The organism is Microcoleus sp. Pol12A5 (assembly GCF_036701435.1).
In the GTDB taxonomy this organism is placed as follows: Bacteria; Cyanobacteriota; Cyanobacteriia; order Cyanobacteriales; family Microcoleaceae; genus Microcoleus.
Window position 1 is genome coordinate 1 of sequence record NZ_JAUBQU010000051.1, and the last position, 44,510, is coordinate 44,510.

General features: G+C 46.4%; 39 protein-coding genes. 16 read left to right on the forward strand and 23 right to left on the reverse strand.

All coding sequences use genetic code 11. The features are described 5' to 3' along the window. Nucleotides 1–63 precede the first annotated feature (63 nt). Complete coding sequence (locus QUA45_RS15240) at nt 64–435, reverse strand: ATP-binding protein (protein WP_333221399.1); 372 nt, start codon at nt 433–435, stop codon at nt 64–66. 339 nt (nt 436–774) lie between these two features. Here QUA45_RS15240 and QUA45_RS15245 point away from each other — a divergent pair, with 339 nt between their 5' ends. After that, the gene (locus QUA45_RS15245; protein WP_333221401.1) at nt 775–3,303 is read left to right on the forward strand and encodes an NACHT domain-containing NTPase; all 2,529 of its coding nucleotides are present in this window, start codon (nt 775–777) and stop codon (nt 3,301–3,303) included. 165 nt (nt 3,304–3,468) lie between these two features. On the opposite strand, the gene QUA45_RS15250 is transcribed toward QUA45_RS15245, so the two are convergent. The 3 genes from QUA45_RS15250 to QUA45_RS15260 all read right to left on the reverse strand — a co-directional run bounded on the left by QUA45_RS15250 (nt 3,469) and on the right by QUA45_RS15260 (nt 5,487). Beyond that, nucleotides 3,469–4,074 carry a zf-HC2 domain-containing protein gene (locus tag QUA45_RS15250; protein ID WP_333096795.1) on the reverse strand — a complete coding sequence of 202 codons (606 nt, stop codon included), beginning with the start codon at nt 4,072–4,074 and terminating at the stop codon, nt 3,469–3,471. A gap of 139 nt (nt 4,075–4,213) precedes the next feature. After that, the gene (locus tag QUA45_RS15255) at nt 4,214–4,873 is read right to left on the reverse strand and encodes a sigma-70 family RNA polymerase sigma factor (protein ID WP_006631278.1); all 660 of its coding nucleotides are present in this window, start codon (nt 4,871–4,873) and stop codon (nt 4,214–4,216) included. 122 nt (nt 4,874–4,995) lie between these two features. Next, complete coding sequence (locus QUA45_RS15260; protein WP_333221419.1) at nt 4,996–5,487, reverse strand: molybdenum cofactor biosynthesis protein MoaE; 492 nt, start codon at nt 5,485–5,487, stop codon at nt 4,996–4,998. 632 nt (nt 5,488–6,119) lie between these two features. On the opposite strand from QUA45_RS15260, the gene QUA45_RS15265 reads away from it, so the two are divergent. Further along, a complete protein-coding gene (locus QUA45_RS15265; RefSeq protein ID WP_333096793.1) occupies nt 6,120–6,512 on the forward strand; it encodes an SH3 domain-containing protein in 393 nt (130 codons plus the stop codon). Between the two features lie 137 nt (nt 6,513–6,649). On the opposite strand, the gene QUA45_RS15270 is transcribed toward QUA45_RS15265, so the two are convergent. Continuing rightward, nucleotides 6,650–7,630, reverse strand: coding sequence for an aspartate carbamoyltransferase catalytic subunit (locus QUA45_RS15270; protein ID WP_015175810.1), 981 nt, complete (start codon nt 7,628–7,630; stop codon nt 6,650–6,652). A 651-nt stretch (nt 7,631–8,281) separates the two neighbouring features. On the opposite strand from QUA45_RS15270, the gene QUA45_RS15275 reads away from it, so the two are divergent. Next, entirely contained in the window at nt 8,282–8,500 is a 219-nt protein-coding gene (locus QUA45_RS15275) for a DUF4327 family protein (RefSeq protein WP_006631282.1), read from the forward strand. Between the two features lie 159 nt (nt 8,501–8,659). Here the strand turns inward: QUA45_RS15275 and QUA45_RS15280 are convergent, their stop codons facing one another. From QUA45_RS15280 to QUA45_RS15295, 4 genes are all read right to left on the reverse strand, one after another. Continuing rightward, nucleotides 8,660–9,901 carry a protein kinase domain-containing protein gene (locus QUA45_RS15280; RefSeq protein ID WP_333096792.1) on the reverse strand — a complete coding sequence of 414 codons (1,242 nt, stop codon included), beginning with the start codon at nt 9,899–9,901 and terminating at the stop codon, nt 8,660–8,662. Between the two features lie 812 nt (nt 9,902–10,713). After that, nucleotides 10,714–13,020 (reverse strand): serine/threonine phosphatase, encoded by a 2,307-nt coding sequence (locus QUA45_RS15285; RefSeq protein WP_333096790.1) that lies wholly within the window; start codon nt 13,018–13,020, stop codon nt 10,714–10,716. A gap of 350 nt (nt 13,021–13,370) precedes the next feature. After that, complete coding sequence (locus QUA45_RS15290) at nt 13,371–15,926, reverse strand: DHH family phosphoesterase (RefSeq protein ID WP_333221404.1); 2,556 nt, start codon at nt 15,924–15,926, stop codon at nt 13,371–13,373. A 219-nt stretch (nt 15,927–16,145) separates the two neighbouring features. Beyond that, nucleotides 16,146–16,961 carry a PD-(D/E)XK nuclease family protein gene (locus tag QUA45_RS15295; RefSeq protein WP_333221405.1) on the reverse strand — a complete coding sequence of 272 codons (816 nt, stop codon included), beginning with the start codon at nt 16,959–16,961 and terminating at the stop codon, nt 16,146–16,148. A 6-nt stretch (nt 16,962–16,967) separates the two neighbouring features. On the opposite strand from QUA45_RS15295, the gene QUA45_RS15300 reads away from it, so the two are divergent. Then, on the forward strand, nt 16,968–17,147 hold the full coding sequence (locus tag QUA45_RS15300) for a hypothetical protein (RefSeq protein WP_333096784.1): 180 nt from the start codon (nt 16,968–16,970) through the stop codon (nt 17,145–17,147). Here QUA45_RS15300 and QUA45_RS15305 read toward each other — a convergent pair. The 6 genes from QUA45_RS15305 to QUA45_RS15330 all read right to left on the reverse strand — a co-directional run bounded on the left by QUA45_RS15305 (nt 17,129) and on the right by QUA45_RS15330 (nt 21,046). Further along, nucleotides 17,129–17,263, reverse strand: coding sequence for a hypothetical protein (locus QUA45_RS15305; protein ID WP_333096782.1), 135 nt, complete (start codon nt 17,261–17,263; stop codon nt 17,129–17,131). The genes QUA45_RS15300 and QUA45_RS15305 overlap by 19 nt on opposite strands. A gap of 26 nt (nt 17,264–17,289) precedes the next feature. Beyond that, nucleotides 17,290–17,472, reverse strand: a complete 183-nt coding sequence (locus QUA45_RS15310) for a hypothetical protein (RefSeq protein WP_333096781.1) — start codon at nt 17,470–17,472, stop codon at nt 17,290–17,292. Further along, complete coding sequence (locus tag QUA45_RS15315) at nt 17,469–17,762, reverse strand: DUF433 domain-containing protein (protein WP_333096779.1); 294 nt, start codon at nt 17,760–17,762, stop codon at nt 17,469–17,471. Before QUA45_RS15315 ends, QUA45_RS15310 begins: the two co-directional genes overlap by 4 nt. Before the next feature lie 327 nt (nt 17,763–18,089). Continuing rightward, entirely contained in the window at nt 18,090–18,314 is a 225-nt protein-coding gene (locus QUA45_RS15320) for a hypothetical protein (RefSeq protein WP_333096775.1), read from the reverse strand. 321 nt (nt 18,315–18,635) lie between these two features. Continuing rightward, entirely contained in the window at nt 18,636–19,220 is a 585-nt protein-coding gene (locus QUA45_RS15325) for a PAP/fibrillin family protein (RefSeq protein WP_333096774.1), read from the reverse strand. Nucleotides 19,221–19,369: 149 nt separating this feature from the next. Beyond that, nucleotides 19,370–21,046 (reverse strand): glycosyltransferase family 4 protein, encoded by a 1,677-nt coding sequence (locus QUA45_RS15330; RefSeq protein ID WP_333221407.1) that lies wholly within the window; start codon nt 21,044–21,046, stop codon nt 19,370–19,372. A 411-nt stretch (nt 21,047–21,457) separates the two neighbouring features. Here QUA45_RS15330 and QUA45_RS15335 point away from each other — a divergent pair, with 411 nt between their 5' ends. The 8 genes from QUA45_RS15335 to QUA45_RS15370 all read left to right on the forward strand — a co-directional run bounded on the left by QUA45_RS15335 (nt 21,458) and on the right by QUA45_RS15370 (nt 30,942). Next, nucleotides 21,458–21,697 (forward strand): DUF3134 domain-containing protein, encoded by a 240-nt coding sequence (locus QUA45_RS15335; RefSeq protein WP_006631296.1) that lies wholly within the window; start codon nt 21,458–21,460, stop codon nt 21,695–21,697. 130 nt (nt 21,698–21,827) lie between these two features. Then, the gene (gene mraY, locus QUA45_RS15340; RefSeq protein ID WP_333096771.1) at nt 21,828–22,943 is read left to right on the forward strand and encodes a phospho-N-acetylmuramoyl-pentapeptide-transferase; all 1,116 of its coding nucleotides are present in this window, start codon (nt 21,828–21,830) and stop codon (nt 22,941–22,943) included. A 339-nt stretch (nt 22,944–23,282) separates the two neighbouring features. After that, nucleotides 23,283–24,287, forward strand: a complete 1,005-nt coding sequence (locus QUA45_RS15345; protein ID WP_333096770.1) for a glycosyltransferase — start codon at nt 23,283–23,285, stop codon at nt 24,285–24,287. Nucleotides 24,288–24,611: 324 nt separating this feature from the next. Then, a complete protein-coding gene (locus QUA45_RS15350; protein WP_333096767.1) occupies nt 24,612–26,471 on the forward strand; it encodes an NAD(P)H-quinone oxidoreductase subunit F in 1,860 nt (619 codons plus the stop codon). A 104-nt stretch (nt 26,472–26,575) separates the two neighbouring features. Continuing rightward, complete coding sequence (locus QUA45_RS15355) at nt 26,576–27,295, forward strand: carbonic anhydrase (RefSeq protein WP_333096765.1); 720 nt, start codon at nt 26,576–26,578, stop codon at nt 27,293–27,295. 112 nt (nt 27,296–27,407) lie between these two features. Continuing rightward, the gene (locus QUA45_RS15360) at nt 27,408–28,964 is read left to right on the forward strand and encodes an NADH-quinone oxidoreductase subunit M (protein ID WP_333096763.1); all 1,557 of its coding nucleotides are present in this window, start codon (nt 27,408–27,410) and stop codon (nt 28,962–28,964) included. Nucleotides 28,965–29,141: 177 nt separating this feature from the next. After that, nucleotides 29,142–30,464, forward strand: coding sequence for a CO2 hydration protein (locus tag QUA45_RS15365; protein ID WP_333221409.1), 1,323 nt, complete (start codon nt 29,142–29,144; stop codon nt 30,462–30,464). Between the two features lie 271 nt (nt 30,465–30,735). Further along, complete coding sequence (locus QUA45_RS15370) at nt 30,736–30,942, forward strand: hypothetical protein (protein WP_333096760.1); 207 nt, start codon at nt 30,736–30,738, stop codon at nt 30,940–30,942. A gap of 41 nt (nt 30,943–30,983) precedes the next feature. Here the strand turns inward: QUA45_RS15370 and QUA45_RS15375 are convergent, their stop codons facing one another. Then, nucleotides 30,984–31,454 (reverse strand): hypothetical protein, encoded by a 471-nt coding sequence (locus QUA45_RS15375; protein ID WP_333096758.1) that lies wholly within the window; start codon nt 31,452–31,454, stop codon nt 30,984–30,986. 175 nt (nt 31,455–31,629) lie between these two features. Between QUA45_RS15375 and QUA45_RS15380 the strand changes: the two genes are divergently transcribed. Together QUA45_RS15380 and QUA45_RS15385 are read left to right on the forward strand one after the other, a co-directional pair. Then, nucleotides 31,630–31,842 (forward strand): helix-turn-helix domain-containing protein, encoded by a 213-nt coding sequence (locus tag QUA45_RS15380; RefSeq protein ID WP_242717445.1) that lies wholly within the window; start codon nt 31,630–31,632, stop codon nt 31,840–31,842. 231 nt (nt 31,843–32,073) lie between these two features. Further along, nucleotides 32,074–32,268 carry a hypothetical protein gene (locus QUA45_RS15385; protein WP_333063872.1) on the forward strand — a complete coding sequence of 65 codons (195 nt, stop codon included), beginning with the start codon at nt 32,074–32,076 and terminating at the stop codon, nt 32,266–32,268. A gap of 108 nt (nt 32,269–32,376) precedes the next feature. Here QUA45_RS15385 and QUA45_RS15390 read toward each other — a convergent pair whose 3' ends face one another. The 5 genes from QUA45_RS15390 to psaA all read right to left on the reverse strand — a co-directional run bounded on the left by QUA45_RS15390 (nt 32,377) and on the right by psaA (nt 39,430). Then, nucleotides 32,377–32,718 carry a hypothetical protein gene (locus QUA45_RS15390; protein ID WP_333096755.1) on the reverse strand — a complete coding sequence of 114 codons (342 nt, stop codon included), beginning with the start codon at nt 32,716–32,718 and terminating at the stop codon, nt 32,377–32,379. A 1-nt stretch (nt 32,719) separates the two neighbouring features. Continuing rightward, entirely contained in the window at nt 32,720–33,259 is a 540-nt protein-coding gene (locus QUA45_RS15395; protein ID WP_333096754.1) for a group 1 truncated hemoglobin, read from the reverse strand. A gap of 433 nt (nt 33,260–33,692) precedes the next feature. Continuing rightward, nucleotides 33,693–34,241 (reverse strand): hypothetical protein, encoded by a 549-nt coding sequence (locus tag QUA45_RS15400; protein WP_333221411.1) that lies wholly within the window; start codon nt 34,239–34,241, stop codon nt 33,693–33,695. A 555-nt stretch (nt 34,242–34,796) separates the two neighbouring features. Continuing rightward, complete coding sequence (gene psaB / locus QUA45_RS15405) at nt 34,797–37,025, reverse strand: photosystem I core protein PsaB (protein ID WP_333037061.1); 2,229 nt, start codon at nt 37,023–37,025, stop codon at nt 34,797–34,799. A 110-nt stretch (nt 37,026–37,135) separates the two neighbouring features. Beyond that, complete coding sequence (gene psaA, locus QUA45_RS15410; protein WP_333096751.1) at nt 37,136–39,430, reverse strand: photosystem I core protein PsaA; 2,295 nt, start codon at nt 39,428–39,430, stop codon at nt 37,136–37,138. Nucleotides 39,431–40,072: 642 nt separating this feature from the next. Between psaA and QUA45_RS15415 the strand changes: the two genes are divergently transcribed. Both QUA45_RS15415 and arsM read left to right on the forward strand, forming a co-directional pair. Beyond that, nucleotides 40,073–41,701: a hypothetical protein gene (locus QUA45_RS15415; RefSeq protein ID WP_333221413.1), complete on the forward strand. Its 1,629-nt coding sequence runs from the start codon at nt 40,073–40,075 to the stop codon at nt 41,699–41,701. A gap of 148 nt (nt 41,702–41,849) precedes the next feature. Continuing rightward, nucleotides 41,850–42,818: an arsenosugar biosynthesis arsenite methyltransferase ArsM gene (gene arsM, locus QUA45_RS15420; RefSeq protein WP_333096748.1), complete on the forward strand. Its 969-nt coding sequence runs from the start codon at nt 41,850–41,852 to the stop codon at nt 42,816–42,818. Between the two features lie 154 nt (nt 42,819–42,972). Here arsM and QUA45_RS15425 read toward each other — a convergent pair whose 3' ends face one another. Together QUA45_RS15425 and QUA45_RS15430 are read right to left on the reverse strand one after the other, a co-directional pair. Beyond that, entirely contained in the window at nt 42,973–43,452 is a 480-nt protein-coding gene (locus QUA45_RS15425) for a DUF2726 domain-containing protein (protein WP_333221415.1), read from the reverse strand. Then, nucleotides 43,443–44,132 (reverse strand): hypothetical protein, encoded by a 690-nt coding sequence (locus QUA45_RS15430; RefSeq protein WP_333221417.1) that lies wholly within the window; start codon nt 44,130–44,132, stop codon nt 43,443–43,445. The genes QUA45_RS15425 and QUA45_RS15430 overlap by 10 nt, the downstream gene beginning before the upstream one ends. Nucleotides 44,133–44,510 lie beyond the last annotated feature (378 nt).

Consider the following 44,510-nt stretch of genomic DNA (forward strand, 5'->3'; position numbering starts at 1 on the left):
AACTCATCTTTAACTCTGGTTGAATAATCGATCACTCCCGATCGCCAAAAAGCGATCAATTATTCAGCAAGCCCTAAATACGGTTATTTCAAGGCCGATCGGAGTTTCAAATGGCAGATTTTTGTGGGCGTGGCGAACAGCATTTGTAAACCCTTCTATCGTAGCAAGTTTGCACTGCTGCAAAACTGCTTCGGGAATGGGTAGATACTCTAAAAACTGCTCGACCCACCATAAAACTTGAACAACACTCTTGAGGTCAGTATTGAGTTGAAGGTGAATTGTTTTAATTGGCTGGTTATAAGTTTGACAAGATTGGTAATTTCGTTGCTTTTTCCACTCCAAAATAAAGGCATTCCACCAGTCAAGTACCCGCTTAAAATAACCAGATTGAGGCGGAGGTTGGGGTGGTATTATACCTGGATGAAAATATTTCACAATTAATAGACAGTTTCGCTCGTCAGAAGTGCGTGTATAGCTTAGCTTATGGGCAATTTTGCTAATAAGTTTTATGCCTATTCCACGGGAGGGAATGTCATTTATACTATTTCTCATGTTGCTATCCTTTCTCATTATTTAATAGGTGATTTTTAGAGACACAACAGAATGGCATTCTGAAGAGCTAATTTTGCCTGATTTATGCCTGACTTTTCCCGTATGCCGTGCAGTTGTTGTCAGGATCATTTTCTCTTTGTTGCTGGGGTCTTGACAAACTCAGTTTGCGATCGCTAAACTGATCTAAAATTGACATTGACAATTAGAAAAGTAAATTATATAATGACGACCCTCAAAGCCTCTGAGGAGGGATTAGTAAAAATTAAGCAAGCTAGAAGAGAAAGGGGCTCGACAATAGAAGACCCCAAATGGTTAGTAGAAGCTAGTCAAAAATTAGAACCCGATCGAACTTGGACAGAGGCCGGCCCCTATGCCGATGGCCTGTCGCTGCCAACTTGGAGGCGCTTTTTAGCAGGAAGAGAACCCATTAAAGCTAATGCTTTCAAGGCTTTTTGCACGGTTTTGCAGTTGAATTGGGAAGAAATTGTCGATCGTCATCCTGTAGCCCCCTCTTACCAAGGGAGGGTTGGGGAGGTTAGAGATTTTTGCCAACAGCCTATTGATTCGGTAGTGGAAGAGATACGGCAAAAATGCCACAGCAAAATCCAACAGCTTTACAGCAAAATGCAACTGTTGGATATTGCACAGCCCGTTGAGGTCAGCAACCTCTACGTTGAAGTCAACATTTTGGAGGAAATTACCAGTTGGCAGCCGGGAGAAATTAGCGATTTACTCAGAGGCTTCAACCCAGATGCGGATAACTTTAACCGCTTAGGTTTAGGTAAAGTACGCCAGAAACGAGTACCAGGATTGGATGCGGTGAAATCTCACTCTAAACTGATGGTACTCGGCAAACCTGGTTCCGGTAAAACTACCTTTTTGAAACACCTCGCCATTCAGTGCGATCGCGCAAAATTTGAAGCAAACAAAATACCGATTTTTATCCCTCTGAAAACCTTTGCTGAAATCCCTAATCTTGACTTATTAGAATATATCAGCGACGAATTTGCCAGTTGCGGAGTTGAGGCGCGATCGCAAACTGAATTCGTACTCAGTCAAGGCAGAGGCTTGATTTTATTGGACGGCTTAGATGAAGTGCCAGAATCAGATAGCGATGCAGTCGTCAGACAGATTCGTCAGTTTGTCCAAAAGTATTACAACAATCAGTTTATTATTACCTGTCGAATTGCCGCTTCTAAGTACAGATTTCACGACGAAGCCTTTACCTGTGTTGAGGTAGCGGATTTTAATTGCGAACAAACCGCTGCCTTTGCTAAAAATTGGTTTGCAGCATTTTCCCAGAATATTGAGGCAGGGAAAGCTTTAGCATCTCAATTTGTAGAGAAGCTTAAACTGCAAAAAAATCAGCAAATTCTAGAACTGGCAGTAACGCCAATTTTGCTTAATCTGACTTGTTTAGTATTCCAAGCCAAAGCAGATTTCCCATCCAACCGAGCCAAGTTGTATGAGGAAGGACTGGAACTTATGCTCAGAAAATGGGATGAAACTAGAGGCATTCAACGGGATGAAGTTTATCGAGATTTGAATTTGTGCCGCAAGAAACATTTACTTGCTTTTGTGGCAGCTATTACTTTTGAGCGGGGCGATTACTTTTTTGAAAAAAATCAAATCCAACAAGTGATTGCCGATTATCTGGCTAACTTACCCGATGCCACAACTGACCGCGTTCAGTTAGAAATGGATAGTGAGGTTGTCCTGAAGGCGATCGAGGCACAACATGGTTTATTAGTGGAGAGGGCAAGAGGAATTTATTCGTTTTCTCATCTAACATTTCAAGAGTATTTCATGGTTAGAGAAATGGTTAACAATTCCGAGCCAGAAACTTTGGAAAAACTGGTCAGCCACCTGAGCGAGAAGCGTTGGCGAGAAGTCTTTTTTCTGGCGGTTGGGATGTTGCGAAAAGCTGATAACTTATTGCTGTTAATGAAACAGCAAGTTGATGCACTCGTCGCGGACGATGAGCAGTTACAGCAGTTTCTAATGTGGATAAGAAATAAATCTATTTCCGTTAATGATCCCTATAAACGATCAGCTATCCGCGCTTTTTATATGGGTAGAGAGGTAGAGCGCGTTAGTAACCGTAGTCCTCACTTGGAGGTTGACATAAGTTTGGTCCATAGCCTTGGTTATGCCATTGACCATACCTTTAGACCACCTCTGAGACTTTTTTTATTTGACTTTACTTCTTCTTCTTTTTCTGACAATACTTCTTCTTATGACGATGAACGCGATTCTGATTTGACTATTGATATTCTTCTTGATCTTGGAATGCTCTATGCACTTGACCTTAATATTTCCTATGTTTATGCTGCTGCGTCAGCTCGCAATCTGATCTCTATCCTCGTCTTTACTATGAATTTGAATCTGGAACCTGAATTGAAGCTATCGCTACAACAACTCAAAAAACAACTATATGATTCAACATATACCTACAAAATGCAGGCGTGGTGGAAAATGGAGCGGGAGTGGTGGAAAGCTAAAGGTCAAGATTGGACTCAGCAATTAAGAAATGTGATGATTAAATATCGCAATATAGGTCACGATTGGGAATTTAGCGAACAGCAGAAGTCATTGCTGAGTAAGTATTACGATGCTAATAAATTGCTGGTAGATTGCCTTAATAGCGGTTGTAATGTATCTCCTGCTGTGCGGCAGGAAATTGAGGAAACATTGCTGTTGCCGATCGCAAATATCAAAAAAACAGGTGACAAGTGCGATCGCCCGCTCTAATTCCACTAGCTACCTACTCCGATATTAAGATGCGATGCCCTACAATAAGTCATTCAAAGCCAGGAAAGTGTCAAAGGATATATCCACTTGAAAAACTGAGAAAAACCGTAAAAGCCCCCTTATCTAGGGAGCTTAGCAACTTCATTGATGCTCAAAACAGAAATCCTATTGTGCCTTTGGCAATGACTTTTGAGGGCTTGCTACACCAACTTTGGGAATATCCACGATCGGTGCATTCACCCCAAGCATCAAATCGTTGGGATTAACAATCTCCACCAGAGGCTCGTTTAAAGCCACCATCAAACCGTCAGATTCAGCAGGAACGGGCGATCGAGCAAACTCGGGAGCAAACAATTGGCGGCCGCCACCGACACCAGACACCACCGCAATCAACAAAGCTGCGATCGCACCTCCACCCAAAATCCAAGTTCGTTTCGGCTTGCGTTCCACCCGCTGCAAAACCTTCGCCGCCAACTCCTGTGCAGATTGTTCGGCAGCAGGCACCGGCATTGCCTGAAAACTCTGCTGCATCATCAGCAGTCGCGAGTACAAACGTTTTGTAGTGGGGTCATTTGTCAGCCAGTCCTCAACTTGCCGACGTTCTGCAGCCGTCACTTCGCCGTCGAGGTAAGCACTCAGCAATTCAAAGCGATCGCGCATCATAGTAGTTACATTCCCCTGGGGATAATTGTTGTTAGCTTGATTTTCAGCGAGTGAATCCCCGATACCTTGCTGATGCTGATTTTTATCCGATTCAAAGTTATAATTCATATTTCAAAGTTGCTTTTATGGGGGAAGGATGCCCCGGCTATTAGAATGATTTACTGCTTATTTATATTTTAAAAGAGAAGTTTTGATATGACAGCAAACATGACCAAATCTTCTCGATCGACCTCTAAAAGCACTATTGCTAATTACCATCGAGATATTTTTGCAATTCCAACTGCAATCTTTGGCGAGCTCTAGCAATTCTCGACTTGACAGTTCCCAGAGAAACTCCGGTCATTTCGGCTATTTCCTCATAGGCTAAACCTTCAATTTCTCTTAAAACAATTGTCGTGCGGAATACTTCAGGCAAATCTGCGATCGCCACCCGCAACTGGTCGTAAAATTCTCTAGTCGTCAAATCTTCATCAGGTCCCGGACTGTCGGCCGGAATTTCCCAATCAACCTCGCCATCTTCCAGAGCACGGGGTACGTCCAGCGACAGCGGAGTTCGCACCCGTTTGCGCTTCCGCAACTCATCGTAAAACAAATTAGTGGCGATGCGGCTCAGCCAGCCCCGAAATTTAACAGGCTCTTGCAAGCGGTTAATATTGCGGTAGACCCGAATCCACACTTCCTGAGCCAAGTCTGCTCGGTCTTGCCAGTCAGGGGCCAAGTGATAGAGTACCCTGTCTACGTGGGACTGATACCGCTTCAACAGTTCTGAAAAGGCAGTGCTTTCAGGTCGATTTCCTTCCTGACAACGCAACACCAAGTCATAATTAGAGAGTTTTTCGGCTGGCAATTGCACTCTTTGAACGGTCGCCACAACCGCAGACCAGGACACGGAAATAAAGTCGCTCATCGGTGGAATTGGCTCATCGAACATTCCACACTTTTTGACGCTAGCAGATCCCGATTGGTTCCCGCACTCGGAAACTGCCATCGGCTTGAGTCATCAGACACTCAATGACTGCTGACTGCTTACTAATGCCCGACAACCTCGCACGCTCCAATACTAACCCAACTGCTAGAACCGTCGGCCCAATGTTCCTTTTTCCAAATCGGTACATTGTGTTTTAGCGTATCTATCGCGTACTGGCAAGCTGCAAAGGCCTCCCCCCGGTGGGGACAGCCAACAGCCACCAGTACGCTGATTTCGCCCACCTGCAAGTGTCCGATGCGGTGGTGAATGGCGACCCGATTGACATCGATCCACTGGCGGCGGATTTCCGTAGCGATTTGCTGGAATACTCGCACGGCCATAGGTTCGTAGGCTTGATATTCTAGGGAAACTACAGCTTGACCGTCAGTTTGGTTGCGGACTGTACCGCTCATCATTACCACGGCTCCGTTCGCAGGGTCATCTGCCAAAGCGTATATTTCCTCTACAGACAACGGCGCTAAGGTAATGGCGAAGCTGTCTGATTCATGGCGTTGAGGAATTGTGCCGATCGAAAGTGCAGCGCTAGAGTTCATTGCCAAAGAAGTGGTGGTGGGGAAGTTAATCGATCTTGACACAAATCAAGTCGCGATCGATCTTGCATCCTTGTCCGGGAAACGGGTGGCTAATGTTGAGACCCATTTCGTAGCACGGGCGAGGACCCGACGCCATCACCCCGAACTTCTGCACGAGTGCGATCGGCTACAATATGACTCACCACAACCCTATTCATACCGTACTTGAAGACGAGCAAAATACTTGTTCGATAAAATTAACTGCCAGTATTGCTCTAGCAACTCAATAAATAAGCACACCCAATAAATAGTGTCATTCGTAACTCAGTACAAGCAATCTCCAACCCCAAACGATTACTTTCTTCCCTTTTGAATGACACAGTTAAGTTTAATTCTGCCCGGACTTCTGATCCGCGTCGGCAAAATTTTTAGCAGCAGATGTAAACTTTATTTATTTTTTTGTTCCGGAAAGCTACTTAGATGACATGATATACCTGTGCAGGGTTGAGGCAAATTGGCGGATACTACGCAAAAGCAAAACCGTAACGCCCTCATGTGCCTTATATGAAACATAAGTTAATAGTTTGGGCTGTTAATGGAGGTTTCGACCTGAGTCTGCACCAATAAATGTTAAAAACAATTACGAGGAAACTATGGAAGCACTAGCATTGAGCCACTCTTTTGTTGCTTATGAATCTCCAGAGTCCGAACTCCAAGTCAAGTCGTTAGACCAACTGGGCTTGAAAATTCCTAATTCTGCATGGATAGGCGTTGCAGGTATGGCAGTAGCTCTATCTGTTCTGGGTGTCCCAGGCGAAGCGCAGGCAAGTTGCGGCTACTCCCGTTGTGGCGGTCATAGCCGTCACAGCTACGCTGAAGTTGCAACCAACGGCGGCCGACTGAATATCCGCCACCGCCCCGATGGCTGTTCTCATGTCATCGGCAAGTTATACAATGGAGACAATGTGGCATTGACCGGTCGTTACAGAAACGGCTGGGCCCAACTCAAAGGTGGCGGCTGGGTGAAAGCCTCGTGGCTTTCCTAACTCTTAACTAGAGCACTTTACATTTCTAGAAAGAGTGTTGCTCGTTACCCGGCAAAACCGGGTAACGATTATTTTAAAGAGGCGATGGAGATTAAAAATAATCAAATATCCAAAATTCAAGACTAACAACTAACAGCCTAAACTTTACCGCCGCCGATTAGATAAAGTAATGCCATCCGCACCGCCACGCCGCTGGTAACTTGCTGAGAAATCAGGCTAAACTGGGCATCGTCCATCAAATCCGAACTAATTTCCACGCCACGGTTAACTGGGCCAGGGTGCAACACCTTCACATCCGGCTTGCAGAGTTTGAGCCGATCGCGCGTAATCCCGTACAAAGAATGATACTCTCGTAAACTCGGCAGCAAATGGTCGCTCATCCGTTCCTTCTGCAGTCGCAAAGTCATCACAAAATCAGCATCGGCCAAAGCAGGTTCAAGCTGCCAATGCAAAAATAACTTACCTTCCCTACCATCGCCACACTCAGCAAACAACAGCGGTAGCAAAGTTGGCGGCCCGGCCAAATGAACCTCTGCCCCAGAAGCCGTTAGACTCCAAATATTAGACCTAGCCACCCGCGAATGCAAGATATCCCCCACCACAGCAATTTTTTTGCCCGCTAAAAGTTCCAGCCGCGGACGTTCGGTATCTAACAGAGAACAAATAGTAAATAAGTCTAGCAAACCTTGCGATGGGTGTTCGTGCTGACCGTCTCCAGCATTGAGAACGCTGACTCTCGAACCCAAGCGATCCATTTCCGAAGCAATTGTGCTGGGAACTCCAGCTTGTTCGTGCCGGATCACCATCAAATCCGTTCCCATCGCCAGATAAGTCTTAGCCGTATCCAGAATAGTCTCCCCCTTCGTCAGAGAAGAACTTCCCGGGGTAAAATTCAGCGTATCCGCTGACAGTCGCTTCGCCGCCAACTCAAAACTATTGCGAGTCCGGGTAGAAGGTTCAAAAAACAAATTCGCGACCACTTGACCCTGCAGGGCCGGCACTTTCTTCGTGCGGCGGCCGAGCACCTCCCGAAAACTGGCTGCAGTTTGCAGCACCGTATCGTATTCGTCCGAGGTAAAATCAGCCAGAGTGAGAATGTGTCGCCTTGTCCAAGTCATACAATTTTAGATTTGAGATTTGAGATTTGAGATTTATTGAATCAAGACGGACGATGGGTTTGGAACTTGCCTGCGGGTCCGCGTGGGACAGCCTAGAATGTTCGATCGACATTTAGGGGTGGCGATCAACAGTATCCAACAATTTTCGATCGCTTTTGCGGTGAGTAGAGTTATAATCATTTTATGTAGCTCAGACCCCACTCTCACAGCGAACCCAGCGTCGAAGGTGAAACAGGTGTGGTTTACCCGCAGGAAAGCGGAAATTACGCTGTAGCAGCGAAAGAGCAGTAGTTGCAGTTTCTCCTACGCAAACTCAGCCTTGTCAAGAACAAGCCGAACGTAGCCCTTGCATCTGCCACTATGTGGAAACAACGATGTGGAAACAATCGAGGCGGCAAACCTCCCACTGTCGATCGACAGCATATAGCGGGACAATTTAAAGATGATTAATTCTTTGAAGTCGGTCTTGACTCTTCAGTCCTGCTTATAGGCCCTTGTCAAAACGAACAGTGTTAAGATACAAGTTGAATATGTAGCTTCCCGACAAAAATCTACACGTATCTTGGCGAGACTGTTCTTAGCGAAACTGCGGTAACAAGTGTGAGCTGGGAAGTTGTAATTACACAAGATTTAAACAATTCAAGAGGTATTATGAGCCAGCAGGTTATACAGCCGATGGTTAAGTTCCAGCGTCAGGTGCATTCTCTTGTCACGTCTGACATTATCAAGCCCACAGACAGCATTTGGAAAATAGCTCTGCTTTACGGCGACGAATGGCCGTACTGGAAACAGCAATTGCTAGAGTTTGATTTTTCTATGCAAGACCCCGTGAGCGAGTTGATAGCTGTAGAAGCTTGGGACGAGGAATAACAGAGGAGACGGAGGACTGGGGTGTCGGAGAGAAATTTCGAGGCGATCGGGTAAATTTTATTTCATAAATTTACCGTTGCTAGCTTCTTCCCTCTTCCCTTTTCCCTTTGCCTTCTTCCTAATGACTTTTGACTTGTGACTTGTGACTTTTGACTTCTATTAAAGGGAAGCTGCTAAAGCTCGAGCTAATTGTTGAGCAGTTTGAAAGCGATCCCCAGGCTTAGCTGCCGTGGTTCGCAAAATGGTCTCCCGCAGCTTGGGGGCGATGGTCGGAATATTTTCGAGCTTAAACCCGTAACCTCCAGCTATTTTGCCGTAAAAGTTTTGAGGGCTTTGGGCCGTCAGCAAAAAAATCAAAGTAGGTCCAATAGCATATAAATCCGACTGAGGGAGAGGCTGTCCCCGGTCTTGTTCTGGTGCGGTGTAGCCTTCAACGCCGATGCGAGTCCCTGGAGGAGTGCCGATTTCTTTAACGGCACCAAAATCCAGCACTGTAATGCAATTGTCGCGGTGGCGCACCAGCAAATTAGCAGGTTTAATATCCCGGTGGACGATCGGGGGTTTTTGAGAGTGAATGTAGTCCAAAACCTCACAGGTTTGGATCATCCACTCTATTGCTTGTTGGGGAGCAACAGGCCCGCGGTTGTAGATGCGTTTTTCTAAATCCTCGCCGTGGAGCATTTCCATCACCAAGTATTTTTTGCCCCCTTCCACAAAAAAGTCAAAAAACTGAGGAATTCCCGGATGGTGGAGGGCCTTGAGAGTTTTAGCTTCACGTTCAAACAGTTCTTGAGCTTTGACTATTTGAGCCATATCAGCATTCATTTCCTTGAGGACTACCAGAGAAGCTGCGGGGGAACTTCCGGGTTGTTGAGCTTTCGCTTTATCTCGATCCCAGGCTAAAGTGGTTGTCCCCATACCGCCTTGCCCCAAAGTTCGCAGCACTTGGTAGTGACGGACTGTGCGATCGACTTTAATCGGTTCGCCGCAGTGGATGCAGAATAAATTCCCCGGCGGGTTTCCCGCGTGGGTACACCTCGGTGCCACGAGATTGACGGTGGGGTTCGCCTCAATCTTGCCACCGACTTCAATAGTAACCACTTGGAAATGCAGAATTGGACCGCCCCGCGCCAACTGGATCAGGGCACCGTCGGATATCCAACCCTGAGACATGAGAATACCGTTCACCAAAGTGCCATTTGTCCCGGAATTGACTAAGTACCACTGGCTGGCTCTCCCGCTATTAACTCTTTGCAATTCCAGATGCTGCCGCGACACTAGAGCATTGGGGATCACAACGTGATTTTCAGGAGAGCGGCCGATGCGAATAATGGATTCGCTCTCGAAACTCCACTGTTGCAGGGGGGTCTGTTTGTCTGGATCTAAAAGAGTCAGCAGCATTTTCGATTGATGTGGTTGAACTCCCTGATGTGGCAGTGAGAGTTGGCGGAAACTTACAGATTAGGGGCGTAGGGCTTTGAAAAATTAGAGATTAAAAATTAATTATGAGCTTTACAGGTGAGTTTCACTAAACATTTATAATATCCTGATTGTGATTAAATATTCCATAAACCATGAATTTATAAATAGTTTTTTGGGAACAATTATTCATAAAATTTGTGAGGTGTCTATCGCCCCTTAAAACACAGTCGATCGATTTAACAATTGCAACACCAAAAACTAAGTAAACAATCCCTAAGCTTTTACGTAAATTTGATGTAGCAGCAGATTGTGATGTCAGCCCCACATATATGTAGGGCTGACACTTCCCACCTATGTCCACCTTGCCCCGATAGCGATCTAGTATAAAACAGATTTTGCATCATCCCGCCTGCTGACTCACTTCATTTTAGTTATTTTTTTTTCATTATACTAACTATTTTTTTAAGTGAAAGCTCTTTCAACTATGATGAATCAACTTACTATCAAGATACTTTTTCCGGTAGATTCCCGGAACAAAATCTCAAAATTAAGGCTACGGATAAATGGTTGGTACTTCACAGCTTTTCTGCAATCGTATGGGTCTGTAATCAGTTTTTGAACACTCAAACCTAAGCTGTTTTAACACCGGATACCTAGAAAACAGAGCGAGCAGTAAAACGTTGCCCGGAAACGGCAGAATCTGTTTTTTTTCTCTGCAACAGTTGCAGGTTTAACCCATGCCGTCACAGGGGGAATGTGCCACCTTTGAAAAAGTTGGCAGCATCCAAATTCTAAAATCGAAATGCGCCTACCTGCGCCCGAATGATAATTGCCGTGATATTGTCATGACCGTTGCGTTTGTTGCCCAATTCAATCAACTGAGCAACTCCCTGGTCGAGATCGGCTTGGGGATTGAACAGGGGTTCGAGAGTGTTCTGCCAGTGAGTTTCCAGCAAATCATTATCTGTCAGGCCGTCGGAAGCCAAAATTAATAAGGTATCTTCGCACAAGTCTAAAAACTGCACGTCGGGCTTGAGAAAATTACTGTCTCGCGGGCCGATGGCTTGAGTTAGTTGATAGGCGTCGGGACGGGCATAAGCAGTTTCCGGGTCAACCCCGCGCTTTATTTCGCGCTGCCCAACTTCGTGGTCGGAGGTGATTTTTTCTAGGGTTTGTCCCTTTCTCAGTCGGTAGAGGCGGCTGTCGCCGACGTGGGCAACGGCGAATTGGGTGTCTTGAACTAAGACTGCGACTAGAGTTGTACCCATGCGGGCGCTGCCGGAGCGTCCGTCCTTTTGATTGATTTCAAAGATGGCTTTGTTGGCTAGCAGGACTCCCTCGCGGATGGTGTCTGCCGGAGGTAGTTGATTTTCCCAACGGGTTTGAAAGAATTCTCTGAGAGTTTCAGCGGCTAGTTGACTGGCTACTTCTCCGCTGTCGTGTCCGCCCATGCCGTCGCAGAGAATGTAAAGCCCTTTGGTTTGAAAAATACGACCGAAGGAACTTTCGAGTTTGTTTAGCTGAGTCCAGATGCTGAAGAAGTCTTCGTTGTGGTCGCGCGTGCGGCCAACATCGGTGAGGCCTGCGTCTTCTAAGCTGTAAATCTGGAGTGGCATGGGCTGGGTTAATACTTCGCCAACGTCGGGGTGCGACTCGTCGGTGCCGCGGAAAGGCCGGCGCGTCGGGGTTGAGCTTGGTGAAGGTGCGGGTTGGAGTTCGAGGGGAACTGTTTCTAGGCGCGATCGCAATTCTTCGATTGTGTTAATCTCGCCTCTGTACATTTGTTGCAGCAGTTCGAGGAAGGCGCCAAACTGAGTGCGATGATGATCGGACTGGCTAAATATCACCTGCCACAGTTGCCCCAAATCTACCAGTTGCAGGTTTGAGCCTGCCGGTTCGGGATAGAGGTATTGCAGCCGCAAAGAAGCCAAGGAAAAGGAAGAGTCGGGGTTGACTCGCAAATTTGTCAGTTCCAACAAGCTTTGCCGACAGCGCCAGGGTTCTAGGGCAGCCCAGAGTTCTGTCATTTCGTGCAGCCAGTATAAAATTTGCTGGGTGGAAGTTTCGGGTTGACTCCACCGTTCTACCAGCAGCGGCCATTGGGAGCAGTCTTCTAGCAGCAGGACTGCCTGTTCGTTGTCTGACCAGCTATCGTGAATGACTGGCAGGTTTTGAGAGAATTGCCACCGAAGTGCCAGATAAGGTTCAGCTATGCCTTGGCAAAGCTCTGCTAAGGCGGAATTGGTTGAATTTTCTCCGCCTGTGATTGCTGCGGTATAGGGGGATGTTCGTCTGGCGACGCTAGCAGAGTTGGCTGCTAGCATGGCTTTGAGGGGTGACATTTCCAGCGGCTGACAGTCCAATACTGTTACTGCTACTGTGTCTGAGCGTTTTCTCGGCGGCACGGTTTCTAGGAGTTGGTAGCGCTGCTGAGTGTCTAAATAAGCTCCGGCTGGCTGGGAAGGGATTAAATATTCTGAATTGGGGATGGGGAATTCTGGAGATGGAGGGGAGGTGTCAGCTATGTTTGGGCTGTGGGGGTTCTCGGTTGCTTCCTGGATTTGTTTAGGCTGTGGTGCGGTTGTAAAATTCTGTTCAGATGGGGTTATTTCGCGCTCTGGTGCGGTAGTAGAGCTTTTTTCTGTTGTTTGAAAGGATGCTGGTGCGATCGCCCCCACGGCTACCACAGCGTCTATTTCTGGGCTGCTGAATTCGGGGACTTCGGTCTGTGGAGAAGTTGGTGCGACTGCTGTTGGGGGTTCGGCTGGGGTGGTAATTTCTGTTTTAATGGCGTCTGTGATTGCTTCAGGAGAGTTTTGGGGCGATGCGATTTCTGGAACTATGTCTGGTTTTTGTGGAAACTCGGCTGGGGGTAGGGTTGACTCGTCTGGCTCGACTGCTGGAAAATTCGATCGACCGCAGATAATGGCCCGCCACACTTGACCTGTTGCGACGCCGCAATTCTGACATTCTTTGGCGCTAAAAGCGACTTGGGCACCGCATTCGTGGCAAGGTTTGTAAATTAGGGAATTTCCGCATTGTTGACAAAACTTGTTTGGATTGGGATTTTCAAATTGGCAGCGGGGACAGAGAAGCATAGGGGTTTTAAATTGGAGATGGGCGATCGAGTTTGGCGGTGAGGAGTTTTGGGTTTTGGGCTGTGAGTTAGGAGTTATGAGTTTTGGGCCTGACTCGCAACGGATAACTCGCATTGCCCTATGCCTTATTTTATCGGGATGAATTCAGAACTAAGATATTTCTTAGAACTGAGATGTTGCCGCCGTGTCAGGAATAGACCTCTTAAGCCAGACCCACAAAAATTTCTCTCGCTTCTGGGGCCCAAAAGCCAGCCCCACCAGTGGTAACAGCGTGTGTAACCCATAAGCAAAGCTATCTCATGAGTGGAAGGGGCATCCTGCCTATGCTTAACAATGGTGCAATATCTCAGTTAGAAGGGAATTGCTGTAGAATCTTCTTGGAAAACGGTTTCTCGCGCGATCGAAACAATGGTGGAGAGGGGTACTTCACAGAAATATTTCCGCCGGAATTGTTCTTCGGAGACTGCTGCTAGGAATTGCGCTGCAAAACGGGCGGCAATCGGGGAATTTGGTACTGAGAATTGAATGGATTGGCTATCTAATAAGGGTTTGGGGATTTGATCGGGCGCGTCTTGCTGCTGTGCGGTTTCGGGTTGTCTGGCGATGTGGAAAGCTCGATCGCGGTAATTGATTTTGAAACCGAGAGATGTTAGGGTTTTAAACCCCAGTTGCAGCGATGTGTCGCTGATGCCGAGTTTTTGGGTTAGTTGCTGTCTGGTGACGGGTCTTTTGGTGCGGCTGAGGTATTTGGCGATGCCGATTAGCTGTTGGCAGATTTGCTGTGGGGGTACGAGTGGGGGTAATGTATAGGCGATCGCGAGTTTTTTCTGAGTGTGCTGTGCTTGCCGAAACCAGATCCGCAATTCGTCCCAGCTTGCGGGGCATTCTTTGAGGACGATCGAGTTTTGGCGATCGACCATTTCGGAATTGTAAGCTAGATTGTCGATCGGCATTTGAGATTGTAAGTTTGTGCTGGCTGCTAACAACTCTTCATCGTTATTTCTATTGCGCCAGTCTACAATCCAATCTATTTGAGTCTGGGAATTTATTTTGTTGTCTTCCGTGCGTTCTTGCACTGATACGAGGCGCACTTCATACCGCGATTTGTAAGTATTAAAATCGAGTTCAACGGTGACATCGCACCGGCCTTGGGGAACTTCATTTTGATTGTGTCCCCACCAAATGCCGGGAAATCCCGTATCGCTAGATTCATCTCTAATTGTAAATTCTGTTTTGATATATTCTACTTTTTGCCCTTTCAAGTCCTTGATTTTTTGATTCCACAGATTGTCAAACCAGCAGTTTTTAATCAGCAATTTGGGGGCGGGGTTGCCCATGCCGCAAGGTTCGAGCAATTTTAATTCTTGAAATAAGTCCTTTCCTAATTCGGAGACAGTAATTTTTAGGTCGGCTTGAACAGGGGCTGCTGTTAAACTATCGGTGCTGTATTGTTGTCGCAGTTGCTGATTTATCGCATCCGTAAATAGGGGGATATTTTCAACAGGGAGACTCAATCCGGCGGCGAAAGGATGACCGCCAAATCTGTGCAATAAATGCGCTTGGTCTTTGACTAATTGGTAAAGGTCGATTTGATTGGCGGAACGCGCCGAACCCCTGGCAATTTTGGATGGTGAAAGTGTGGGTGATTCAGCATCTAAGAAGGAGGTAAATAGGATTTCCGGGGGATTTTCATTAATTTTTTCGCTTCCTTCTGTGCTGAATAAAATCACGGGGCGACCGTATTCTTGGGCGATTTGTCCCGCTACTAATCCTAATACACCTACGGGCCATTGGGGGTCGCTGAGGACGATGACGCTAGTAGTTGAGAGGTCGAGTTTGGCTAATTTGTTGGCGGCATCTTTGGCAACATCTTTTTGTAAAGATTTGCGCCGGGAGTTGGCAATTTCGGTTAAATTTGCTAGTTCTTCGCAGCGTTTTTTGTCGCGGCTGGTGAGGAGTTCTACGCAGAAGCTGGCATCGCCTTGAATGCGGCTGACGGCGTTGATGCGGGGGCCGAGGCCGAAGGAAATGTCGGTTGGGCGATCGCCCGATCTTTTGCACAATTCGAGCAATTTTGCAACTCCCGGGCGGGTGGGATTTGCGATTTGTTTTTGCAGTTGTTGGATGCCGATTTGTGCTAGATAGCGGCTGTCTCCTGTAAGTTGGACTAAATCGGCAATTAAGCCGATCGCTACTAATTCTAATAAATCTGTGAGCGGGCGCTGCGGAATATCCGGTAATGTGTGATATAAGGCTTCAACTAATTTGTAAGCTACTCCAACTCCTGAAAGGTTAAATAGTTGGTGGTTTGGGGGGAAATAGCGGGGATTGATAATGGCTGTAGCTGGCGGGCGATGGTCAGGTAATGTATGATGGTCGGTGATAATTGTATCGATATTTAAGCTGGTGGCGTATTCGATTTCGGCGATGTTTGTACTGCCAGTATCACAGGTAATAATTAAGCTAATTCCAGATTGGGCTAAGGCATCTATTCCCGGGATGTTGAGTCCGTGAGATTCGGTTAAACGGTTGGGAATATAATAAATTAGTTGGTTATTTTGAGCAAAAAATTCTCGCAGTCCGTCCCAAAGTACGGAAGTTGAGGTAATACCGTCGGCGTCGAAGTCTCCCCAAATTGCGACTTTTTCACCGCTGTTTCGTGCTTGCTGGATTCTTTCTATCGCCCAGTTCATTTCTAGTCCGAATTCAAAGGGACTTGCAGGTTGATAAAGTTTGGGATTTAAGAAACCGGGTATTTGTTCGGGATTGTGAATTCCTCTATACCACAGAAGTGCGGCGGCATAGTTTCCGGGGAGTTCTGGTGCGTGGTTTCTGACAGCTTCGATCAGCCAAGCTGGGGGTTGGGGTAAGAGTTGATTTTGCCAGTTTTGAGGTATTTCTGCCATTCGATTTTAGATTTTAGATTGTGACCCCAGATGAATCCAAGGGCTTTTTTGTATGTTAAATAAAACTTAAGCGAGTCACTGTTTCCCAGGCAGAGCCGGGGAACCCATTTCCAGAGGCTCTGCCTCGCTTAAGATGAGGAAATTCGAGGCAGAGCCTCCGTATCTGCGTTACCAGGCAGAGCCTAGTAACGAGTAAAATTGGGGGGGCTTGTTTATATATTAAATAAATATTTCGTCGATTATAGCAAGATTTGGCAGCCAATCTGTGGGAGTTTCTGCGGAAAGATTTGGTGAGGCAGCTTGGGTGTCTAGTGTGCGGTTGCAGCGAGTGGCAAATTGACAGGAATCGCAAAGATTGGAACTAATTTCTACTTGAGGTAAGAATTCGCCGCCTTCGGTATAGCGCTGTCGCCAGTCGGTTAGCTGCTGTAATAGGTGGGTTAAATCTTGTTTTGTGCGATCGTGTTCTGTTTGGCTATAATAAAATGTGAGTTTTTGCGGCGGTTCTTCTCCTTGCAATTGTACGAACCAGTATGTCATGGAAACTTGTTCGGGGGAATAATCGCTGGTTTCTACTAAGACGTATAAATAGAGGCGAGTTTGCCAACTTTCGGCTATCCATTTTGATTTTTGAGGACGGGGATAGGTTTTCCAGTCGAGAATTTGGGCTGCGTTTGGTTCTGCTATTAGCAAGTCATAGATAACGGTGAATAGGTAGTCTTGGAAAATTAGGGTGCGGGGGTGTTCGGCTTGGCGGAAAATGCGATCGCTATTTTCTGAATGGGCGAAAAGTTCGGGTGCGGTGTTGATAAATGCTGCCACACACCGTCCTAGTTCGGGGTCTTGTTGGATGATAAATTCAATGGGAAGTCCGAGTTCTCGCTGCTGCATTAATAGGTGAAAGTGGCTTCCCCATGTGAGTTTTTCTTTGTGCTCTGGGGAGGCGGTGGTGGCGAGTAGTTCGAGATAGCTGTGTTGGAATTTGCGGGGGCATTCTTCGAGGATTTTGAGTTGGGTTTGGGAGAGTCGGAGCATTTTTTTATGATTTTAGATTTTAGATTTTTTATGACTGTAAGGGGTATAGATATTTTTTTAACCGCAGATGTTGGCAGATGGACGGAGATAAAAGCAGATAAATTAGCGAGCTATCGCGTTTTTGGAGGAGAGTGCGATCGCCCTTTGCTTTCCAAAGTGCGATCGCTTTATACATATAAAAGCTGATTAGCGATTTCATCAGCCGTTAGCGTATTTAATAAAATGGCAACCCGTTGAGCAATCTCATAGGCATTCTTTTGAGGAATCACAATAATCCCAGAATGTTGTTTTTCTTCTTTCATATAATCTAGATGCAGTCGCTCAAAGTCTACGCGATTATGGGTGAGAAACATCGCTCAATAGATGCTGCGTAAGCTAATTGTTGGCTATCGGATTTACTCAGGATTCTCTGTTCGCTGGTTGTCGTCACATCGAACCCTCTAGCCAGCAGTAAAGTAGCTACAAGCCTAGAAACATCTTCATCTGTATAAATAGTTGCAAACAGTTTCACGGCTTTCTCATTGCAGCTTTAACAGCAGGATGAATCAATTCTTCAGGAATTCGATTGCGCTCAATATAAGTATTTATTTCTTCCTGGTTATCCAAATAAAAGCTCAGAGCGTCAAAAATTTGAGCTAATTTCAAGTGAGGTAAGTGCATGGGGATTTCTTCAGGAGTAATACCCAAACGCCACAATTCCACGATCGCCCGAACGGAAGTCCTTGTTCCTGCGATAATTGGTTCCCTTTGCAAAATTTCAGGGTGACGTGCGACATAACGCGAAACAGATTGTACATTCATTGCAGATTAACACGGGAGATATATTTTTATTATATGTTATGATTGAGGCTATAAGTGTGTAAAAAATTAAGAGCGATGGCACTTTTCGCCAACCTCTCTACAACTTCCCAATTTGTTGAGCAAACCACATCGCCGGCTTCCTATTTCCCTCATTTAAAAGTTGCCAAGTCTCCGATAGTAAAGCACTTGGCAATCCCTCAAGGGCATCGGAAATTTCGCATTGCTGATATAGCAATTTTGTATGAATTGTGAACAACTTGCAGGGGGGTAATGCTTCCATGTCTACCCTACTCTTAGAGGGGCAACCACGGGGGTTAGACCCTCCTTTTAGTTTGGCTGTAATTCAAAGACTACGACAAGCGTTGCTTGAGGCATCAGTTGACGCAGACACAGCAAGTGCCCGTCAGCATCCGATCGACTGCGAAATCGCCCCACAATCGCCCGCTGCATACTGGGCATGAGTTTGGCGAGCGCCCAAGGGTACAGCCGTTTTTGGTACGCGATTGCCCCAGGATTCGCTGCGAATCCCTGTTGATAACCGTTTTGTGGCATAATCGTGTTGTATTCGTAAGGAGTACACAAAAGGCGTTAGTAAGTTTCTTGGCGGGAATGTACTAACGCCTTTTCCATTAAAATTCAAGCACATATCACAATAATTGTCAATTGTCAATTCTTAACGCTAAGTTTTAACGGTTATCCTATCTGAAGCTTTTATCGGCTATGGATTTGAGGGTTTTAGTAAGTGTTGAATTGTTTGCAAAAGTGATATATTGTTGATTTTTTACCGCAGATGCACGCGGATAAACGCGGATGAAAGAAAGATAAATTGAGAATGAGTTAAGTGGCGATCGCACTTTATCACACATCACAAAATCACTCTTTTGTCAATACAAATACGCTGTCTTTATTCCCCCGTCCAATCCGCAAATCTTTATCCAAATAAGTGATATCCAGCCATCCCTGCTGTTCGCGAGTATCCAGCCCGAAATCTACAGCAGCGAACTTTTTACCCGACTCAATCTCATCGATAAACTTCCCCGGAGATTCATAGCAAATCAACCTGCTTAAACCTACTATAGACCGCTCAAACTTCACTTGCACTCGCCGTTCGGAAGTTGGCTCAAATCTCGCAGCTACACTGACAATTCCTTCCAAATAAGGCAAGCCGTAAAGTTCGCCAATGTTATAAATTTTAGATTCTTTGACGCGGATAGATTGATAAATTTGACCCAATTTCACCAAGGGAAAACTGTCAAGATTCAGCAGGTCGCGGCTGGTAGTGTACAATAACCGCCAGTCACCATTTAAAAGCTCTGCGGCTTCGATAGGGCGCGGTGTGGGGTTGTAATCTTCCAATTGGGCGATCGCGCTTAAAATCGCTTGTTTGTCGGTGGGAGTAGCCAGCAAACCTCGATTCTTACCAGCTATTATCTCTAAGAGTGCAGATTTTCTAAGCATAGTTTTTTTATAATGAAAACATGACACGGATTTGGAGAGGGATACAGTGATTAATTATCGCACTTGAGGCAAAAGTCAGACCGATATTCTCTTTAGTCTCAAGCGAGAGGGACGAAAGTTTGTGGAGACGCGATTTCAATCGCCGAGGACTAAGAACTAATCACTAAGATATCAAATTTCACCAAATAAAGCAGAGTCCGATACAGGTAGGCTAATTCTTGCTCGTTTTTAACGTAGCGCCGGATAACTTCCCCCACGCCGATCGCACCTTCTTGCTTAATTGTATCCAAGATCTCCATCTGAATGCTAACAGATCTTCTCCTATCCTCACCAAAACTGGTAAACCTAATTGTCTGTACCTGCTTTAAAAGTTCTGGTGTGGCGATCGCACCCAGACTCAGCATCATCTCATTGCTTAAACTTCTAGTCGCATAATTACCCAATACCCGAAACGGATCGTCGCCTAGGGGATAAGGCGGCTTCCCAGGTTTTAAAGGTGCTGACTCCGGTGCCGCCAGGCGAATTTCTGCTAATTCCCGCCACAATTGTTCGTAAGCAGCAATTACTACTTTCCAATCATAAATTTCCCTCGCCCTTTGTCGGGCATTTTCCCCCATCCGCTTTCTCAATTCGGGGTTTTCAATTAATTGGCACAATGCCAGGGTGCAAGCATCAATGTCAACTGCTGTGGCGAGGGAAGTGTGACCCATGTAAGTCGGCCAATTTAAGCTGCCGTCAAGATAATTTAGGGCTAAATCTAAACAAGATTCTGGGGGCGGGATGAGTGTGGGAATGCGGAAGCCGTCTATTTCGTGGCGTACAGATTCTTTGTATCCGTTCCAATCGGAGACTATGGCAGGCAGTCCGTTCGCCATGGCTTCTATTGGTGTCAGTCCGAAGGATTCTTGAATGTTGTCGGAAAGCGAAATGAAAATGTCGGCTGCAGACCAAATATTTATTCTAATTTCGGGCTGTCTGCCATCTAAAAAAATAGCATTCACCGACGGACAAAATATTTGTGCGCTATTTTTAAAGTCGGGTTCTTCTCTCGGATCTTCGATCCAACCGGCTTGAATTAAGTGGATTTTGGCTTTTATGTGTTGTGATGCCCGTTCTAGGGCGATGTACATGGGTACCGGATGAGCTTTTGCAGAAAAAGTCAATCGACCGACAAATAACACAACAATATCTTCGGGAGAAATGCCGAGTTCTTGCCGCAGTTGGCGGCGACTATTAACGGCTTCCAAACCCTGCGGAAACGCGCTGCAATCCACTCCTAGGGGAATAACGGGGAATTTGACCAAAATTTCGGGTTTACCGCCGTTGCGCTGGGCTAAATATTCAGACCACTCGGTCATAACTCCTTCTACTGCTGTTTTCACGGCGGCAGAGGTGCAGATCAGGGCGTCCCAAGGCTGCATGGGTGCGGTGATCAAATCGCCGATCGCCCCCATGATGTATTTTGTACCGATCGTGTGAGTAACGCCGCAAACGCTGTAGGCCCGCTGATCGACAAATCTGCGGGTCCAAACAATCTGCGACAGAACCGGATCGGGTCGGTAAATTGTCCCCGGTTGAGATAGCAGATCCGGTCGTTCCATCGGAATCCAGCGGACTTTCCGAGGTTTTTGCAGCCAAGGTTGGATATGCGAACAAAACTCCTTAAAGGTTGTTTCGCTATCGGCGCAACAATAGAGAGAGTCAGCGGTTCCGTGTTGGACTAAGCTTTTGAGAAACCCTTCTCCGGCTGAATGACGCCCCAGAAGTTTTTTGCCTCCGGTGTGGTAACCCTCTTTGCTGTATAAAACTGCTGCCGTTATATCCATTCTGAGATTTATTGCTTGAGAGTTGACTGAAGAAGCCAGAGGGCATGCGGGCTCAGGCTTTGATGAAAAACCAGGAGACTGTTGTGAATCAACGCCTTGCCGTTAGCGAAGATTGCAGAATAGGATCGCCGCGCGTCCCGCGATATCTTAAAGACGATCGTCTTAGATTACAATACTTACGGCTAAAGAAGGATTGGCAAGACCGGATTTTAGTGCTATTCTGAGGCCCATGCTTGGGGGCGATCGCCTTTTGGGTCTCCCATCTTATCCGATCCGGAACCAAACAGTGCCTGTGGTATAATGCTTTAGCCTTGCTAAATGCCCGATTTGCAAGTGCTCGATCAAAGCAGCAGTTCGTCGGCAAAACGTTACCTCACTCGATCGCATCTTTGTCTTTAAAAACCGATAATCATGTACAATCCATCTCTGCGTCAAATTCCTCGCCACTTACCTGCGGATGTAATTCCATTAAAACAGCAATCTTCTCTTTTAGACTGGTTGGAATCTAACAATCGCCTGTTAGCAAGGGATGTCCAAGAACCCGACTATCTGCACGAAGAAGAAATTTCTGAACTTATGGCAGTTGACGACAGTCCTTACGATGATTTAGAAGAGGAAGTAGAAGAGGATGTGAGTGTAGGCGAAGAATAACGGGTAGAAGGGTGAAGAAATCAACCGGAAACAGGGAAGAAAAACTAAGAGATTTCTCAATCTCCTGTATCGCACCCTATTCCCCCATTGTCAATTGCTTATTCTCAAATAGTGTGTGGTGAGGAGTGTTATGGATAACTTTTTGGATGAGAAAATCCCTTTTAGTCTGCCTTTCAAACTTACAGGCAAGAATTTATTCCTGCTGCTGGGTTTGGGGCTCGGCATTATAGCGATCGGTTTAGATGTAGCAGCGGATAGATTTTTGAATTTACCTGCATCGCTATTTATCCCGCTAGTTGTTTGTGCTTTAGTTGCGTCGGGGTTGGGCTATGCAGTTGTGCCCGTACTCCAGCAACTAAAAGCAGGACAGATAATTCGCGAAGATGGCCCCCAAGCTCACTTGAAAAAAGCGGGAACGCCGACAATGGGAGGCATATTTTTTGTACCGGCAGGGGTAGCAGTCGCTTTACTTTGGTCTAAGTTTAACTCAGATGTTGTTGCCGTATCGGCTTTAACTTTAGCTTACGGTTTCATTGGCTGGATCGATGACTGGCAAATTCTGCGACGTAAGTCAAACAAAGGTATTTCCCCTCGGATGAAATTGGCTTTGCAAATAAGTTTTGCTGCTCTATTTTGTCTGTGGCTGATGTTTCATCAACCTGCTATTTCTACAAATGTTGCTTTGCCTTTCGGTTGGGTATTGCCATTAGGTTTGCTGTTTTGGCCACTGGCTGGTTTTGTTCTAGTTGCCGAAAGCAATGCTACTAATCTTACTGATGGTGTTGATGGATTGATGGGCGGTTTGGGCGCGATCGCACTTTTGGGATTAGGTGCATCTGTAGCCTCTACTTCGCCAGAATTAATGATTTTTTGCGCTTGCATCAGCGGCAGTTGTTTCGGTTTCCTAGCACACAATCGCAATCCAGCCAGTGTGTTTATGGGCGATACAGGGGCTTTAGCTTTGGGTGGTGCGTTGGGTGCGGTAGCTTTATTAACAAATAGCCTTTGGATATTATTAATTATCAGCGGGATTTTCTTTGTAGAAACGCTGTCAGTAATTGCTCAAGTAGGTTATTACAAAGCTACAAAAGGGCCTGATGGCATCGGCAAGCGTCTGTTAAGAATGGCTCCACTGCACCATCATTTAGAGTTGTGCGGCTGGTTGGAAACTCAGGTTGTTGGCATTTTTTATTTAACTAATGGGGCGTTAGTGTTAATGATTCTGATGTTGACAAGAAACAGTTGAGAAGGGACTGCGTGACGGATTGCACAGGGGATGTAAGAGATATTTTCTACTATTTGAAAGAAACAGGCAAGATGCCTGTTCCACAACTGCCTTCGGTTCTTGTGGAACAGGCATCTTGCCTGTTTAAGGCTCGGAAGTTATAATTTTGACAATATATATTCCCGTTAATGCAAGGGAACTTAATAACGCTTTTTAATTATTTGAAGAACCGGGAAGAGGCTTATAACACAAAGGAAGAACTACATTTGCTTATTTATCTTCCTTAGCCTCCTTAGCGCCTTCGCGGTTCGTTTAATCTTACTCAATATTAGTTATGCTATCGTTTACGATTGTTTGTGAATGACTAAAACGTTTTTACCAGAGGTTTCGGTGGTTGTGCCTGTTTACAACGGCGAGATGGATTTGCCGGAGTTGATCGAGTGCCTGCGATCGCAAACTTATCCGCCACACAGAGTAGAATATCTATTAGTAGACAACAACAGTCACGATCGCACTTCAACCATCCTCCAAACAGCAGCCTTTAACTCCCCCTCAGTCCCCCCTTTGGTAAGGGGAGAAAGCAATTTCAATCAAATAACCATTCGCCACCTCACCGAAAATCAGATTCAAAGTTCCTACGCCGCCCGCAATCAAGGAATTCGCTCATCCACAGGTGAAATCATTGCATTTACCGATGCAGACTGTCGCCCAAAATCTGACTGGCTGGAAAATTTAGTTAAGCCATTCGTTGACTTACAAATAGGAATTAGCGCTGGGGAAATACTCGCATTGCCCGGTAAAACTATCTTAGAACAACACGCCGAGCGCCAAAATACTTTATCTCAAAAACATACTCTCGCTCACCCTTTTTGTCCCTACGCCCAAACCGCAAATTTAGCTGTACGGAGGCTAGTTTTACAACAAATAGGATTATTTCGCCCTTACCTTACCAGTGGTGGCGATGCTGACTTGTGTTGGCGGATTTTGCGGGAAACATCCTATAAAATGTATTTTGCCGAAAATGCGATCGTCCGACACCGCCACCGTTCTACAATAAAACAGTTGCAAAGTCAATGGTATAGGTACGGCGAATCTAATAAATATTTGCACGAACTCCACGGTGTCGATTTGATGCGAGAATTCACAACAGGGGAGTATTGTTATCGGCTGGCTAGATGGCTATTCAAGGAATTGCCTGTGGGTGCTGCCAAAAGTGCGTTAGCGAAGCCCTCGAAGAGGAGCGCCCCAGCCGAGCTGGTAGATTTGTTTAATACGCCGATCGGTCTTTTGAATGTTAGGGCAAGGTCGATGGGGCAGCGCCAAGCCAAACTTTCTTTAGCAGCTTGGGACATTGAGCGGTTTTAATATTTTAGACAATTAATGATTGTTCGATCGCACTTGCGATCGACAAATATTCCTTTGCATGCAATCCGCCCCTCTATATACGTATAAGTATAGTTTATAGGTACAGATAAATATGCTGAATCAGAAATATGAAAATTTCACGCAATACTTAATATAAAATTAATAAGTCTATTCTGAAGCGCTCGGTTTGACGAGGCGAAGAAACTCAGAGGCAAACCCCTAAATTTTCTTTACTTCTGCCTTCGGGCTTTTCAATGCTGTCGTCAGCGCGAGCGGAATTATTCTCAGATTTTTAAATTTTTGTAACCTTTACAAGTAATGCCAATGGATCAAATCTTAGTCCAGACCGTTTGGTTTATACCTTGCTATCCACTCATCGGCGGAGTTCTGTCGATGCTGTGGTTTCCAGCAGTTACCCGCCGCACGGGACCAAGACCATCCGGTTACGTGAACGCCATATTAACCTTGTTCGCTTTCTTACACGGGGTCATAGCCCTAACAGCTATCTGGAACCAACCGGCGCAACACCAGTTGATTCCTTGGCTGAATGTAGCAGGTTTAGACTTAACCATTCCCGTTGAAATCTCTGCTGTCACCGTCGGGGCGACAGTTTTGATTACCGGACTGAACTTGCTGGCGCAGATTTATGCTTTCGGTTACATGGAAATGGACTGGGGCTGGGCTCGGTTCTTTTCTCTGATGGGGCTGTTTGAAGCTGGGATGTGCGGCTTGGTACTGTGCAATTCCCTGTTCTTCAGCTACATGATTTTGGAAGTTCTGACTTTGGGTACTTACCTGCTAGTCGGGCTGTGGTTCAATCAGTCTTTGGTGGTGACAGGAGCCCGCGACGCTTTCTTAACCAAGCGGGTGGGTGACTTATTCCTGCTGATGGGAGTAGTCGCAATTCTGCCGCTGGCTGGAACTTGGAATTTTGACGAGTTGGCTGTTTGGGCCCAGACTGCAAAGCTTGACCCGACTGTAGCGACGTTGCTGACTTTAGCTTTGATTGCCGGCCCGATGGGTAAATGTGCTCAGTTTCCCTTGCACCTGTGGCTGGATGAGGCGATGGAAGGCCCGCTACCGGCGACGATTTTGCGGAACACCGTAGTTGTCGAAACTGGTGCTTGGATATTGATTAAGTTGCAACCGGTGATTGCTTTGTCGCCGATCGGACTGAAGACAACTATTATTGTAGGCGCTGCGACGGCGGTTGGTGCTTCATTAATTGCGATCGCCCAAATCGACATCAAGCGCACGCTTTCCTATATAGTCAGCGCTTACATGGGCTTAGTATTTATCGCCGTCGGCACCGGACAAGCCCAGACAGCCCTGACATTGATATTTGCCTACACCTTCGCAATGGGTTTGCTGGTGATGAGCATCGGTTCGGTAGTTTGGAACAGCGTCACTCAGGATGTCCGAGCTCTCGGCGGTTTGTGGGGAAAGCGGCCAATATCGGCCATATCGTTTATTGTCGGTAGCGCTGGATTGGTAGGACTGCCGCCCTTCGGCTGTTTCTGGGCTTTAGAAGACTTCACATCCGGGCTTTGGCAAACTCACCCTTTCTTGTTAGGAATAGTGCTGTTTGTAAACGGCGTCACTGCTTTTGGCTTGGTGCGCGTCTTCGGTTTAGTTTTTGGCGGCAAACCAAAGCAAATGACCGAACGTTCGCCAGAAGTTCACTGGCCTTTCATCTTGCCGATGACTGTTTTAATGGGCTTTACTTTGCACGTTCCGCACGTGCTGGCAACGTGGCAGTTATTGCCTGGGGCGAGTTTTAATTATACCGCCACTGCACTGCTAGTTTTGTCAACGGCGATCGGCATCGGTGCAGGAGCATTTGTTTACCTGAACGAGAAATGGGAAAAACCCGTGCGCATCGGTTCTCAAGCCCTGCAAGACTTTTTTGCTTACGACTTTTACACCGCCAAACTTTACCGCGTGACAGTGATATTTGCAGTTGGTTTGGTTTCGCAAATCATCTCCTGGGTCGATCGCAATATTGTTGACGGATTCGTGAACTTAATCGGTTTTGCAACGGTTTTCGGCGGGCAGAGCCTCAAATACAACGTTACGGGTCAAACTCAGTTTTACGCCCTGACAATTCTGTTGGGAATAGCAGTTTTGGGACTGCTGGTAAGCTGGCCTTTGCTAGCTCGATTGTCGCTGATTGTGGGCGGGTAAAGAAATATAAGGTTGAAGATTTTAGGTGACAGTTTTAATCTAAAATCTTAAAAACATGAAGTCTTGAACAAAGATTTCAAACTAGATACAACAAGGCAGCATAGATGAACTCAAACAACAGACAATTCAATCTTTCCCGACGCAATTCGCTCAAATTTGTCGCAGGTGCTATTGGTACAGGGATACTCGCAGCAGGAGCAGGCGCTGATTTGGCTGCACCCGAACCGGCAATTGCTCAAAATGACTCGACTCCCGATGCAGCTCTCCAAAAGTTAATCGACGGAAACAAACGGTTTGTTGACAGCAAACGCCAAAATCCCCACCAAGACTTTGGGCGCCTCACCGAAGTGGCCAAAACTCAAAAACCCTTTGCTGCTATTCTGGGCTGTGCAGATTCCCGCTTTCCTTCGGAAATTATCTTCGATCAAGGATTGGGAGATTTATTTGTCTGTCGCGTGGCCGGAAATGTTGTTACCTCAGAAGAAATGGGCAGCCTGGAATTTGGCACGCTGGTACTGGGAGCAAAAGTGCTTGTGGTAGTCGGGCATAAAAGGTGCGGTGCGGTAGACGCAACCATCAAAGGAGCCCAAGTTCCCGGTCAAATTGGCAGTTTGCTCGATGCCATTAAGCCCGCTGTAGAAAGCTCGAAAGACCAAGCAGGCGATCGTCTCGAAAATGCCGTCAAAGCGAATGTTATTCTGCAAGCTAAGAGGTTGAAAGCCTCTCCAGTTATCTCTAAATTAATTGCGGAGAATAAACTGAAAGTTGTTGGTGGGTATTACGATTTAGACACGGGCAGAGTCACTATTCTTTCTGAGTCGTGATGAAATTTGGAATTGATAATTGGGAAAAAGTTTAATATCTAAACTCTCAAATTATCAAAGACAAGAGGCTGCCAAATTGATTGTTCACTCTTCACTCTTCACTTCACACATTATGCTTAGTGCCTTGCTCTGGTTGCCCGCGTTGGGCGCTGCGGTAGTCGGGTTCCTGCCCGGAAATATCAATGGAATGCGTCTGCGTTCAATAGCCTCGGCTTTTGCGGCAGCTATTTTCATTTTAAATATCTGGCTGTTGACTCAATTCGATCCAGCCAATTCGGGACTGCAATTTCAAGAATATTTGCCTTGGATTCCACAATTAGGTTTGAGCTACAATTTGGGCATTGACGGCTTGTCCTTGCCGCTGCTGGTTTTAAGTGCTTTGCTGACGCTATTAGTCATTTATGGCACTGGCGAAGGGATGGCTCGGCCCCAGCTTTACTATGCTTTGATTTTGCTGATCAATGCTGGTATTGCCGGAGCTTTGATGTCTCAAAATTTGCTGCTGTTTGTACTTTTTTACGAAGTAGAATTAATTCCTTTTTACCTGTTGATTGCAATTTGGGGCGGAAAGCAGCGAGAATACGCTGCCATGAAGTTTTTGATTTACACGGCTGTTTCGGGACTTTTAGTTCTAGCGGGGTTTTTGGGTGTTGCTTGGCTGAGTGGGTCTTTAAATTTCGATTACACTGCGATTACCACTCAAGAATTGCCCTTGAACACGCAATTGATCCTGCTAACAATTGTGCTAATTGGGTTGGGAATTAAAATTCCTTTAGTGCCATTGCACACTTGGCTACCAGATGCTTACGTCGAAGCTTCGCCAGCAACAGCAATTTTGCTGGGAGGGATTCTGGCGAAGTTGGGAACTTACGGTTTAGTCCGCTTCTGCTTGCAGTTGTTTCCCGAAACTTGGCCAATTCTAGCTCCAGGTTTAGCGATTATCGGGACTGTGAGCGTGATGTACGGTGCTTTGAGCGCGATCGCCCAAAAAGACATCAAGCGCATGGTAGCCTATAGTTCGATCGGACACATGGGCTACATCCTCGTTGCCTGCGCGGCGGGTACGAAGCTGGCATTAATCGGTGCTGTCGGGCAAATGGTAAGCCACGGCTTGATTTTAGCTTTGCTGTTTTACTTGGTAGGTATCATCGAAACCAAAGTTGGCACGCGGGATTTGGATGTCCTCAACGGTTTGATGAACCCGATGCGGGGCTTACCCACTGCCAGTTCCCTGTTAGTTTTGGGCGGTATGGCAAGCGCCGGAATTCCCGGCTTAGTGGGTTTTATTGCCGAATTTTTAGTATTTCAAGGTAGTTTTTCAGCATTTCCAATTCCAACTTTACTGTGCATTTTAGCCTCCGGGTTAACAGCAGTTTACTTTGTAATTCTGCTCAACCGCACCTGTTTTGGGAAGTTGGATAATGCCACGGCTTACTACCCTCCAGTTACGTTTGCTGAAAATATGCCGGCGCTGGTTTTGGCGGGCATCATTTTTGTGTTGGGAATTCAACCTGCTTGGCTGCTCAAGTGGAGCGAATCAACCACAAATGCAATCGTTTCTACTCTGCCGGCGGACAGAAATGCCCAAGTAGCTATTAACTATCCCGTTGAACATTTGGCGATTTCCATCGCGTCTACACAACAAACAAAGTCCGCCGACCCTCACTAAGAGAATCTACTTGTTACCAGGCTCTGCCTGGTAACGCAAATCCGGAGGCTAAGCCTCCAATTTTCCAGTTCAGGCATGGATATCGGTTCCCAAGCAAAGCCGGAGAACCAGTTAAAGAATTGCAGCTTTTTGCAATAATTCAAAATATTTAGATTCAGTCAATCAAAGGAAAAAACAATGGTACAAACCCCTAATAAACCAGCAACTAAACTACCTCCTTCCAAGCACGAATTTGCGGAAGTAATTCACAGGCTGGAAGCTGGCGGCGCGATGATTCCAGATACGCCGGAAAATCTGATGCAAATCATCGCTATTTGGAAAGCTTACGCAGTGCCGATGGACTTTTACTGGCGGGATTTGCTTTACATCGCCGAACGAGTATTTTTGCACCCACTTCCCTTCTTTAAATACTTTTTACCCCAAGAGTATTTAGATTTACAAAATCACTATGCAGGCGACGGTGCAGATTTGCGGATATGGCGCGGGACTGGAAGCGTTCACCCCGAACTTTTGGAGTTCATGGAGAAGGGAGAAACAGGCAAATTGCCGCGGCTTTTTCACCATTTGTGGCACGATCGCATTAACATGGAATTTGCGGAAGAGTGCATGAGGTCAATGCTTTGGCACCGGGGCTTGTACGTGCCTACGAATCAATTCGATCCTTATTTGGACAGTGACGAATATAAGGCTAATGCCGATCGGGCAATTAAAGCTTACTTCAAAAAAGACCCGTTCATGCTGGCACTGCACAAAGCATTTCCAGAAATGTTTTTAGAACAGTGCCGCCAAATGTCTTATTACAGCAATCTCGGTTTATTCTGGGAAGTCATGGCGCCGGTGTTTTTTGAGGTTTCCGACTTGTACGACGAAGGGAAAGTTACCACAGTCCCGCAGGCGATGGATTTCCTGGTAAATGGCATATTTGCGATCGCCGGTCGTCCGATTTACCACCACGTTCAAATCGACGGCGAAACCTACGAAATCATCCCGAAATCTAAAGGTTTCACTTGGCTTTACGAAGCAGCGTTACCTTACGTGGAAGCTATATTTTATCGCACTTCGCCGTTCCGAGGCACCAAATCTTACAATGCTCAAGCTAAGGAAGTTCCTGACGACCAAAAAGACTTCCACTTCGGAGTATTGTATGCAGACAAATTCCCGGTAGGTACGGCGGGGATTCCGCCGACTTTGCTAGCACAAGATATGCTGCATTTCCTGCCGCCTTATTTGATGGATTTCTACAAACAGCGCTGTCGCGGCGAAGATGATATCCTCAATCAAATTGGGGTGACTTTTCAGCGATCGATGTACTGCGTAACTTCGGCGGTGATTCAAGCTTTGCGGACTGCTCTTTTGTATCCTTTAGATGACCCGAATCCGAAGCATTTGAAGGCAAATCGGGCTTTCTTTGAGTCTCAGATCGATCGCTTCTGTCGCCCGGAATACGGCATGAAATATGCTGCGAAGCTCAAGAATATTCAGACTTCGGATTATAGGTAAAGGATGTTTGCGGGAGGCATCTTAGCTAAAAAATCCGTCAGTCCGTTAGTCCGCCAGGGGTTTAAACCCCTGGCTCAAAGCTCAAGTCGGTTGAAACCGACTGGGAAAAATCAGAGCTTTTTTAAATTGTTTCAAAAGTCCTATAATATTAAGCCAGTTGGCCTCGTAATTCTTGCTCTCTATCTCTTCTTTTCCTCTGATTTCTCTGCGGTTATATCATTCCGATACAAAGGGAAATGATATTATAACCAATAACAAATAACCAATAAGTATGGACAGCAACGATCTAGCCAAATATATCGAAGCAAAGGACGGGATTTCCAAACCTTGGCTGTTAGTGCAACTGCGGCTGAAAAAATTGCAAGAAAGGCGATCGGAGATTTCTGCTGAAGAGTATATGACAGAACTTACTGACCTTCACAAAGATTTAATGAATCTGGGCGAATGGTGGGTCGGTATCGAGGATGAAGTGTTTTAAAATTTAATTGAAAGTTCAAGTAGGATTAAGTCGATCGCACTTTAAAATTTTTCCATCAAATATTTTTCTTGGGCATAGACATCTCGTAGCTGTTGCAGCGCCGCCCCAGAAATGACCGATTTAACAGTAGCTACCAGTTGGCCCCACTCCAGCAATCTGTCAACTGAAACAGCTTTTTTGAACTTGTGGGTGTAGAATTTCGTCCAAAATGCTGGTGCTAGCTTGCTTTTCCAGCGTTTGTACCATCTGCCAAAATCTTGAAGTGCGATCGGCTTTACTTCTAAAATAGGGGGAAAATCGGCGTAGCTGACAAAGCGGCTGATGCCTTTGGCGTGAACGTAAACCATGTAGCGACAGCATTCGATGCGGTAAATCTCGTCTGCTGCGATATTGAACAGAAGTGCAACTGTTTCTTCGGTAACGAATCTCGCCAGCGGATGCAGGATTGGCGATTTGTGAATTATTTTGGATTCGGCGATCGTCCGCGATTTTGCCGGAGTTTCTGATATCATGGCTAGTAGATCTCTGGATATAGTGCTAGTAGACCTCTGGATATGGTAAATAGACCTGTTGATAGAGAGTCCTTATTAGGTTTAATAGACGATCGCCCCTTAGTTTTCCAGGCCGGGGGGCGATCGGCTTTTTAGATAAATTCATTCTAAGGTGTTATAGCACCCATTGTCAAGCATGGGTTTAGTAAGAATTAAAGTCAGAGAACTAGCTGCAGAGAAAGGTTGGACATTCAAGGAAGTTTCAGAACGTTCTGGGGTAATGTACAACACTGTCAAGCATTATGCTCGTTGTCCAGGGCTGACAACGGTTGACTTTACTTTGCTGCGGAAGTTAGCTCGGACTTTTGATGTGATGATTGAGGATTTGGTTGAAGTTTTGGAGGAATAGGTCGATCTGCTTTTCCACGTTTCCACTATAATTTTTTTGTTTCGTCTTGTCAAGACGCGCTTAAGCATTTTGTCTCGCAGCTAAAAGCTCAGCTTAAAGGTGCTAAGATTTAATCCAAGTTATTAATCTCCCGTTACCTTTGTGACAATCAAGCAATTTGGTTCGGGGCCTCGGATTTATCTGTGGGATCAATCTAAAATCTAAAATCTAAAATCTAAAATCTAAAATTGGATGACTAGAGCCAGTACCGCCATCGGGGTGAGCCCCATCATCAAAGAAATTGTGCAGAAAAAGGCGCTAGCAACCCGACTAACGCTGAAGGAAATTATCTATGTCGGGATGCTGGCGATTGACGAGTTAGACGAAAAGCGCTTGCAAGAATTGGCTGACAAGGTGCATCAGATGCAGGTGAATGGTGAAATTTGAGGCGATGAGGGCGATTCCCTACCGGATAGCTACGCTTCACGCACTTCGGAGGAAGTAAGGCAAGGGCGCTCCTATGGAATTAGTCTAGTGAAACAAATTCTCATTTTTCTACCAATAAATAGGGGTCTTCTTCTCCTCAACAGGAGCGTTCTCCCATCTAGTATTTGTACCGGTTTCGGTGCTCTTAGCCCCACACAGTCTGCTCAAATCAACTATAGTGCTATCGGAGCGCTGATAAAAACAAAAAGGTCGATCGTTGGATTGAACTTGGGTTGGAGCAAAAATAGCAGGCATGGAAAAGCGCTCAGAAGACTGCCTCGGCATTGGGGATACTGGAACTTTCATCTCGGTGGTTGGCTCTGACGGTTTTGCATGGGCTGCGTCGGCCATTACCATTCCTGACAGTAGCAGAAATGCCACCGAAAGCAGGAGGAGATTCGAGTGTTTCATATTACTTTTCGACAATCTTGCTTCTGAGACTATTAACAAATGCCAGGACTTCGGCTTTCTCTGATTGATTGACGCTATTTTTATCGAGAGCTTGGGACACATCATTAGCAAAAGCGTTAAATTCATTGTTCGTGAGACCTCCATCCATTCCACTATGGGAAAGCTTCATAGTCCGCCCTGTATAAACGCAAGGCCCCCCTGCCGCTTGGCAGAATTGATCCACTAACAACTGACGCAGCCTCTGTTGTGAGTTTGTGCCCAAGCCAATAAAGTATTTACCAATTAGTGGGTCAGCGAATATGAAAGTTGCTGAATCATCAATGACTTTTGCGATCGCGTTGTAGCCTCCTAGCCTAGTGTAGAGAGATGTTCCTCCGGCACCTTGTGCAATCAGATCAGTAGTTACTTTTTCTGCTGATTCTTGTGCTGACATCGCCGGCGTAGAACGAGCGAAACTAGGGCTTAATCTGAAAGTAGTCACTACTATGACTGTGATACAAATTAATGTCAACAACATTGCCAAAGATTTACTGAGTTTCATTGAAAAATCTCCAACTGTGATGGTAATATGGTTAATTGAATCTTCAGCACTAAGTCATTTACAGATACATAGGCTTAAGAAGCCGGAAGCCGAAGTATAAGCCCAATTAAACTTAGTCTTTCAATTCGCGTGATGGTAAAAAGCGAGCGCTCGTCACATCAATTGGATAACTTTACCATCTAATTATCTTATGGTATATTTCTTGATATTTCTTAATTAAGTCAGTATTTGCTGATTAACTTCACATTCACATTGTGTTGCCTCTTGTCAAGACGCGCTTAAGCATTTTTCGCCACAGCTAAAAGATCGGGTACAAAGTGCTAAGATTCGATCGAAGCAATCGATATTATGTTAGATGAAAAGCCTAGCTCAAGTAAAGTAACATAGCATTTCGATCGGCGGAAACTTTTTGATAGTAATTCAACATTTCATTTTAGTAGTCGGTCAACCACTCCAAGATTTCTTCTTCTGCCCAATTAATCAACGAGATCGGTTCATCTCGATCGGCTTCTCGAAGATAGCGACTTTGAAACCCTTGTTCTCCCAGCGCGACCAAACCGTTCAATATCCGTGTAATTTCATCAGGCAGAAGATACCGCACCACTCCATATCCCGTACTGTAACCAATCTCTCCACCAGCACCGATAGCATTCACCAAAGGCAAACCATCCCATCTCGAATTGTCAATTACCAGAAAAGGGAAAAAATCTTCCCCTTTGGCTTTTGCCATAAGATATGTGTTTGCTTTGATCTCTGGAATAGTAGCTCGATCGAAAATGTAGCCTGGTATGTATCCAGCCAATAAGAATGTAAGTTGTTGAAAGTTTTTGTTCGAGTCTAGGTCTGGTGTTTCCCACTCAGAAACGAACTGTTCTCGCAGGGAAGGTATTTTGAAAAATGCTGTCTCACAATTTTGCTTTATCAGTTCGGCAGATGCAGCAGGCCAATGGGTTGCCGTTTCCCAAAAAGTGGATTCAGGCAACCACTTTGCGCTAAGAAAAGCCTCAACGAGGGCTGGCTCTTTTTTCAGGGTCTCAAACGTCGCTAACGATATTTCTTTAAGCTGACTTGTAATTCCCATATTTTGACGAGGCTAAGGGTAATACGATTGAGTCCCCTGCCACAGAATTGTTGTGTCGCTGTCAAGGATTGTATTCCATAAAGCGCGAGCATCTCAAGGCACTCCAATCACCGCGTGCAGTAGAGCCAAACTTGTATCCGAATCCAACATCCCAGAAATAAAACATATATTGTTTTTGGTATTGCAAGTATTCATGCACTGTGAATTGCCTACAGGCTCATGTTAAAGATAGGGAATGCGATCGCACTTTGATTCCTGCTTGACAGACTCAGCCAACCGCTTCGCGTCCCGCCGGTGAACATTAATCGAACTGCATTTTGCTTCGACGCATCGATCTTATTCCATCCGTTACATCCCGTACATTGCTCGTTGCCGAACTTCCTTCTGCTATACAAAAAAATCCCCCGCCAGAAGGCAGGGGATTTCATTTAATTACCTAGAAACCAGAGTTCAGAGTTACCCGAATTTCCCGGCTGTCGAGGCAATTACAAAGGCCGCGTAAGTGAGGACGTTGCCCACAGTAAAGTGAACTAAGCCAACCAAACGACCTTGGACGATGGACAAAGCAACAGGCTTGTCTTTCCAGCGAACCAAGTTAGCCAAAGGAGTGCGCTCGTGAGCCCAAACCAAAGTCTCGATCAACTCTTGCCAGTAACCTCTCCAAGAGATCAGGAACATGAAACCAGTTGCCCAAACGAGGTGTCCGAATAAGAACATCCAAGCCCAGACTGACAAGTTGTTAGTACCATACGGGTTGTAACCGTTGATCAACTGAGAAGAATACAGCCAGAGGTAATCGCGGAACCAGCCCATCAGGTAGGTAGAAGACTCATTGAACTGAGCCACGTTACCTTGCCAGATGCCCAGGTGCTTCCAGTGCCAGTAGAACGTTACCCAAGCTAGGGTGTTCAACATCCAGAATACAGACAGGTACATCGCGTCCCAAGCAGAGATGTCGCAAGTACCGCCACGGCCGGGGCCGTCGCAAGGGAAAGCATAACCGAAGTCTTTTTTGTCCGGCATCAGCTTAGAACCGCGTGCATCCAGAGCGCCCTTGACCAAGATCAAGGTGGTGGTGTGCAAGCCTAGTGCGATCGCGTGGTGAACCAAGAAATCGCCAGGTCCGATCGCCAAGAACAGAGAATTAGTACCGCTGTTGATCGCATCCAACCAGCCTGGGAGCCATACGTTGCCGTAGTTAGGCCAAGCGGTAGAAGCAATACTGTCAGGGTTAGACAACAGCACGTCCATGCCGTAGAGAGCTTTGCCGTGAGCAGCTTGGATGAACTGTGCGAACACTGGTTCAATCAAGATTTGCTTTTCAGGAGTTCCGAAAGCAACTACAACGTCATTGTGAACGTACAAGCCGAGAGTGTGGAAGCCCAAGAACAGCGACACCCAGCTCAAGTGAGAGATAATCGCTTCTTTGTGCTGCAACACGCGATCGAGCACGTTGCCTTTGTTTGCTTCAGGATCGTAGTCCCGCACCAAGAAGATAGCTCCGTGGGCGAAAGCGCCGACCATGATGAATCCAGCAATGTACTGGTGGTGGGTGTAAAGCGCAGCCTGAGTCGTGAAGTCCTTACCTATAAAAGCGTAGGGAGGCATCGCGTACATATGCTGTGCTACCAGGGAGGTAATTACGCCCAAAGCAGCGAGGTGAAATGCCAGTTGGAAGTGCAGCGAGTTGTTGTAGGTTTCATACAAGCCTTGGTGAGGCAAGTTGAACTGTCCTTCACTCTTGCCGCCGACCAAACCAGCCTTAGAATCCAACATCTCTTTGATGCTGTGACCGATACCGAAGTTAGTCCGGTACATATGACCGGCCACGATAAACAGAACAGCGATCGCCAAGTGGTGGTGAGCGATGTCTGTCAGCCACAGGGATTCTGTTTGAGGATGGAAGCCACCCAAGAAAGTCAGAATTGCGGTTCCAGCGCCTTCGGAAGTACCGAAGACATGGCTCGCTGCATCTGGATTCTCGGCGTATACGCCCCAGTTACCAGTGAAGAACGGAGCCAAACCGGCCGGGTGAGGCGGGGTAGACAAGAAGTTGTCCCAACCTACGTGCTGTCCGCGAGATTCGGGGATAGCAACGTGAACCATGTGACCAGTCCAAGCCAAAGAGCTGACACCGAACAAACCAGCCAAGTGGTGGTTGAGGCGAGATTCAGCATTTTTGAACCAAGACAAGCTGGGGCGGTACTTGGGCTGGAGGTGCAACCAACCTGCGAACAGGAAGACAGCCGCCAGTAGTAGCAAGAAGATAGCTCCTTGATACAGGTCGGCGTTTGTCCGAATCCCTTGGGTGAACCACCAATGGTAGACACCAGAGTAAGAGATATCCACCGGGTTAGAAGCGCCCCCTTGAGTGAAAGCTTCTACAGCAGGAGCGCCGAATTGCGGGTCCCAAATCGCGTGAGCGATCGGGCGGACGTTTAGGGGGTCTTTAATCCACTGTTCAAAGTTACCTTGCCATGCTACGTGGAACAGGCTGCCCGAAGTCCACAAGAAAATGATTGCTAGGTGGCCGAAGTGAGAAGCAAAAATCTTTTGGTAAAGATTTTCTTCGGTCATGCCATCGTGGCTTTCAAAGTCGTGTGCTGTGGCAATCCCGTACCAGATCCGCCGTGTGGTCGGGTCTTGGGCAAGGTCTTGGCTAAATTTTGGAAATTTCGTTGCCATAAGCCTTGATTAATCCTGAATCCTGAACAAAATTGAAGGGATTCGGTTCGGAGTTTGGATTCTCGATTTGAGATTCCTCCCAAATCGAGAATCCAAAACCTAGGGGTAGTTTACCCTACCGAAATGATTCGCGCTAGGAAAAATGCCCACGTAGTGACAATTCCTCCTAGGAGGTAGTGAGCTACACCCACAGCCCGACCCTGAATAATGCTCAGAGCGCGAGGCTGAATCGACGGAGCTACCTTGAGCTTGTTGTGAGCCCAAACAATCGACTCAATCAGTTCTTGCCAGTAGCCACGGCCGCTGAACAGGAACATCAAGCTGAAGGCGAAGACGAAGTGTCCAGCTAGGAACATCAGACCGTAGGCCGACAGTGCCGAACCGTAGGACTGAATCACCTGAGAAGCTTGCGCCCAGAGGAAGTCCCGCAGCCAGCCGTTAATCGTGAGCGCACTTTGTGCGAAGTTGCCGCCGGTAATGTGAGAAATTGTGCCGTCTGGCGATACTGTTCCCCACACGTCCGACTGCATTTTCCAGCTAAAGTGGAAAATCACGATCGAGATGCAGTTGTACATCCAGAACAAGCCTAGGAACACGTGATCCCAACCAGAAACTTGGCAGGTGCCGCCCCGGCCAGGGCCGTCGCAAGGGAACCGGAAGCCCAAGTTGCCTTTGTCAGGAACCAAGCGAGAACTGCGTGCAAACAACACGCCCTTCAAAAGAATCAGGACTGTAACGTGAATAGTGAAAGCGTGGATGTGGTGGATCATGAAATCCGCCGTACCCAACTCGATCGGCATCATCGCTACTTTGCCGGCGACTACTACTGCACCGCCGCCAAAAGCGTGGCTAACGATTTCCGTAGCATTAGGCGCTGTTGTACCCGGAGCCAAAGCGTGGATGTTTTGCACCCACTGGGCAAATATCGGACGCAACTGAATCCCGGTATCCGAGAACAAATCTTGAGGACGACCGAAAGCTCGCATCGTGTCGTTGTGAACGTACAGACCGAAGCTGTGGAAGCCCAAGAATATACAAACCCAGTTCAGGTGGGAAATGATCGCATCCCGATGCCGGATCACGCGATCCAACAAGTTGTTGACATTTCCAGCGGGATCGTAATCCCGAACCATGAAGATTGCTCCGTGAGCGGCTGCTCCAACAATCAGGAATCCGCCAATCCACATGTGGTGGGTGAACAGGGATAGCTGAGTTGGGTAGTCGGTCGCGATGTACGGATACGGAGGCATCGCATACATGTGGTGGGCGACGATGATGCTCAGAGAGCCCATCAGTGCCAAGTTAATCGACAGTTGCGCGTGCCAAGAATTAGTCAGAATTTCGTAGAGACCTTTGTGACCTTCACCAGTGAAGGGGCCTTTGTGGTTCTCTAGGATTTCTTTCATGCTGTGGCCGATGCCCCAGTTCGTCCGGTACATATGACCAGCGACGATGAATAGCACTGCCAAAGCTAAGTGGTGGTGTGTTGTATCAGTCAGCCACAAACCGCCTGTGGTGGGGTTCAGACCGCCTTTGAAGGTCAGGAAGTCTGTGTATGCGCCCCAGTTGAGGGTGAAGAAGGGGGTTAAACCTTTAGCGAAACTCGGGTAGATGTCAGCCATCAAGCCCGGTGTCAAAATCCACTCGTGCGGCAGGGGGATGTCGGCAACTGTTTTAATCAGCTTGCCGCCGACTGTCAGCGGTGCACCTGCATCGATCGCGTCCATGCAAGCGTTGATTGGCAGCGACACGTGAATTTGCTGTCCCGCGTAGCCCAAGCAGCCGCAGCCCAACAACACAGCCAAGTGGTGGTTCATCATCGATTCCACGTTCTGGAACCATTCCAGTTTCGGAGCGCGGACGTGATAGTGGAACCAACCGGCAAATAGCATCAGAGCTGCCATTACCAGGGCGCCGATCGCAGTGCAATATAGCTGGTATGAGTTAGTGATGCCGTTGGCGCGCCACCACTGGAATAGACCAGAGGTGATCTGAATTCCGTGAAAGCCGCCGCCTACATCTGCATTTAAAATTTCTTGACCAAAAATCGGCCAGACCACTTGAGCGCTGGGCTTGATGGCTGTAGGATTTGTCAGCCAAGCTTCGTAATTGGAAAATTTAGCGCCGTGGAAATATGCGCCACTGATCCACACGAAGATTACTGCCAAGTGGCCGAAGTGAGCGCTAAAGATTTTGCGCGAAACGTCTTCTAAGTCACTTGTATGACTGTCAAAGTCGTGAGCGTTAGCGTGGAGGTTCCAAATCCAAGTGGTGGTTTTTGGCCCCTTAGCTAGAGTGCGATCAAAATGACCGGGTTTTGACCACTTCTCGAAAGAAGTTGGAACCGGATTCTTATCGACTACTACCCTAGCTTTTACCTCTCGCTCTGGAGGACTAATGGTCATGAAGACTCTCCTCTCGGTAAGACAAGGAACGAGAACTGAATACTGTACCGGACACTCCCCGCGCTTGATTAGGCGGGGGATTCTCGAAAAAGCCGACACTGCACTACACTTTACTCTTTGCAGAGCTAGACGCAGGTGCATCGTCTCCCCAAGCATTTTGCTTCTTTGAAGAAGCCAGTTTCCCAGTGTCGCTAACAATGTGACTGGGTACTGCCAACTCTTCTCGCCAGATGAGCCACCGATCGCGTCCTTGATTCAGACTTGATACGGCTGCTCCTTTTGAGGGAGTTTTATGAATTATAAGCTTGCTAGAGAAGTATTAATCGCTTGTTAACAATACTTAAAAAAGGTTCAATTCTTGATGTAATAACGCCTTTAAATTCCACAATCCCTCAAAAAAGTCAAGGGGTACTGCCATTAACTTTACAAAACTCAAAGATAAAGTAATTTAGGAATACTCATTTGTAGATATATGTTTTGGAAAACATCTGCGCGAATTAATAGTCGGAGAGGATGGGTTGCCGCTGCTGCCTCAATCCTGCCTCCTAGGACCCTTTGGAATTCATGAGCGGCAATTCCCCAATACTAAATTCATTTTTGGGCTATAGTTCCCTATGAGAAGGCTTCTAGGAGTATGGTTGCGTGATTGGGATCAATTGGCACAGAACGGTTGCAGGCAGGCTGCTGGCATTGTTCGCAGTAGCAGTATTAATTTTGGGTTTAGCAAGTTGTGGCGCGGGCCATTCCGAATTGCCCAAATCAGGGAACAATAGCGGCTCAGCTACCGCCCAGGTAAACAAAATCTCAGAGGTTTCTCCCCCAGAAGCCATTCAACAACTGCGTCAGGCTCTAGAAATCTACCAGCCTCAAATTAGTATTTTGAATCCAAAACCTGACGAAGTGCTTCAGGATATAAATGTGTCTGTTCAGTTCCAAGTGAAGGACTTGCCTATTTTCAAAGATGCAAACTTGGGTTTGGGCCCCCATCTGCAAGTTTTATTAGACAACCAACCTTATGCAGCAGTTTACGACATCAACCAACCTTTAACGCTCTCCGACTTAGAACCCGGGACCCATACCCTGCAGGTGTTCGCCGCTCGCCCTTGGGAAGAAAGCTTTAAAAACGAAGGTGCCGCTGCTCAAACCACCTTTCACGTTTTTACCAAAACAGACGACAATAATCCCGATCGAACATTACCCTTATTAACGTACAACAGCCCCCAAGGCAGCTATGGGGCAGAACCCATCCTGCTGGACTTTTACTTGACAAATGCCCCCTCCCACGAAGTGGCGCAAGAAAATTCCCAAGATGAAATACTCGATTGGAAAATTCGAGCCACAGTCAACGGCCAAAGCTTTGCGATTGACCAATGGCAACCTATATATCTTAAAGGATTCAAACCAGGGAAAAACTGGGTACAGCTAGAATTAATTGACGAACGGGGAAATATCGTCAAAAACGCCTTTAATAATACAGTCAGACTGATAAATTTCCAACCGCTCGGCCAAGATCCTCTTTCTAAATTAGTGCGGGGCGAACTAACAGCAGCAGAAAGTCGCGGTATAGTCGATCGTAGCTACCAAGCTCCCGAACCGACACCAGCCCCAACCCCCGAACCGACACCGACACCTGCATTAGAAAAAACACCAGTTGTCCAACCCTCACCAGCGGTTCCAGAAACGCCTGTTACCCAACCGAGCTTAGAGCCAACAGTCGCTCCCGAAATTGCTCCCATTCAAGAAATAGAACCGACACCCACAGCAACCCCACAGTTAGAAACCCCGAAAATTGTAGAACCTGTTCAAGAAATAGAACCGACACCGACAGCAACCCCACAGTTAGAAACCCCGAAAATTGTAGAACCTGTTCAAGTAATAAAACCGACACCGACAGCAACTCCACAGTTAGAAACCCCGAAAGTTGTTGCACCCGTTAAAATAATAGAACCGACCCCAACAGCATCTCCCCAAACAAAAAAACAGGAATATAAAGGATACTACAATCGGTTCCGCAACTTCCTGCGTCAAGAACCCCAACCTGTTAATCCTTCAGAGCCACCAACCCTCCCAGAAATAACAGGAAAAGCTCCAGTACCAAAAGTAGTCGCTCCCGCGATACCAGAACAGTCTCCCAATCTGGTACCGCCAACGCCACCAGTTGCCGCTGAAACTCCTAGCCAGCCAACCAGCGAATTAGCCCCTCCCGAACCAACAGTTTCCGAACCAGAAAATCCGCCCAAATCCGAACAAAAAGTCGAATTTGCCACCTAACAAAATATTTCTGGGCTTCGTGGCATGGTCGTCCCGCCCGTGTTCCAGTCGAATTTGCCACCTAACAAAATATTTCTGGGCTTCGTGGCATGGGCGTCCCGCCCGTGCTCCATCTGCGGTCAAAAATCAAAAATTAGGACACTCAAAAATGACCTACCTCGAAACAGCAGCCAAATTCTACAGCGATGTTGCCGAAACACCCCAAATCGGACTTTGCTGCGTCCAAAGCAGCCCCTTGCAATTGCCAGGATTAAAAATTCCCGAACAAATGCAAGAAATGAATTATGGCTGTGGCACAACCGTTCACGCCGCCGAACTTGTAGGCAATCCCTTCGTGCTTTATGTAGGCGTCGGCGGCGGCTTGGAAGCACTACAATTTGCATATTTTTCTAGACACAAAGGAGCGGTTATTGCCGTCGATCCGGTTCCAGCAATGCGAGATGCGGCTGCACGAAACTTACAAATTGCCGCCCACGAAAATGATTGGTTTGATGCTAGTTTTGTGGAAATTTGTGAAGGCGATGCTTTTTCGTTGCCGGTGCCGGATGCTTCTGTAGATGTTGTCGCCCAAAACTGCTTGTTTAATATTTTTGAACCTGCGGATTTAGCTAAAGCATTAAAAGAGACTTATCGGGTGTTAAAACCGGGCGGCCGATTGTTGATGAGCGATCCGATCGCAACTCGGCCAATTCCGCAGCATTTGAAGGAAGACCAACGCTTGCGGGCTTTGTGTTTGTCCGGTGCTCTGACATACGAAGAATACGTTCAACACCTTGTGGACGTTGGTTTTGGCCAAGTCGAAGTGCGGGCGCGCCGTCCTTACCGATTGCTGGACAAATACAATTATCAATTGGATGTCGATTTGCTGTTAGAAAGCCTGGATTCGGTGTCTTTCAAAGTGGATGTACCGGATGACGGAGCTTGCATTTTCACTGGCAAGACGGCGATTTATACGGGGATGGAAGAGTTATTTGATGACGGGGCGGGTCACGTTTTGCAGCGGGGAGTTCCAGCCGCGGTGTGCGATAAAACTGCTGGCAAGTTGGGGGGATTGATGCCCGATAAGGTGTTAATTACTGATTCGACTTGGCATTATAATGGCGGCGGTTGCTGTTAGGAGAAAAAACGGCGGTTTAAACTGCGCCTAGACAAACGAAGGAAGTCGGCCTGCGCGGACTCTTGAGAACCGGCGCAGGCGGGTTTTTTGTGTTTAGTCGCGATTTCCAATCGCCCCATAGATTTGGGAAGAATCAAGAGTTGCATAAGGTCTGTTACCAAGCTATAAGCTGAAGTTGAGGCGCGACTGATTCCCTGCAATACTGCCTGATTAGCGCTTGGGCATTTTCCCTGTTTTGTCCCGTGTATAAATTGTAAACTACTTCCTCATTTTGAGAGGATAGATATAACAGACCACACTCTTTTACCCGCGAATAAATTAAGGGAACTTTGGCAAACTCAAGTAAAGTAGCTTGTTTGCGATCGCGCTCTTTCGCTTCTGGGCTATCGTGGTACTGAGACTGAAACTCTACTACTAGGCAAGGATTGTAGTTCAAGTCTGTGATTAGAGCATCCACAGCACTGGGGCTAAATAAAAACTTTTTGAGTTCCCAGTCAAGGTTGCTGACTTGTTCGCAAATTTGGGACAAGCTAACCTGTGTATGAATTTTATAGTTGTTGTCTACACAGATATGAAGAAATTCGAGCATTCTTTCTTCGTAAGGGTTGACAAGTCTTTTGGCTTTTACAGACATTTGTTTTGCTCCATTATGACTTTACCAAAGTAATTGATGAATTCTTTAAGAACTTCGGGACAATTTATAGATGCTTGCCATGTATAGGGAAACAGTTTATCGTTACTTAATAAGACATAAGTTTTATTGTCGGCCAAATTAGCAGTATCTATCTGAAAATCGGCGAGATATTGAATGTATTCACTACTTTTATATGGATGTCGTAAACCAGTTTTTCCTGCTACTGTATGGCTAGAAATCATGTGACTTAATTCATTTCTATATTTGAGGGTGTTAAAAAAATTTTCTTTTTGACTAGGTAACACCCACAAACGACAGACAACTATCATTTCAAAATCGATATCACTGTAGTTACCCACAAAGTTATAGAAGTTTATTTCTAAGATGTGTTTTTCTAAAATTTTTTGAGGTACACAAATACACAAATCCTCTTTCCGCTGAGCTAAAACAAGTTGATAACGCTTATCTCCTTTCCCGGGGTTTTTAAGTCTGTACCCTATATATTGAGATGTTCGCTTCTCCTCAAACTTGTCATAGAAGCCCATTTGCTTGAGTAAAATTGCAGCCGAAGACATTAAATCTTCGCCACCTTCAATCACTTGAATATTGGTTGAAATCAGACGGGGTACGCCGTCTTCTACCTCAAAACGTTGGATGACATCGTAGATAATTTTGGACATTTGCTAATTTCCACAAGTCCTGGCTAAGGTTCCTAGACATAGCTTAAGCTTGCCCTCCAGGAATGTCAAGCATCTTGGCTAAGATTTTTAGATGTTAATTAAAGAGTAATTTTTTGAGTATTTATACTCAACAAGGACAGTGAGGCTCGATCGCATCCCTCGCCCCCCTCTTTTGCCACAGCCATCTTGGCTGTCTCCAAAAGCCCAGGTTTAACCCGCTTTTTCCCCATGTCGCTAAACTTCCCGCTAAATTAAAGAAGTAAAAAAATCATTCACATCCTACCCAGGAGATGCCATGCCTCGCGTCAGAGCACCAGAATTCCCCGGAAACTACCCCTGGCTGAACACCGAAAAACCTTTATCCATTGAATCCTTAAA

Excerpts from the sequence above, each read along its gene's own strand:
- QUA45_RS15245 (WP_333221401.1), top strand. The coding sequence starts at position 775 with ATGACGACCCTCAAAGCCTCTGAGGAGGGATTAGTAAAAATTAAGCAA.
- QUA45_RS15250 (WP_333096795.1), bottom strand. The coding sequence starts at position 4,074 with ATGAATTATAACTTTGAATCGGATAAAAATCAGCATCAGCAAGGTATC.
- QUA45_RS15255 (WP_006631278.1), bottom strand. The coding sequence starts at position 4,873 with ATGAGCGACTTTATTTCCGTGTCCTGGTCTGCGGTTGTGGCGACCGTT.
- QUA45_RS15260 (WP_333221419.1), bottom strand. The coding sequence starts at position 5,487 with ATGAACTCTAGCGCTGCACTTTCGATCGGCACAATTCCTCAACGCCAT.
- QUA45_RS15265 (WP_333096793.1), top strand. The coding sequence starts at position 6,120 with ATGGAAGCACTAGCATTGAGCCACTCTTTTGTTGCTTATGAATCTCCA.
- QUA45_RS15270 (WP_015175810.1), bottom strand. The coding sequence starts at position 7,630 with ATGACTTGGACAAGGCGACACATTCTCACTCTGGCTGATTTTACCTCG.
- QUA45_RS15275 (WP_006631282.1), top strand. The coding sequence starts at position 8,282 with ATGAGCCAGCAGGTTATACAGCCGATGGTTAAGTTCCAGCGTCAGGTG.
- QUA45_RS15280 (WP_333096792.1), bottom strand. The coding sequence starts at position 9,901 with ATGCTGCTGACTCTTTTAGATCCAGACAAACAGACCCCCCTGCAACAG.
- QUA45_RS15285 (WP_333096790.1), bottom strand. The coding sequence starts at position 13,020 with ATGCTTCTCTGTCCCCGCTGCCAATTTGAAAATCCCAATCCAAACAAG.
- QUA45_RS15290 (WP_333221404.1), bottom strand. The coding sequence starts at position 15,926 with ATGGCAGAAATACCTCAAAACTGGCAAAATCAACTCTTACCCCAACCC.
- QUA45_RS15295 (WP_333221405.1), bottom strand. The coding sequence starts at position 16,961 with ATGCTCCGACTCTCCCAAACCCAACTCAAAATCCTCGAAGAATGCCCC.
- QUA45_RS15300 (WP_333096784.1), top strand. The coding sequence starts at position 16,968 with ATGATTTTAGATTTTAGATTTTTTATGACTGTAAGGGGTATAGATATT.
- QUA45_RS15305 (WP_333096782.1), bottom strand. The coding sequence starts at position 17,263 with ATGAAAGAAGAAAAACAACATTCTGGGATTATTGTGATTCCTCAAAAG.
- QUA45_RS15315 (WP_333096779.1), bottom strand. The coding sequence starts at position 17,762 with ATGAATGTACAATCTGTTTCGCGTTATGTCGCACGTCACCCTGAAATT.
- QUA45_RS15320 (WP_333096775.1), bottom strand. The coding sequence starts at position 18,314 with ATGCCACAAAACGGTTATCAACAGGGATTCGCAGCGAATCCTGGGGCA.
- QUA45_RS15325 (WP_333096774.1), bottom strand. The coding sequence starts at position 19,220 with ATGCTTAGAAAATCTGCACTCTTAGAGATAATAGCTGGTAAGAATCGA.
- QUA45_RS15330 (WP_333221407.1), bottom strand. The coding sequence starts at position 21,046 with ATGGATATAACGGCAGCAGTTTTATACAGCAAAGAGGGTTACCACACC.
- QUA45_RS15335 (WP_006631296.1), top strand. The coding sequence starts at position 21,458 with ATGTACAATCCATCTCTGCGTCAAATTCCTCGCCACTTACCTGCGGAT.
- mraY (WP_333096771.1), top strand. The coding sequence starts at position 21,828 with ATGGATAACTTTTTGGATGAGAAAATCCCTTTTAGTCTGCCTTTCAAA.
- QUA45_RS15345 (WP_333096770.1), top strand. The coding sequence starts at position 23,283 with ATGACTAAAACGTTTTTACCAGAGGTTTCGGTGGTTGTGCCTGTTTAC.
- QUA45_RS15350 (WP_333096767.1), top strand. The coding sequence starts at position 24,612 with ATGGATCAAATCTTAGTCCAGACCGTTTGGTTTATACCTTGCTATCCA.
- QUA45_RS15355 (WP_333096765.1), top strand. The coding sequence starts at position 26,576 with ATGAACTCAAACAACAGACAATTCAATCTTTCCCGACGCAATTCGCTC.
- QUA45_RS15360 (WP_333096763.1), top strand. The coding sequence starts at position 27,408 with ATGCTTAGTGCCTTGCTCTGGTTGCCCGCGTTGGGCGCTGCGGTAGTC.
- QUA45_RS15365 (WP_333221409.1), top strand. The coding sequence starts at position 29,142 with ATGGTACAAACCCCTAATAAACCAGCAACTAAACTACCTCCTTCCAAG.
- QUA45_RS15370 (WP_333096760.1), top strand. The coding sequence starts at position 30,736 with ATGGACAGCAACGATCTAGCCAAATATATCGAAGCAAAGGACGGGATT.
- QUA45_RS15375 (WP_333096758.1), bottom strand. The coding sequence starts at position 31,454 with ATGATATCAGAAACTCCGGCAAAATCGCGGACGATCGCCGAATCCAAA.
- QUA45_RS15380 (WP_242717445.1), top strand. The coding sequence starts at position 31,630 with ATGGGTTTAGTAAGAATTAAAGTCAGAGAACTAGCTGCAGAGAAAGGT.
- QUA45_RS15385 (WP_333063872.1), top strand. The coding sequence starts at position 32,074 with ATGACTAGAGCCAGTACCGCCATCGGGGTGAGCCCCATCATCAAAGAA.
- QUA45_RS15390 (WP_333096755.1), bottom strand. The coding sequence starts at position 32,718 with ATGAAACACTCGAATCTCCTCCTGCTTTCGGTGGCATTTCTGCTACTG.
- QUA45_RS15395 (WP_333096754.1), bottom strand. The coding sequence starts at position 33,259 with ATGAAACTCAGTAAATCTTTGGCAATGTTGTTGACATTAATTTGTATC.
- psaB (WP_333037061.1), bottom strand. The coding sequence starts at position 37,025 with ATGGCAACGAAATTTCCAAAATTTAGCCAAGACCTTGCCCAAGACCCG.
- psaA (WP_333096751.1), bottom strand. The coding sequence starts at position 39,430 with ATGACCATTAGTCCTCCAGAGCGAGAGGTAAAAGCTAGGGTAGTAGTC.
- arsM (WP_333096748.1), top strand. The coding sequence starts at position 41,850 with ATGACCTACCTCGAAACAGCAGCCAAATTCTACAGCGATGTTGCCGAA.
- QUA45_RS15425 (WP_333221415.1), bottom strand. The coding sequence starts at position 43,452 with ATGTCTGTAAAAGCCAAAAGACTTGTCAACCCTTACGAAGAAAGAATG.
- QUA45_RS15430 (WP_333221417.1), bottom strand. The coding sequence starts at position 44,132 with ATGTCCAAAATTATCTACGATGTCATCCAACGTTTTGAGGTAGAAGAC.